The organism is Planococcus sp. APC 3900 (assembly GCF_030407735.1).
GTDB classification, from domain to species: Bacteria; Bacillota; Bacilli; order Bacillales_A; family Planococcaceae; genus Planococcus; species Planococcus notacanthi.
Genome location: NZ_JASDCT010000005.1, coordinates 168,717 through 226,387, shown reverse-complemented (window position 1 = coordinate 226,387; position 57,671 = coordinate 168,717). Strand labels below are relative to the sequence as shown.

Genomic DNA, 57,671 nt, shown 5'->3' with positions numbered 1-57,671 from the left:
TTGACGAAACCGATACAAATAGCAATTGATGGACCGGCAGCTGCGGGCAAAAGCACGATTGCAAAAATCGTGGCCGAAAAGCTGGGTTATGTTTACATCGATACGGGTGCAATGTACCGAGCTATCACATTAAAAGCATTAAATGAAGGCATTAATATGGCCAGCAATACAGAGGCAGGCAAATTATTGGCAGAAACGGAAATTGATCTGCAGCCGTCAGAAGATGGCCAATTGGTTTTTTTGGATAAAAAAGATGTAACAGAAGCAATCCGTTCTCAGCATGTGACAAAGGCTGTTTCAGAGATGGCTGCACATGAATTGGTCCGGTTGCGTATGGTAGAGCTCCAACAGCAATTGGCTGAAGCGCGCGGAGTGGTTATGGATGGCCGGGATATCGGAACACATGTCCTTCCACACGCTGCGCTGAAAGTGTTTATGTCGGCATCCGTAGAAGAACGTGCGAGAAGAAGATTTGAAGAAAATAAGAAAAGAGATATCCTGACTCCGCTAGAAGAGCTTCAGGCTGAAATTGCCAAACGGGATAAAATGGACAGCGAACGTGAAGTTGCTCCGCTTCGTCAGGCGGATGACGCCATTTATCTCGATACAACCGCTTTGACGATTGATCAGGCGGCACAGAAAATATTGAAACTGGCTGAAGAGAGGTTGGTGTAAAGTGAATTTATATGCACTTGGCAAAGGTTTGGTAAAAACCGTATTAAGCCCTTTATATCGTTTCGAAGTCATCGGAGCTGAAAATTTTCCGAAAGAAGGCGGCATTCTTTTATGTTCCAATCATATTCACGCGCTCGATCCGCCTGTTGTCGGAATGACTGCACCAAGAACCGTTCATTTTATGGCAAAAGAGGAACTGTTTAAAGCGCCGATCCTCGGACCGATCCTTCCGAAAGTCAATGCCTTTCCTGTAAAACGTGGGATGAGTGACCGCGAAGCGCTCCGGACTGCTTTAAAGATCCTAAAAAGCGGCGAAGTTGTCGGACTGTTTCCTGAAGGAACCCGTTCAACTGACGGCGTCCTAAAAAAAGGGCTGAGCGGTGCAGGTTTTTTTGCGCTGCGAGGCAATGCGGATGTAATGCCTTGTGCAATCATCGGACCTTATAAAGCGTTTCGCAAAGTAAGAGTGGTGTACGGTGAGCCGATTCTAATGCAGCCGTTCCGTGAACGAAAAGCATCGGTAGATGAGGTAACCGAAGCCATAATGGCAAGCATCCAGAAGATTCTGGACAACTATGCTGAGAATAAGTGATAATTTTTGTTTTTATTAGAGAATTCGAATAAAATAGAAGGTGGATAGTTTGTGAAGGAGGGCTACTTATGTCAGAGGAAACGAACATGATGGAAAACCGTGACTTCCAAACAGGAGATCGCGTGAAGGGGATAGTGGCAAAAATAGAAGAAAAGGCAGTAACCGTAACAATTGAAGGGGCACCTTTTGATGGCATTATACCCATTAGTGAGTTATCGAGCCTGCATATCGAAAAAGCGTCGGATTCTGTACAAGTCGGTGATGAACTGAATCTGATCATCACGAAAGTGGAAGATGAAAATTTTGTTTTATCCAAACGCAAAGTCGATGCCGAACAGGCATGGGACGAATTGGAGAAAAAGTTTGAATCTGGTGAGATTATCGAAGCTGAAGTGAAAGACGTTGTGAAAGGCGGTTTGGTAGTCGATTTGGGCGTGCGCGGATTCGTACCGGCTTCTTTAGTGGAAGACTACTTTGTTGAGTCTTTCGAGGACTACAAAGGCAAAGTGCTGACTTTCAAGATTGTAGAAATGGAAAAAGAAAACAATCGCCTGATTCTTTCTCACCGAGCGGTGGTCGAAAAGGAAAAAGAATCCCAGAAAGAGCAGGTAATGGAACACATTCACGCTGGCGACGAGCTGAAAGGGAAAGTTCAACGGATTGCTTCCTTCGGTGCTTTTGTCGATATCGGAGGAGTGGACGGTTTGGTCCATATCTCGCAGCTGTCGCATGAGCATGTAGAAAAGGTATCTGATGTTGTAACGGAAGGGCAGGAAGTGACTGTCAAAGTGCTGTCTGTCGACCGTGATTCAGAACGTATTTCCTTGTCCATTAAAGATACCTTGCCAGGGCCATGGGATTCCATCGATGAAAAAGCGCCGAAAGGTTCTGTTCATGCCGGAACAGTTAAGCGCTTGGTCAGCTATGGTGCATTTGTGGAAGTATTGCCTGGAGTTGAAGGGCTGGTCCATATTTCTCAAATCGCCCATAAGCATATCGCAACACCGAATGAGGTGCTGACAGAAGGCCAAGAAGTTCAGGTCAAAGTGTTGGAAGTCAACAAAGCAGACAAACGTTTGTCCCTCAGCATCAAAGAATTGCTGGAAAAAGAAAGCGGCCAGGATTTTTCTGAGTACGACATGCCTGAAGAATCGACCGGATTCTCGATCAGTGATGTAATCGGTGATAAACTGAAAGGCTTTAAATCTGAATAATATGTCGAGAGCTCAGCGTAAAATGGATCATATACAATATGCTTTATCCACAGGACAAAGTAAAAAAAACATGTTCAATGATATTCGTTTCGTGCATCAGGCTTTACCGGATAGCGCGGTATCAAGTATCAGCATAAAACCGAAAACAGGTGATTTGAACTTGAAATCACCTGTTTTTATTAATGCCATGACAGGTGGCGGAGGCAGAGATACTGAACAGTTGAATGGCCTGCTTGCGCGAGTTGCCCAAGAGACGGGAGCAGCCATGGCGGTCGGATCACAAATGTCGGCACTTAAAGACCGTAATGAGCGGGAATCTTATGCCATCGTGCGGAAAGAAAATCCGCATGGCATCCTATTTGCCAATCTCGGAAGCGAAGCAACGGTCCAGCAGGCACAGGAAGCAGTCGAGATGATCGAAGCCAATGCCCTGCAAATCCACTTGAATGTGGTGCAGGAATTGACGATGCCTGAAGGGGATCGTGATTTCCGTGGGGCATTCGACCGCATACAGGCAATCGCTGAACAACTCCAAGTCCCGGTGATTGTTAAGGAAACAGGTTTTGGAATGTCCCGGGAAGCGGCTGAAAAATTAGCGGGAACTGAAGTTGCAGCTATTGATGTCAGTGGCTTTGGCGGCACGAATTTCGCCTCGATTGAAAACGAACGCCGCAGAAGAAAGCTGGCCTATTTTGAAGATTGGGGAATTCCGACAGCCGCTGCAATTGTGGAAGTGAAGAGCGTCTTTAAAAAGACGGTTCTCGCATCTGGTGGCATACAGGATGCCCAGGACATGATCAAAGCTTTTTTATTGGGTGCGGATGCTGTCGGCTTGGCAGGCTCTTTTTTGAAGACAGCCATGCAAGAAGGCGAAAAGCAGCTGATCGAAGAGATAGAAGCGCTGCATGAAGACTTAGCGATGATGATGACGGCTCTCGGAGCTGAAAACCTGACGGATCTGCAGAAATGTCCTGCGGTCATTTCGGGAGAATTGGCGCAGTATCTCAGTGCCAGAGGCTTTAGTCCGGCTTCTTATGCAAACCCGAAGAAAAACTGAATATTACACATTTAAAGGGGATGGACATTTAACTGATGCCATCGCCTTTTTCGTGTATAATAGGCATATCAGAAGTGGAAGGATGAATTTTATATGTCAAAACCGGTAGTAGCAATAGTTGGCCGGCCGAACGTTGGTAAGTCCACGATTTTTAATCGCGTGGTAGGAGAACGGGTTTCCATAGTGGAAGATATTCCAGGAGTAACGCGTGACCGTATTTACAGCTCGGCAGATTGGCTGACACATGAATTTAATATTATAGATACGGGAGGCATCGATCTTCGTGACGAGCCATTCCTTGAACAAATCCGTCAACAGGCAGAAATTGCCATGGACGAAGCGGATGTCATCATTTTCCTTGTCAATGGGCGTGATGGCGTCACAACGCAGGATGAACAAGTAGCCAAAATTCTTTATCGTACAAAAAAACCGGTCATTCTGGCCGTCAATAAAATCGACAATCCCGATATGCGCCACCTGATCTATGATTTTTACACATTGGGAATGGGCGAGCCTTTTCCTCTTTCAGGATCTCACGGATTGGGTCTAGGGGATCTTTTGGACGAAGTGGCCAAAAACTTTCCGACCGAAGACGATGAGGAGTATCCGGATGATGTCATCAAATTCTCATTGATCGGCCGTCCGAACGTCGGCAAATCTTCTCTTGTAAACTCATTTTTAGGGGAAGAACGCGTTATTGTGAGCGAAGTCGCGGGAACGACACGCGACGCTATCGATACGCAATATGAATACAATGATCAGCCGTATGTCATTATCGACACGGCGGGAATGCGCAAAAAAGGGAAAGTTTATGAAACAACTGAGAAGTACAGTGTATTGCGCGCTTTGCGTGCAATCGAACGCTCAGATGTTGTTTTAGTGGTCTTGAACGCAGAAGAAGGCATTCAGGAGCAGGACAAAAAAATCGCCGGTTATGCACATGAAGCCGGCAAAGCAGTCATTATCATTGTCAACAAATGGGATGCTGTTGAAAAAGATGAAAAAACCATGAATGTCATGACACGCAAAATCCGTGAGCATTTCCTGTTCCTGGATTATGCACCGATTATGTTTGTGTCGGCAATCAGCGGCAAGCGCGTCCATAATATTTTGGAAATTGTCAATAAAGTCAATGACAACCATTCAAGACGAATCCAATCGAGTATTTTGAACGAAGTGATCGAAGACGCAGTAGCCATGAACCCGGCACCATCAGACAAAGGCCGTCGTCTGCGTGTTTATTATGCAACCCAAGTGGCCATCAAGCCTCCGACATTCGTTGTCTTTGTCAACGAGCCGGAAATGATGCACTTCAGTTATGAACGCTTCTTGCAAAACCGGATTCGTGAGAGTTTCGATTTTGAAGGAACTCCGCTTCGTCTTATCACGAGAGCGCGTACTTAAGGTAAAAAGGTGGTTTAATCTTATGGAAAAAGTTTCTGTTTTTGGAGCAGGAAGCTGGGGAACTGCGTTGAGTTATGTACTTGCTCAAAACAACCACAATCTATTGCTCTGGACACATCGTCAGGAGCAAGCAGACGAAATTAACCAGCATACCAATAAACGCTATTTGAAAGATACACAGCTACCGGAAAATCTGAAAGCAACCAGCGATTTATCAGAAGCTGTTGAGCATGGAGATATTTATGTATTGGCTGTTCCGACCAAAGCCATCCGTGAAGTCTGCCAGGACATTAAAAAAAGTCTGAATCGGAAAATTCTGTTCGTCCATGTTTCTAAAGGAATCGAACCGGATTCCTTAAAACGGATCAGCGAAATGATTCGTGAAGAAATTCCGGAGCAATGGATTGAAGATGTTGTCGTCCTGTCCGGACCCAGCCATGCGGAAGAAGTAGTGCAAGAGCATCCAACGACTGTAACGGCTGCCTGTGCGAACACAGAAGCAGCCAACCGCATTCAGGATCTGTTCATGAACCATTATTTCCGTGTGTATACGAATACCGATGTAATCGGTGTGGAAATCGGCGGAGCCTTGAAGAACATCATTGCTCTGGCTGTTGGAATCACAGACGGCTTGGGCTACGGCGACAACGCCAAAGCTGCTATCATGACGCGGGGGCTGGCTGAAATTGCACGTCTCGGTGTGAAGATGGGTGCAACTCCGTTAACTTTCTCCGGTTTGACCGGTGTGGGTGATTTGATCGTGACTTGCACCAGTGTGCATTCACGTAACTGGCGGGCAGGAAACATGCTTGGCAAAGGAAAATCATTGGACGAAGTGCTGGAAGAAATGGGCATGGTTGTCGAAGGGATACGGACGACGAAAGCAGCGTATCAATTATCAAAAGCTTATGACGTTCCGATGCCGATTACGTCTGCACTTTATGCCGTTCTATTCGATAATGTGTCGACCGATGACGCTGTTGAAAAGCTGATGGGCCGCATGAAGAAGAACGAAATGGAAGATTTGATCAACTTGCTTTAATTGTCACAAAAGAAGAGGGTGCAAGCTGCAGCCTCTTCTTTTTTTATGCTATACTATTGACTGAAACAGTATGAAAGGCGGGCATTTATGAGTGCGTTAGATAAAATGTGGGTATCGTTTGCCGGAATTGCTTTTTTGATGATTTCGATGGGTTTTATCTACTTGAGCAGATACAAGTTAAAAAATGGCATCCTTAAATTTATTTTTGCGCTAGTTGCTTACATTTTGCTGATTCTTGGATTCTTTATCATGATATTCATAGTATTCAGCGGCCCTACAGGCGGCGCTTGAGGTGAGGAAAATGAAAAAACCGACAATGTTTATTCTGCTTTTGCTCATTACCGTCTTTTTGACGGCCTGCGGATATCCGCAAAGTGAGAGAGCGGAGAACCAGATTCCTTATGAGGATCAATTGATTACCGTACAAAATGCAGTAAATCAATACAGAGGTGCATCAGGCGGCTTGTTGCCGATCAAAACTCGGGATATGGAAGTGGACCAATATATTAAGTACCCGATCGATTTTTCGAAAATCGTACCGGATTATACAGCAGAGGTCCCGACTAACGCATTTGAAACGGGCGGCATTTTTCAATATGTCCTGATGGATGTAGAAGAGAATCCAACCGTAAAACTTGTGGATTTGCAGGCGGCAGAAGCAATCAGATCCGTGAATGTGCGGAAAAGTGCAAACGGCGGAAAAGCGCCGATTTCTGAAATCCTTGCAGACAATGTTTATAAGTTCAATCACGATGCGATGGGGTTCTCGGAAGAACCGACAGTAGTCAGCCCATACAGTGGCCGTAATTTGCCGATGGTCATTACGGGCAGCGGAGATGTCTATATTGATTACTCGATGGATCTCTATTCAGCTCTTCAGGAATATGAAGGGGAGCTGGAAGCCGGTCAAGACATTCGCTTTATTCTGTACGAAGACCATGCAGTGGTGCCAGCTTATTCACTTCCGTACACTATAAATGAAGACAACGAACCGGTATTCTTAACCGAGTAAAAAACATTGATATGACGCGTTTTTAATAGAAATGACCCCTTTTTAGAAAATTTTGTTAGTATTTGGGGGTTTTATTGAAAAAGCAGGCTGTTTGTTGTTGCTATGCGATTTTCGATGTGATACTCTTTTTACAGGATTGATGGTTGCATCCCCTTTGAGAGGAGGTGAATAGCATGAACAAAACAGAATTAGTGAACTCTGTTGCTGAAGCAGCTGAACTTTCTCGTAAAGACGCTGCCAAAGCAGTTGACGCTGCATTTGAGACGATTCAAGACGCTCTTACTAAGGGTGAAAAAGTACAGTTGATCGGATTCGGTAACTTTGAAGTACGCGAACGCGCGGCCCGCAAAGGACGTAACCCACAAACTGGTGCTGAAATTGAGATCGCTGCAAGCAAAGTTCCTGCATTTAAGCCAGGTAAAGCGCTTAAAGACGCAGTGAAGTAAGCTTTAGCCTCTGTACATAGGATGACTTTTGCGAGACACAATCTTGCAAAAGTCATTCTTTTTTTGAGTCAACAATTTTGCGAAACACCTGTGCGTATGCTACGATTCATGTGAGAAAAGCGGAAGGAGCCGTTAAGACCCGACAGGCATAAGGCAGACCGGCAGAGTGGCGTTTTTTGCCGCACAGCTGGGCTGACTTATGACCCCGAGGGTCTGGCTCCTGACGCTAGACAGTGAGAAAAGCGGAGGCGATCGAGCAAAACCCGACGGGCATAAGACGGGCCGCCGAAGTGGCGCACTTTGCCACACAGGCGGAACGGCTTATGACCCCGAGGGTTTGATCGCCGAAGCTAGACAGTGAGAAAAGCGGAGGCGGCCGTTCTGCTCCGACAGGCATAAGACGATCTGGCGAAGCGGCGTACTTTGCCGCACAGCCAGAGTGGCTTATGACCCGAGGTGCAGGCCGCCGAAGCTAGACGGTGAGAAAAGCGGAGGCGGCTAAGGAAGGTAACCTAAAACCGCGGTTTCCTGCCGCAACGGTTACCTGACCCACATCCTGCGGGCCGCCGGAGCTGTACAATGAGAAATATGCACATACAAGTGGAGATTGCTGACATACAAAGAAAATCCACCGGTTAGCCATCCTGCTGCCAAAAAAATAACCGATTCGTCTTCAACAGGAGGAAACAGAATGATAGATATGAAAGCACAAACAGTAGACCTAGATAAAATTGAAAAAGCTGTCTCGATGATTTTGGAAGCAGTTGGGGAAGACGTAAGCCGAGAAGGATTACAGGATACGCCTAAAAGGGTAGCTAAGATGTACGCCGAAGTATTTTCTGGATTAAAAGAAGATCCAAGAGAATATTTTAAAACAGTTTTTCATGAAGGCCACGAAGAACTCGTGCTCGTTAAAGATATTCCTTTCTACTCGATGTGCGAACATCATCTTGTTCCGTTTTTCGGAAAGGCACATATCGCCTATATTCCTCGCGACGGAATCGTGACAGGATTAAGCAAACTGGCTCGTGCTGTGGAGACGGTCGCTAAACGCCCGCAGCTGCAGGAACGCATTACTTCGACGATTGCAGACTCTCTGATGGAAACCTTAAACCCGCATGGCGTATACGTCATGATTGAAGCAGAACATATGTGCATGACTATGAGAGGCATTAAGAAGCCGGGATCCAAGACGGTCACCGCTGTTGCACGCGGCATTTTAGAAACGGACGACATAAAGCGTTCAGAAGTAATCACATACATTAATATGAATTAAATTGGAAAAGCAGGTGCAGACATGGCTCAAACGGAATACATTGTAATTCGCGCCCAAGAAGATGGCGTGAACGTAATCGGACTGACACGCGGTAATGACACAAAATTTCACCATACTGAAAAATTGGATAAAGGCGAAGTGATGATTGCTCAATTTACGGAGCATACTTCAGCTATGAAAATCCGCGGCAAAGCGGAAATTCATTCTGCCCATGGTATCGTTGAAAGTGACGCTAAAAAATAAACGATATTGGATGAAGGCAAGGCTTTGCCTGTGATATACTATTGTAGTATGGCTAAATCATGAATGGAGCAAGCAGTATGAATGGACACCAAATACAATCGAAAATTATTTCCATGGGGATTGAAGTCTTGGACGCTGTGCGCCAGCGGACACTCGATCAATATACAGAAGGTCCATCGGTAAAAGAATCGCGTTTGTTTTTTTTGCTACTGCCTTTTTTTGACGGAAAAGAGTGGTCGCCTGAAATTGAAGCCTCAGCAAAGACAGTTTCCATCGTTTATGCCGCTTTGCATGCCCATGATCAAGTAAGGGAAGATGCTCCAATTATCAAAGAGCAGCAGCTAACGGTGTTGGCTGGAGATTTATACAGCGGCATTTATTACCAGATGCTGGTCAATACGAAAAATATTGCGATGGTCCAGCGATTGGCTTCAGCTATCATCCAAGTGAGCGAAAAGAAAACATCCTTTTTTGAAGGAGTTGTTCGTCCGCTGGAGGAAGTGGAAGATGCCATCAGCATTATTGAAACAGAACTTTTAATGTCATTTTATCGATTTTATGGTTTTACCGAATACGAAACGCTTGCTAAGCAAGCATTGCTTTATATCCGCTACGCTGATGAATTGCAGCGGCTGCAGTCTAAAAACTATTCGCATGCATTGCGCGAATTGAATACCAGTTTTGTTCACGAAATCTATACAGAGCATTGGCTGCTGGAAAAACTGGACAGTCTCCATGGGAAAATTTTGACGTCCATTGCTGACTGTTCGTTGGATTATGAACTGGAAAAATATTTGCTCCATCAAATAACCCCGCACCAGCATAGAGCTGAGCAGCTGACCCGAGAAGGATGACTGATATGCCTAAAACGAAAGAACAAAGAGTCCACGAAGTATTTGAAAAAATATCCGAGAACTATGACCAAATGAATTCGGTCATCAGCTTTCAACAACACAACAAATGGCGTGAAGATACCATGTACAAAATGCAGGTTCCTAAAGGTGCCGCTGCCATTGACGTATGTTGCGGAACGGCTGATTGGACTATTGCACTTGGTAAAGCAGTCGGTGAAACAGGACAAGTGGTAGGGCTGGATTTCAGCCAGAATATGCTGAATGTCGGACATGAGAAGACCAAGGATATGCCTCAGATCAAGTTGATCCAAGGAAATGCGATGTCTTTGCCATATCCTGATAATTCATTTGATTTTGCGACAATCGGCTTTGGTTTGCGGAATGTTCCGGATTACCGACAAGTCCTTTCCGAAATGCATCGTGTGCTGAAACCGGGTGGGATGATTGCATGCCTAGAAACATCGCAACCGCAAAACATCGTGTTCAAACCGTTTTTCAGAATTTATTTCCGGTTCATCATGCCGGTTTTCGGTAAGCTTTTTGCTAAAAGTTACAAAGAGTATTCATGGTTGCAGGAATCGGCAAAAACATTCCCAGGCATGAAACAATTGGCGAAGTTGTTTACAGAAGTCGGGTTTGAAAAAGTGAAATACAAGCCTTACACCGGAGGCGCCGCAGCCCTCCACCTAGGTATAAAAAAGTAAATTAGCGGGAGAAGGATTTTAGTGGAAAAGATGAAGTTGAAATTGCTCTATTCCGACCTTGGACCGGAACTGGAAATGATCGAAAAGGAATTGGAACAGGCAGTGGATTCCGAGTCTCTCCTATTAAATGATGCATCTCTTCATTTATTGCAGGCCGGAGGGAAAAGAATCCGACCTGTTTTTGTTTTGCTTGCAGGAAAATTTGGCGATTACAATATAGACGTCATGAAACGCGTAGCTGTGCCGCTCGAGCTGATTCACATGGCTTCTTTGGTCCATGATGACGTTATAGACGAATCGGAGATCCGAAGAGGGCGCCCGACCGTCAAGGCACAGTGGAACAACAGTGTTGCGATGTATACAGGTGATTTCATACTGGCACGTGCATTGGAACGAATTACGGAAATTGAATCGCCTCGCATCCATGAGATTCTTTCTAAAACGCTCATTGAAGTTTGCCGGGGTGAGATTATTCAGATCAAGGATAAGTACAAGCTTGATCAAAACTTGCGGGATTATTTTCGGCGTATCAAACGGAAGACAGCCCTACTCATTTCATCAAGCTGTGAATTAGGGGCATTGGTGTCAGGTACGGATGAAAAGACCGCAGCGCATTTGCGCCGCTTTGGTTACTTTATTGGCATGTCGTTCCAGATTATCGATGACATCCTTGATTTCACTTCAACGGATGAAGAGTTGGGGAAACCGGCTGGCAGTGACTTTATACAAGGCAATATCACTTTGCCGATTTTATGCGCACGAAAAGATACGGAAATCTATGCCATGCTGAAAGCTAACCTCAATAAGGAGCTCAGCAATGAAGATCGGCTGATGATTGTCGATACGATTCGCAGCAGCTCTGCCATTGAAGAAGCGAAGGCCATGAGTGACCGTTATTTGGAGAAAGCCTTGCGGGAACTTTCCTTTTTGCCTAAAGGGAAAGCGGTGAAGACCATGCGCAAAATCGCGTATTTCATCGGCAAGCGCAATTTTTAAGTTGCTGGTTGACAAATGAGCCGACAATGATAGTATTTTTTAAGGTGGGCAAAAAGCCCGAGCTTTTAATAGAGGAGTGTTTACATTGGAAAAAACATTTTTAATGGTTAAACCAGATGGCGTTCAACGCAACGTAATCGGAGAAATCGTCGCACGTTTCGAGAAAAAAGGATATCATTTGGCTGGTGCTAAATTGATGCAGATCCCTACTGAATTGGCTGAAGAGCATTACGGCGAACACAAAGAACGCCCATTCTTCGGAGAATTGGTTGAATTCATCACTTCAGGTCCTGTATTCGCAATGGTTTGGGAAGGCGAAAACGTGATTTTGACTGCACGTCAGATGATGGGCGCTACAAACCCTAAAGATGCGGCTCCAGGAACAATCCGCGGAGACTTCGCAGTTACTGTCGGCAAAAACATGATTCACGGTTCAGATTCTGCTGAAAGCGCAGAACGTGAAATCGGCTTGTTCTTCAAAGAAGAAGAATTGGTTTCATACGAAAAAACAATCAACAGCTGGGTTAACTAATCCAACCTGTTAAAAGCAGCCTAGCTGCTTTTTTTATTTGATGATAGAGCCGGCCTGGTTTGGGTTGGCTCTATTTTTTTAATTGGTTGAAATGAACAATTCATGAAGGTAAAAATTCTCAATTGATTGAAGTTTCACTTTATCTGAATTTCATATAGAATTGAAGAAATGCCTTATGGTATAGTGATACATAAATACTTTAGCACGTTGAAGGGAGAAAGCGTAAATGCGTTATTTAACAGCAGGAGAATCACACGGTCCGCAATTGACTGCCATCATAGAGGGGTTGCCGGCGCAATTGCCTTTGACGGCGGAGATGGTCAATAAAGAATTGAAAAGACGCCAAGGCGGACATGGCCGCGGAAGACGGATGCAGATCGAGAAGGATACGGTGGAGATCGTTTCCGGCGTTCGACACGGCAAGACATTGGGCTCTCCTGTCGCTTTAGTCGTCAAAAATGACGATTGGAAACATTGGACTTCCATCATGGGGATTGAACCAATTGAAGATACAGAAGAAGTAAAGCGCCAAATCACGCGCCCACGTCCCGGCCACGCTGATTTGAACGGTGGCATGAAGTATGGCCACCGGGATCTCCGGAACGTCCTGGAGCGGTCGTCAGCGCGCGAAACGACTGTCCGTGTGGCAGTTGGTGCAGTAGCGAAGCAATTGCTTGCTGAACTGGGCATTAAAATCGTCTCGCACGTAACAGAAATTGGCGGAATTAAAGTGAATCCGGAAAGCTATCTTGGAAAGTCGGCAGATGAAATCCGTGACATCGTTGAAAATGATGCGGTGTATTGTGCGGATCCTTCCGTTACAAAACAGATGACGGATTTGATTGACCAAACCAAAAAGAACGGCGATTCCATCGGCGGGACAGTAGAAGTGATTGTAGAAGGTATGCCGGCCGGAATCGGCAGCTATGTGCATTACGACCGCAAGCTGGATGCAAAACTGGCCGCGGCCATCATGAGCATCAATGCTTTTAAAGGGGTGGAATTTGGCTTAGGCTTTGAAATGGCAAGAAAACCCGGCAGCGAAGTGCATGACGAAATCCTATGGGATGAAGAAAATGGCTATACGCGTAAAACCAATAACCTGGGTGGATTCGAAGGCGGTATGACGACCGGGATGCCGATTATCGTCAGAGGCGTCATGAAACCGATCCCGACTTTATACAAACCATTGAATAGTGTCGATATTGAAACAAAAGAACCGTTCCAGGCAAGCATTGAACGCTCGGACAGCTGTGCCGTTCCGGCAGCTTCCATCGTTGCTGAACACGTTGTAGCGTGGGAAGTGGCGAACGCTTTACTGGATCAATTTGATGCAGACCAAATGCCGCGCCTGATCGATAACTTGAAAAATTACATGAATTATACGAAGGAGTTTTAAGCATGAAGCAATTGCGGGTCGAAGCTGACCATCCTTATACAGTCCATATCGGAGCAGGAGCATTCGGGTTGTTTGCCGATGAATACCGCCCTTTGCTGGATGCAGCAGACCGCATTGTGGTCATAGCGGATGAACAGGTGGCGGAACTGCATTTGCAGTATCTATTGGATTTTTTGAAAGAGTGGGATGTCCGTGTGTTGACGGTGCCGTCCGGTGAAGCCGCAAAATCCATCGAAACCTTCATGGCTTGCCATAGTTTCCTCTTATCCGAAAATTGTTCGAGAAATTCATTGCTCTTGGCATTTGGAGGAGGCGCAACAGGCGACGTGGCCGGTTTTGTCGCTTCGACATTCATGCGGGGGATTCCATTCATCCAACTCCCCACCACCATTTTGGCCCATGACAGTGCGGTAGGCGGAAAAACTGCCATCAACCATGAACTCGGCAAAAACATGATCGGGACGTTCTACCAGCCGAAAGCTGTTTTATATGACAGCAAGCTGCTCGAAACCTTGCCTCCCGGTGAAGTGCGGTCCGGCATGGCTGAAGTGATCAAACATGCTTTTATCTCCAATGGAACATGGTTGGAGGAGCTTTTGGCTATCCGTGACTTCAAAGATATGGCTCAGGAAGAATTGAACCAACACCTGGAAAAAGGCATTGCTGTGAAAGCGGCTATTGTCGAAGAAGATGAATTTGAAGGCGGCGTCCGGAAATACCTCAACTTCGGCCATACGCTGGCACATGCTCTAGAAGGCCATTTGGGTTATGGCAATATCACCCACGGAGAAGCTGTGGTTCTGGGCATGTCCTATGTCTTGTTATTGTCCGAGCACGAAAAATTGGATGACTACATCCGATGGGCACATGAAAACGGCTATCCGCTTCATATAGTAAAGGACATCCGATTTGATGCGTTATTGCCTTACATGAAAAAAGACAAAAAGTCTTCACAGGGGATATTGAATTTTGTTCTCCTTAAACAGACGGGAATGCCGTTTGTGGAAAAAGTGGAGGAGCAGCGGGCAAGATCCGCCTATGAAAAATTAATCCTACAGATAGAAGAGGTGATTTGATGATACGTGGAGTAAGAGGAGCAATCACAGTTTCGGCAGACCAGCCGGAGGAAGTCCTGCAAGAAACCAGACGCCTGGTGCTGGAAATGGCGAGGGAAAACAAAATCGAACCTGACCACGTTGCTTCTGTGATCATTTCGACTACGACAGATATTTCATCTGCTTTTCCTGCTAAAGCTGTACGCACCATTGATGAGTGGAATTTTGTGCCGGTCATGTGCACACATGAAATGGATGTTCCAGGCAGCATGCCTTTATGCATCCGAGTCATGATGCATGTCAATACAGAGTTAAGCCAAAAGGAAATCCATCATGTTTATTTAAATGAAGCAACAAAATTGCGTCCGGATTTGACGGCTAAAAGCCAGGTGAGTTCCACGTGACAACACATATTTTGATCATCGGCCTGGGCTTGATTGGCGGATCGTTGGCTAAAGCACTGCAGCGCAACAGCGATGTCCATGTGGCAGGATACGATGCCGACGCTTTAACGGCTAGAAAAGCTTTTAAAATGGGCATTATACATAGTTCTCCGCCATCTCTTGAACAGGCTGCTTCTGAAGCGGACGTTATTGTTTTTGCTACGCCGGTCGGTGCCACAATCAAGTTGATGGAACAAAGCAAATACTGGGATTTGAAAAAAGACGTTATTTTGACGGATACTGGCAGCACGAAAATCCAAATCATGGAATCAGCTAAAAATCTGGATCATGTCTTTATTGGCGGCCATCCAATGGCGGGTTCACATAAAAGCGGTGTAGAAGCAGCCAAGGATGTCTTATTTGAAAATGCCTTCTACATCCTGACGCCCGGGGATAAAGCTGATGGCAAGAGCCTCCAGCTATTGAAAGGCCTATTGGTTGCCACAAAAGCAAAAATCGAAGTGCTGTCAGCAGAAGAACACGACCACATGACAGCCATTGTCAGCCACTTCCCCCATTTGATTGCTGCTTCTTTAGTGCATCAATTGGATCAGGAGGAAAAATTTCCTTTTGCACGGCAATTGGCTGCCGGTGGGTTCCGTGATACAACAAGGATTGCTTCATCGAATCCGGAAATGTGGCGCGATATCACCACACAAAACAACACCATGATCGTCCAGCAATTGAACAATTGGATGGAACAGATGGATCAACTAAAGGATATGCTCGTGAAAAATGATCCTGAACCGATTCAACAATTCTTTTCGCATGCCAAAACGGTTCGTGATGAATTGCCGATAGCGGGGCATGGTGCCATGTTTTCTGTATTTGATTTGTATATTGATATCCCCGATGTTCCGGGAAGCATTTCAGAATTGACGGGTTACCTGGCTGAAGAACAGATCAGCATCGTCAATCTGCGGATTTTGGAAACACGTGAAGACGTATTCGGTATTCTCGTCATCAGTTTCCAGACAGCGGAAGACCGTGCCCGTGCACAAAAATGCATTTCGGCACGGACAGTTTACGATTCGTATATTTCCTGAAAGGACGGATACGCCCATGGCATTATCGTTAGCATATAAAAAACCTTCCCTGACAGGCAGCATTCAAGTGCCCGGGGACAAATCCATCTCCCACCGCGCCATCATGTTCGGTTCTATGGCTTCGGGTACCACCACAGTGAAAGGCTTCCTGATGGGAGATGATTGTTTAAGCACCATTTCCTGCTTTCAAAAGCTGGGAGTGAAAATTGACATTTCGGATGAAGTCGTGACAATCCAGAGTGAAGGCGAAGATTCGTGGAAAGAGCCTTCTGAAGTGCTGGATACCGGGAACTCTGGAACTACGACGCGCTTGATGCTTGGGCTGTTGGCGGGAACTTCATTTCATTCTGTGCTTGCCGGTGATGAGTCGATCGCCAAACGCCCGATGAAGCGCATTATTAATCCACTGCGTGAAATGGGTGCAGACATTCGCGGTCGTATGGATGGCCAGTATACGCCTCTAGCGGTACAAGGAACGGCTCTTAAAGCGATTGACTACACGTTGCTAGTTGCCAGTGCGCAAGTGAAATCCGCTATCTTGCTGGCTGCATTGAAGGCAGAAGGAAAAACGGTCATTCACGAGCCGATCGCTTCACGTGATCACACTGAAATTATGCTGGAACATTTCGGAGCGACGATTACACGTGAAAACCAGCTGATCAAGTTGGAAGGTGGCCAAAAATTGACGGCTGCCCATGTTCAAGTGCCTGGCGACATTTCGTCCGCTGCGTTCATGATCGGGGCTGCCTTGGTTACAGAAAACAGCAAAGTGACGTTGAAGAATGTCGGCATCAATCCGACACGTACCGGCATTCTGGATGTAATCGAAAAAATGGGCGCCTCTTTCGAGCTGGTGGAAAACGATACGGAGGGAGAACGTTCTGCGGACGTAACCGTCTATTCCAGCAAGTTAAAAGGTACAGAAATCGGTGGAGAGCTGATTCCTCGATTGATTGACGAGATTCCGCTGATTGCTCTGATTGCGACGCAGGCAGAAGGAACGACGGTCATTAAAGACGCAGAAGAACTCCGGGTTAAAGAAACCGACCGCATCGCTGCAGTCGTCAAGGAATTGTCAAAAATGGGAGCGGATATCGAAGCAACAGAAGATGGCATGATCATTCAAGGGCCGACTGCTCTAACTGGAGCGGAAATGACTTCCTACGGAGACCACCGCCTTGGCATGATGGCTGCAATCGGTGCTTTGGCTGCATCTGGAGAAGTCGTAATCGATGATCCGGAATGCATATCGATCTCTTACCCTAATTTCTTTGAACATTTGAATTTACTGACAAAATGACTCTCCTGATGGAGAGTTTTTTTATTATGATAAAGCGGGTATTTCGTGTAGGATGAGAGTAAGAACGTGAAGGAAAAGGTGATAGGATGTCTAATATTGAAGAGATACAGAATGCCGTTAAGCAAGGAGATCCCAATCTCCTGAACACATTGCTGGATAAATATTTGCTGCAGGGAGATCCAGATGAGCAATATGGTTTGTCGGAATGGCTGGCAGAAATCGGTTTTGTGGAAGAAGCGATCAAAGTGTTGGAACATCTGCAGTACATTTTCCCGGAAGAAGCCCAGCTCATCATTGATCGTGCGAACCTTTTGATCGACGCTGACCGTGAAGACGATGCGTTGAATGCATTGATGGAAGTGCCGAAAGACGACGAGCTTTATGCTCAGGCGCTGGTGACACTGGCGGATTTGTTCCAGTTGCAGGGCTTGCTGGAAGCCGCTGAAAACCGTTTAAACGAAGCGATAGAGCTTATGCCGGACGAACCGCTCCTGCAACAGGCGAAAGCCGAGTTGCTGCTGGATTCGGGGCGATACCTGGAATCGGCAAAAATCTATCAGGAATTGGAAGGGCGCAATATTGAGATTGAAGGCGTCAACTTTTCCGAAAGGCTTGCTGAAGTATACAGTGCAGGAGCTGCTTATGAAGAAGCTTTGCCTCATTATGAAAAAGCCTTGGAAGACCAAACAACTCCGGATGTCCTGTTCGGGGCAGCATTTGCTGCCTTCCAGACACGCCAGTATGAAATGGCTGTCCGGCGTTTGGATGAATTGATCGATATCGATCCGGATTATTTTTCCGCTTACTTGCTGAAGGCGCAAAGCCTGAATATGTCAGAAGACTATGATGCTGCATACAAAGCAATAATTGAAGGCATAAGCCGTGATGAATTCGATAAGGAACTATACTTGTTCGCCGGCAAACTGGCGATGAAACTCGGCAAACCCGAAGAAGGAGTCAACCATCTGCGCCAGGCAATCGCATTGGATCCCGAATACATGGAAGCCATCTACACCTTGGTGTCTTACTTCCATGGCGAAGAGATGGATGAAGATGTTCTGGAACTTGCAGAAATGGTGATTGAAAGCGGCGATGACTGGGCTGGCCTTTACCCGATGATCGCGGAAGCTTACGAGCGCTCTGAAAATTACAAGCAGGCGACAGTTTATTACGAGAAAGCTTACCCGTCATTTAAAGACGATGCGGCTTTCCTTAAAAACTACGCTTTATTTCTCATAGAAGAAGGAAAAAGAGGGGCGGCCCTCGAAATGATTAAAGAGCTGCAGGCCCTGGAACCGGAAAATCCGGAATGGTTCGACTGGCAGCAATCGTTTGAATGAAAGGAGGAAATTTCATGACCGCTTCAGTATCGATAGGTGAAAAAAAGCAATTCGTCCGTTGGTTTCTGCAATCGTACAAAATGAAAAGACGCGAATGCATTTGGATTCTTAATTATATGTTGAGCAACGAAGAACTGCTTGAAAAAACCCATTTTGTTGAAGAAGCGCATTATTGTCCACGTGCAATGGTCATGTCCTCAACAGAATCAAAAGAAATCCCGTTCCGCTTCTACAAAGGGAACCTAATGACAGCAGATGCAGAAAAATCGTTCCACGATCTGCGTCTGAATCCAGATGATGATTTATACGTCCAGTTGAATTTCCCGAACATTCCTCCACCGTCCTTGTATTTATCGGTTTTGGAAGAAAATCCGTATATCCCTAAAAATGTCTCTGTCAGCGAGCAGGACCAATTAATCGCTGAAAAGATTCTGGAAGAGAGTATGCAGATTTTCCAGGAGGAAACGATTCATAAGCAAATTGATGAAGCACTGGATGCCAACGACCGCGAAAAGTTCTTTGAACTATCGGCTATGCTCCAGGCATTTAAAACCTTAAAAAAAGATGGAGTGTGAAATAGCTTTATGCATTTTTTCGGAAAAGAGATCGATCAATATTTGAACCAGCAGGATTATGTCGATACGGCTGTAATTCCGTTTCTTCCGTTGGACATGAGCGCTGCCGGAATGAAGTCGAGTGCCGGTGCTTCTGAATACCTGCAATCTTTGACTGCTTTATTGGAGAAACAATTCAAAGGGCGGATACTTTTGCTTCCGCCTATTTCTTATGCCAAAATAGCAAATCGCCAGCGGATAGCAGAAGAATTGACGGAAGAATTAAAGCAGACAAAGTTCAAACATGTGTTTTATTTGACCACTGATGCCGAATGGCGGACCATTGACAGTTTAAAAAATGTATTATGGCTGCCGGCGATTCCAATCGAAGATATGGACCAATCTTTTAAGAAATCCGTAATGGAAGACCAGTTGAGACAAGTATTGCCGCTATTTATGAAAGAATGGTCACATCATTCATGAAATGTTCACAATCTGCAGGAATAGGCTCTTTGCGATATTGACCTAAAGATTTGATTGATATATTATTAGGTTGTCCTAGTAATTATATTTGAATGAGTATGTCCATTGGACTGACCTTGAATGTTAGAGGGGGGAAAAGGATGAGTAACAATCGTGTATCACGACGTCAATTTTTAGGCTACACATTAACTGGTGTAGGTGGCTTTATGGCAGCAGGGATGTTGATGCCAATGGTTCGTTTTGCGGTAGACCCGATACTTCAGCAACATGAAGGCGGAGATTTCGTTTTAACTGATCAAGCTGTAGCTGATATTACGGAAGAGCCAGTACGTGTCGACTTTGCATTTGAACAAGTTGATGCATGGTATACATCTGAAGTAACGAATTCAGCTTGGGTGTATAAAGAAGGCGATAAGTTAATCGCGCTTTCACCTGTCTGCAAACATTTAGGTTGTACAGTGAACTGGGCGGGCGACACAGAAAACCCGACACAATTCTTCTGTCCATGCCACGCAGGCCGTTATGAGAAAAACGGACAGAACATCGCAGGAACACCGCCGCTTGGGCCACTGGATGAGTACGAAGTACGAGACCAGGATGGCTTTGTTGCAATCGGTGCAGTAAGAGACAACACATTAGTTTAATAGTTAGGGGGTACGACACCAGTGCTAAACAAGTTATATGATTGGGTTGATGAGCGATTAGACATTACGCCTATCTGGCGTGATATTGCTGACCATGAAGTACCTGAGCACGTAAACCCCGCACACCACTTCTCAGCATTTGTTTATTGTTTTGGGGGACTTACATTTTTCATTACAGTGATTCAGATCTTATCCGGTATGTTCTTAACGATGTATTATGTACCAGATATTGAAAATGCTTGGCAGTCGGTTTATTATCTTCAAAACGAAGTTGCTTTTGGAGAAATTGTGCGTGGTATGCACCACTGGGGAGCTTCACTTGTAGTTGTTATGATCTTCCTTCATACACTGCGGGTATTCTTTACAGGTTCTTATAAGAAACCTCGTGAATTGAACTGGGTCGTAGGGGTTATGCTATTCGGCGTTATCCTTGGATTGAGTTTCACAGGTTACTTGCTTCCATGGGATATGAAAGCTCTATTTGCAACAAAAGTTGGGATTGAAATTGCAGCATCTGTACCGGTTATCGGTGAATCAATCAAGATTCTATTGGCTGGGGATTCAACAATCCTTGGTGCACAGACTTTGACACGATTCTTCGCTATCCACGTCTTCTTCTTGCCTGCGGCTTTGCTTGGGTTGCTAGCTGCTCACTTTATCATGATCAGAAGACAGGGTATTTCAGGACCGCTATAATTTAGTCTGCAACAAGGATTTATTAAGGAGGGAACACTTATGCATCGCGGAAAAGGGATGAAATTTGTAGGGGATTCGCGTGTTCCGAGTATGGAATTCCGTAAGCCGAATGTTCCTAAAGATTACTCCGAATACCCTGGTAAAACAGAAGCTTTCTGGCCGAACTTCCTTTTGAAAGAATGGATGATTGGTGCAGTCTTCTTGATCGGTTATCTGCTTTTGACCGTCGCACATCCGTCGCCTCTTGAAGGCCAGGCAGATCCGACTGATACAGCTTATATTCCTTTGCCAGACTGGTATTTCTTGTTCTTATATCAATTACTGAAATACGAATTCGCTTCCGGCCCATACAATGTGGTTGGTGCCATCATCGTTCCAGGACTTGCTTTTGGAGCTTTGGCATTAGCACCATTCTTGGATCGCGGACCGGAAAGACGTCCTTCGAAACGTCCTTTGCCAACTGGCTTCATGCTTCTTGCCGTAGCTTCTATCATCTTCCTTACTTGGGAGTCGGTAGCAAACCACGACTGGGAAGCTGCAGCAGCGCAAGGTGAAATTACGGAGGAAGTAGAAATTGATACAGCGGACCCGGGATATGAAATTTATTCTGGAGCTGCATGTATCAGTTGCCATGGCGACAATTTAGAAGGCGCAGTCGGACCGACACTTATCGGAACTGGCTTGTCTCCTGAAGAAATCGCTGACATTGCTGTCAACGGTATTGAAAAAGACGGGGCTCAAGTAATGCCTCCTTCATGGGACGGAACAGATGAAGATCTGCAAGTCCTATCGGAATTCATTTCAGGCCTTGAAGCTGAATAATAAAAATAAAAAAAGAGCCGGGAAACCGGCTCTTTTTTTCTACCTTGAAAGGAAGAAAAACGATGCTTTCCTTCGCGATTAAGATTTCCACGTGGCTGATGTACCGACCTTTTCTAATTCTTCTGTTCCTCATCAATTTGGGCGGTACGATATATGGATACATATGGTACGGTTGGCAATTGAAGATTACAGAGCCGATCTTTTTGATTTTCGTTCCAGACAGTCCGACAGCCAGTCTCTTTTTTACGATTGTGTTGGGACTCTGGATTATTGGAAAACGGAGCCGTTTGTTTGAGGCTTTGGCTTTTGTGACCTTAATTAAATATGGTCTGTGGGCAGTCGTCATGAACTTGCTGACGCTGTGGGAAACAGGGTCCATCGGTTGGATGGGCTGGATGCTTATCGCATCCCATTTTGCAATGGCGCTTCAGGCAGTGCTGTATATTGAGCATTTCCGCTTTGGCTGGCTGGCAGTGGCCTTGACCGCCGTTTGGACTTTGCATAACGATGTCATCGATTATGTCTTTGGACAGATGCCGATCTACAGCACTTTAAGTGAATACAGCAGCCAAATCGGCTACTTTACTTTCTGGTTATCGATTGCTTGTGTCAGTTTTGCCTTATATGTTGCTCATCTGAATCGATCTCAATCCATATCAGTTGACCAATATTGACTATCACAAGTAAAATAAAGGTATCAAGCAGAAAGAAAGAGGTGCGATTTACACATGGGTATGAGCTATATCTTCTATTTTATCCTTTTGCTGATCATTCCAATTTGGGCACAATTTAAATTAAAAAGAACGTATGGAAAATATTCGAAAGTTCGGTCGACATCCGGCCATACAGGTGCACAGGTAGCACGTACCATCCTCGATGCCAATGGACTTCAGAACATCAAAGTCGTTGAAAGCCGTGGGATGTTGAGTGACCATTACAATCCATTAACGAAAACAGTGGCACTCAGCAGCCATAACTACCATGAAGCTTCTGTTGCGGGAACCGCAGTAGCCGCTCACGAAGTAGGGCACGCGATTCAAGATGCAGAGGATTATTCCTTCTTGCGCCTTCGCCATCGCATGGTGCCGATCGTTAATATTTCATCGAATATGTCATGGGTTTTCATTATGATCGGTTTCTTCTCCGCTTGGAGTGGCGCATTGTTGATCGGGATCATCCTGCTCGCTGCTGGTGTGGTATTCCAATTGGTGACATTACCGGTCGAGTTTAATGCCTCTAGCCGGGCAATGGACCAATTGCTGTCGAATAACATTATCCGAAACGAAGAGGAACGCCATGCAAAAAAAGTATTGAGCGCAGCCGCGATGACCTATGTTGCAGCTACTGCAGTGGCAGTTCTTGAATTGGCTCGATTGATTTTGATCTATACAAGCATGAATCGTTCGTAAAAAAAAAACGGCCCTTTTACAGGGCCGTTTTTTCTATGCTTCTTAACCGATCGGCTGTTTTTCCTCATCAAGCGTAAACCCTTCGCCCATGACATCGTGGACTTCCATTAAGGAAACAAAGGCGTGGGGGTCGACGGAGTTGATGATATTCTTTAAACGGACAATTTCATTCCTCGCGACGACGCAATACAATACTTCGCGTTCTTCTTTTGTGAAATGGCCATAGCCACGCAGAATGGTAATTCCGCGGTCCATCTCAACAGCAATGCGGCTGGCGATTTCTTCCTGAGAATTTGAAATGATTAAAGCGCCTCTGCCGGCGTATGCACCTTCCTGCACGAAATCAATGACACGTGCCCCGACAAAAACTGCGACCAGCGTATACATCATAGAGCGATGATCCAGGAACGTCAGCCAGGAAAGCATAATGACGCAGGCATCGAACAGGAACATCGTTTTCCCCATGCTCCAGCCGATGTATTTCTGCGCCAAACGCGCCAAAATGTCGACGCCTCCTGTAGTGCCGCCAAAACGGAAAATGATTCCGAGCCCCACTCCGACGAAGACCCCAGCGAACAAAGCCGCAAGGAATAAATCATCCTGCAAGTTGATCTGGATTTCGTAGATCAGAAAAATCTTCAGAAACACCGAAACAGCTACTGTGCCGATAATCGTGTAAAGAAAAACTTTTCTTCCGAGAAGCTTCCAGCCAATAAAAAACAAAGGAATGTTCAATAGCAAGTTCATCAATGCCGGGTCCCAATGGAAAATAAAGTACAAAATCAATGTAATACCGGCAAATCCGCCCTCGCCCAATTCATTTTGAATATTGAAGTGGACAAATCCGAAGCTGTAGATGGCAGCTCCGAGCAGGATGAAAAAGATATTTTTCATTTTCAATTCTTTCAATTTACTCAAACCCCTTTCGTGAATATCAACTTCTGTATTATCGTTTAATTAATGTATTTTGACAACATCATCAGTTTTCTTTACGATTGACTGAGGAGTGTGATGATATGAGCGGAGATAAAACGATGAAACAGCTTCAGCTGGACGTGGACCGATACATAGGACAGTACAAAGAAGGCTATTTTCAGCCGATGGAAATGATGGCTCGCATGACCGAAGAACTGGGCGAACTGTCCAGAGAAGTGATGCACCAATATGGTCCGAAGAAAAAGAAAAGCTCGGAAGCTGAAAACAGTATTGAGGAAGAGATGGGCGATGTCCTGTTCGTCTTGATTTGTATGGCGAATTCAATGGATATCGATTTGGCGCATGCTCATGACCGGGTGATGGAGAAGTTTGCGAGCAGAGACAAAGACCGCTGGACAAGAAAGGATGGAGACAAATGACGATTCGCGTGTCAATTGCAGGAGCAAGAGGGAAAATGGGCAAAGAGGCTGTACATACAGTCATGAACAATCCGGATATGGAATTGGTTTCTGTTCTGGATTACAAAGAAGTTGGGAATACATTGGCAGATACGAACTTGTTTCCTTCTTCATATACCGCACCGGTCTTTACGGATTTGCAGGAACTGCACTCGAAAACCAAACCGGATGTATTGGTTGACTTAACGACGCCTGAATTTGTTTACGAGCATACGAAACAGGCTTTGGAATTGAAAATCCGTCCGGTGGTCGGTACAACCGGTTTTTCGGATGAACAGCTTGAAGAGTTGACTACACTTTCAAAAGAATCGAAAATTGGCTGCATCATTGCACCGAACTTTGCAGTAGGAGCAGTTCTTATGATGAAGTTCGCTGAACAGGCGGCCAAATATTTGCCCGATATCGAAATCATCGAAATGCATCATGACCAAAAATTGGATGCCCCTTCCGGAACCGCAATGAAGACGGCCCATTTGATTTCACAAGAACGCCCAATCCATGAACAGGGGCATGCCCGTGAGAAAGAAACGCTTCCAGGGGCACGCGGAGCCAATTACGACGGCATGCGCATCCACAGTGTGCGTTTGCCGGGTCTTGTTGCGCATCAGCAGGTGCTGCTTGGAGGAGACGGCCAATTATTGACGCTTCGCCACGACTCGTTTAACCGCGGCTCATTTATGTCAGGCGTGGTTTTGTCCATCAACACTGTTATGGAAAAAGAAGAGTTGATCTATGGTTTGGAACACATAATCGTTTAAAGGGGAAGATGATATGAAAATTGCCTTGATTGCCCATGACCGAAAGAAAGACGATCTGATCCAATTTGTTACAGCATATCAGCCGATATTGGCTAAGCACACGCTTTATGCGACTGGGACGACCGGCCAACGGGTCATTGATGGAACAGGACTGCCAGTCATCCGTTTTCAATCCGGCCCCCTTGGCGGCGACCAGCAGATTGGTGCCATGATAGCCAAAAATGAGATGGATATGGTCATTTTCTTCAGGGATCCATTGACTGCACAGCCTCATGAACCTGATGTAACGGCATTGATTCGCCTGTGTGATGTTTACGGAATCCCATTAGCCACCAATATGGGAACCGCTGAAGTGCTTTTGAAAGGGTTGCAGGAAGGCTTTATTGACTGGCGGCTGCTCGGAGAAAGAAGAGGATAGGAGAGAACATTGTGCGAAAAATGAAAATCGGCATCACCTGCTATCCAACGGTTGGAGGATCAGGTGTAATTGCCACGGAATTAGGGAAAATGCTGGCAGAAAAAGGGCACGAGGTGCATTTTATCACGTCCAGTACGCCTTTTCGCTTGAATAAAACATATGCAAATATCTACAGCCACCAAGTGGAAGTCAATACGTATTCCGTTTTCCAGTACGCACCTTATGACATTGCGTTGGCGACGAAAATCGCGGAAGTCATCAAAAATGAAAAACTGGATCTGATGCATGTGCATTATGCAATTCCACATGCCGTCTGTGCCATTCTTGGGCGGGACATGGCAGGCTCCAACATCGGCATTGTGACGACTCTGCACGGTACGGACATAACAGTATTGGGGTCAGATTCTTCCTTGAAAGAAGCGATTCGCTACGGCATCGAGAAGTCCGATATCGTCACAGCCGTTTCAGATTCGTTACGAGATCAGACTTACGATCTTATTAAACCGGATAAAAAGATAGAAACAGTCTATAATTTTGTTGATGAAAGGGAGTATTTCCCGCAGGACTCTAAAGAACTGAAAGCTGAATTAGGAATAGAACCCGATCAGAAAGTGATGATCCATGTTTCCAATTTCCGGAACGTCAAGCGTGTCCAGGATGTTGTAGAGACATTTTCACAGGCACGTCAACAACTGGATTGTAAATTATTGCTGGTCGGGGATGGACCTGAAATGGGACGGATCATTCAGCAAGTGCAGGATCTTGGATTGGAAGATGACGTGTTGTTCCTTGGAAAACGGGACAGCCTGGCAGAATTCTATAATATCAGTGACATCAAAATTCTTCTTTCTGAAAAAGAAGCGTTCGGCTTAGTGTTGCTGGAAGCGATGGCATGCGGGGTGCCGGTGATCGGCTCCAATATCGGAGGAATGCCCGAAATTATCGAACCGGGCGTGAATGGCTACCTGGTCGAATTGGGTGACACAAAACAGGCCGCTGAATACGCAATCGAAATGATGAGCGATGAGAACAAGCTGGAGAAATTGCGGCAAGGTGCTTTGAAAACAGTGGCTGAACGTTTCCATTCCTCTAAAATCCTGAAATATTATGAAGGCTTGTATGAACGCTTGCTGGCAAAGGATGACACACAATGAAGACGGCCATCAAAGTGATCGGCATCTTGCAGAAAGCAGGTTTCGAAGCTTACATGGTCGGTGGAGCAGTGCGCGATTTTCTGCTCGGCCAGACGCCTCATGATATCGATGTGGCTTCTTCCGCATCACCGCAGCAAGTGAAAACGCTGTTCAAGCGAACGGTCGATACGGGAATTGAGCATGGCACTGTGTTGGTGCTGATTGACGGTGAAGGCATAGAAGTGACGACATTTCGGACGGAAGGCAGTTATTCCGATAACCGCCGGCCTGATTCGGTGGAGTTTGTCCAATCGTTAGAAGAGGATTTAAAGCGCCGCGATTTCACCATCAATGCGATGGCGATGACGGAAACCTTGAAAATCATCGATCCGTTTGGCGGGACAGAAGATCTCCGAAAGCATATTATTCGTGCGGTGGGAGAACCAGATCAGCGCTTTCAAGAAGACGCACTGCGCATGCTGCGAGCGGTGCGTTTTTCGGGGCAGCTGGATTTTTCAATCGAGCAACACACACTTGAGTCAATCCGCCGCCATGCGTCGTTGATCCAATCCATCGCGGTCGAACGTTTAAAGTCGGAAATCGATAAGATATTCACCAATCCTCGTACGGCCCGCAGCATGGAGTATCTGGGGAAAACGGATTTAACGGCTTTTCTTCCCGCCGGCAAGCTTTTCGAAATGGATTGGAGCCGTTACGAATCCAGCGGCAAAGCGGTATTTGGCTGGTTTTATTTATTGCATAAAAACAATCGGCCATTTTCAGAAATAAAGGATTACCGTTTTTCAAATGAAGACAAGCGGCTCATAGAGAAAAGCCTGGAGTTGGCCAAGCTGGAATTTTGGGATCAATGGACGTTCTACTATTATGCCGTTGACCAATTGGAGATGGCAGCTAAAGCAAGCGGGAAATTGCTTGACCCGGCAGCCGCCAAAGCCGAATTGCCCATTCAATCAAAATCCGATCTCGCAGCAAGCGGACGGGAGTTTATGGAATGGAGCGGAGAGCGTTCCGGCCCATGGCTGAAAGTGTGGATAGAAAAGTTGGAAAAACTGATTGTCTATGGTGAATTGAAGAATGACAAAGAACTCATAAAGGACTGGTTTGTGAATGAATATCACCGTCACGCATAAGTTAGCGAAGCGATTAATCGAATCGAACGGTGAAGCCGTGTCGGGCCAACAATTGGCAGAAGAATTCGGAATTTCCCGGACAGCAATCTGGAAGCACATCAAGGAGCTTGAAGAAAAAGGCTATGCCATTGAGTCAGTCAAGAAAAAAGGCTACCGCATCGTTTCCATTCCGGATACATTAGAGCCCTTGGCCATTCAAACAGGATTGAAGACGAAACACATCGGACAGAACATCGAATATGTGGAAAGCTGCTCTTCGACTCAAATCATCGCCCATAAACTGGCACAGGAAGGGGCGCCAGGCGGCACTGTCGTGCTGACAGAGACGCAGACAGCCGGACGTGGGAGAATGGCCCGGAAATGGGATTCAGCAGCAGGAAAAGGTGTCTGGATGAGCGTTATCCTGCGGCCGGATGTCGTGCCGCAAAAAGCGCCTCAGTTTACGCTGGTCACTGCCGTCGCAGTGGTAAGAGCGATTGAAGAAGTCACCAAATTGCAGCCGAAGATCAAATGGCCGAATGACATTCTCCTGAACGGCAAAAAGTGTACCGGCATTTTGACAGAGCTGCAGTCAGATGCAGATGGCATTCAGGCATTGATCATCGGCATCGGCTTGAACATCAATCAAGAGAAAACGGATTTCGATCCGGAAATCCAAGCTATTGCGACTTCGCTGAAGATGGAGAGCGGGGACACAGTAAGCCGCCAAAAACTGGTCCAGTCCCTGCTGTATTACTTGGAAATTTATACACAGATGTACATTGAAGAAGGCTTCGGCCTGCTGAAAGTCATGTGGGAAAGCTACTCGACGACCATCGGACACCCGATCCGGGCGCGTATGACGAACCAGACACTTGAAGGCATCGCTGAAGGCATCACCGAAGACGGAGTTCTGCAATTGCGGACAGCGGACGGCAAACTCCACGGCATCTATTCAGCTGATATCGAAATGACCAACTAGAGGGTGCAGGATTCATTCCTGGCATATTGCCTCCAACTTGCATAACCCTTAAGCATGGAATATGTTTTTTTCTGGATTTCTGGTATAGTGTTTTTAACGGGCAGTATCGCTTGCGAACTGCACCGAACAACCGCAACACACCCAAAAATTCATAGTAATCTAGTTCTGCCTTGATCACTTATACGACAGGGACGGAGGAAACCAAACGTACATTTACTGTCCTTCTGTCTTTTTTTTCGGCGGAAGGGCTTTTTATATGGTTTTCTTCCCGAGAGGAGAGAAAAAATTGTTGATTTTACAGACGGTGGACGAACTTAAAAAATGGGTTCGGGAAACCAAAAAAGCAGGCGAGACCATTGGTTTAGTGCCGACGATGGGTTTTTTGCATGAAGGGCATTTATCTTTAGTGGAAAAGGCCAAGTCAGAAAACGACAGGGTAGTCATGAGCATTTTCGTCAACCCTGCGCAATTTGGACCGAATGAAGATTTCGACCGCTACCCGAGAGACCTTGATCGCGATCGGCAGCTGGCTGAAGGAGCAGGGACGGATGCAATTTTTGTACCGGGTGTAGAAGAGATGTATCCACGGGAAAGCCAAATCAAAATTACAGCCGGTGCACAGGCGGATGTCCTGTGCGGCGCTAAAAGACCTGGACATTTTGATGGCGTGCTGAAAGTAGTCACCAAGCTGTTTCATTTAACTGAGGCGGATATGGCGTATTTCGGCCAAAAAGATGCCCAGCAGTTGGCGATCATTGAGTCGTTGGTTGCAGATTTCAATTTTCCGATGGCAATCCGCCGTGGGGATACTGTCCGCGAAGAAGATGGATTGGCAAAAAGCTCACGTAATGTTTATTTGAGTGCTGCTGAACGCGATGAAGCGCCTCATTTGAAAAAAGCATTAGAGATGGGCAAGAACCTATTTTTGCAGGGGCAGGATCCGATTGCGCCAATGACTGACTATCTCACCAAAAACACGTCCGGAAAAATCGATTACATCGAATTGCTCGATTATCCGACTTTGACCGCGGATATTCAAAACGATGCTATATTGGCTTTGGCTGTGCAATTCGAAAAAGCACGATTAATCGATAATATCATTTTTAACCCAAAGGAGAACTGACTCATGCTTAGAATGATGCTGAATTCAAAAATCCACCGTGCAACGGTGACAGAAGCTGACTTGAATTATGTAGGAAGCATTACCATCGATCAGGATTTGCTGGATGCTGTGGGGATGCTGCCAAATGAAAAAGTGCATATCGTCAATAATAATAATGGCGCCCGTTTTGAAACGTACATCATTGCCGGAGAACGCGGCAGTGGCGTGATTTGTGTGAATGGAGCAGCAGCGCGCCTGGTGCAGCGTGGGGACATCGTCATTATCCTTTCCTATGCCTATGTCATGAACGAAAATGCCCGTGACCACAAACCAACTGTTGCCATTATGAATGCCGACAATCAAATCAAGGAAATCATCCATTACGAACCTGAAGCAACCGTCATGTAAATTGTGCAGCCTCCGATATGATTCGGGGCTGTTTTTCTTTTGCCTGAAGTAAAGCAAGAAGATTGAATTTTCATCTTGAAAGCGGAAAGCCGCTGGATATGTTACAATTTTTTTAGGCTAACACCTAAGAAAGAGGGGCTAAGATGAACACGCAAAAGTATGTCGTTGTCGATATTGAAACAACGGGCCATTCCCCTGCAAAAGGTGACCGGATTATTCAACTCGCAATGGTAACGATTGAAAACGGTGTAATTACCGATACATATACAAAATTCATCCATCCGGGACGCACGATTCCATTATTTATACAGGATCTGACGAATATTACAGACGAAGATGTGAAGGATGCTAAAGCTTTTGAGTTTTATGCTGAAACGGTTTTCGAAAAAATGCAGGATGCGATTTTTGTTGCACACAACACCAATTTTGATCTGCCTTTCCTGCAGGCCGAACTAAAACGCAGCGGTTTGCCGAAATGGCATGGCATTACGATGGATACGGTTGAATTGGTGCGGTTGATGTACCCGACGGCATTCAGCTATAAGTTGCAGGACATCACTTCAGAGCTGGGGATTCCGCTCGAAAGTGCCCATCGTGCAGATGATGATGCGATGGCGACAGCCTTGTTGTTTTTGCGTGCCAAAAATGACTTGGAATCCTTGCCTTACGATACTTTGGCCTTTCTTCACAAACGTTCTTTCCAATTGAAGTCGGATCTGTCGCGCCTATTTTTTGAATTGACACAAAAGAAAAGAAATGCTCAGGCAGACGAGTTCGACCGTTTCCAGGGAATTCCCCTGAAGCCCCGAAAATCATTTTCGTCTGATCCGGAACAGCAAAGTTCATTGCCGCGCGATTGGCGGGAGGGGCTTGAAACAGTCTTTCCGAATTTTGAGAAGCGGCCGAGCCAGTATGGCATGATGGCTTCCATTGAAGATGCATTGCTGCATAAAAAAGAGCTGGTCATCGAAGCATCGACGGGAATGGGGAAAACGATTGCCTATTTGCTTCCCGCGGTCAACTATGCCCTGGACACAGGCAGGCAAGTCATGATCAGCACCTATACGACACACCTTCAGGATCAGCTGGTCCTGAAAGAAGGCCGGATGGTCGAGCAATTCATTGGAGCGCCTGTGCGCATTTCGTTGATCAAAGGGTTATCGCATTACATCGATTTGGGGCGTTTTGTCGAGTTGCTCCACGGAGATGACGAATCCTATGACGAGACGTTCACCATCATGCAGGTCCTGGTCTGGCTTACAGCCACCGAAACCGGTGACTTAAACGAACTCAATTCATCGAGCGGCGGACAATTTGTACTCGACAAAATACGGCGTTCCCATATACGGAAACTGTCGAAGCAAGAAAAGAAAGCCGACTTTTACGAATTTGCCTTAAATCAGGCGAAGCATGCCCATGTCATCGTCACCAACCATGCGTTTCTGCTCAATCAGCATTTGAGCAAAAAATCAATACTGGCCAGTGTCGATGCCTATATCTGGGATGAAGCCCATCAGGTTGTCCAGGCAGCTGTTTCCCAGCATGAGAAAACCTTTGTCTATACCCAATGGAAATACATTTTCGGCCAGCTCGGCAGTTTTGATGATCAGCAATTATTCCGTGCTTTATACGACGCGGCCAACCGGACCGGCTTTTCGACTGTGCCGGAATTGCTCAAGCTGGAATCGCTGTTTTTAAAATTCACCACGCTGTTCGATGAGGTTTCGAATTTATTGGCTGATGAGTTCGCCGCTAAATTCGCCTCGAGCCGACATAAGAAAAATGCCTCGCTTTTAAGCGAACTGTATCTTGAAGACAGCCGTTTCCTGGAACTGCTGCGTTATTTGAACGAATGGATCGATTTGTCACAGCTCATCCTGCAAAAAGCAGAGCGCCTGACGGAAAAAACCATTCAAGACCAGCTGACGATCGCCGACTGGCGCTATTGGACGGAAGAAATGATGGTTAAAGCCGTTGAATTCAGTGAAATCTTCGTGTTCCCTCTGACGGACGAAGTAAGTTGGATTGAAGGGGATATGAGAAGTCTGCCGACCAGCTTATCGCTCTATAAACGTCCCTTTGCAGTGGCTTCATTAGTGGATAAGGTCATGGCTGATGCACGTCAGGATAAAGCGGTCATCTGGTTGTCCGGCACAATGACTGTACCTGCCAACGAACGTTTTATCGTCAACCAAATCGGCATTCCGCAGCATGTGTCTATCCTGAAATTTGAACCGCCAAAAGATTTTTATCAAGGTGCGCATGTATATATTGTGGAAGACATGCCGGATATCCAGAAAGTTTCCCAGCATGAATACATTGAATCCGTAGCGGATGCCGTCATTCAGACGGTGATTGTAACAGAAGGACGTTGTTTTGTGCTATTTACGTCACAGGATATGCTCCGGAAAACAGTGGATTTGATTCAAGACACAGGTTTGCTCGATGATTATATGCTGTTTGCCCAAGGCATTTCATCCGGCAGCCGTATGAAATTATTGAAATCTTTCCAGCGCTTCCAGAAATCTGTGTTGTTTGGCACAAACAGTTTTTGGGAAGGGGTCGATGTACCAGGGGATGCACTTCGTGCGGTCGTCGTGGTGCGTTTGCCTTTCACCTCGCCGGATGAACCAATCTTCAAAGCGCGTTCTGAAGTTATTACCCGTGAAGGCGTTAATCCATTTTTGCAATATGCACTGCCTGAAGCGGTGCTTCGCCTGCGTCAAGGATTCGGCAGGCTGATCCGTTCCAAAAATGACAAAGGCCTGTTCATCGTGCTGGATCGCCGGATCGAGACGAAATCCTACGGACGGGAATTCATAAGTGCTTTGCCGAAAGTCAAAGTATCGAAAGTGTCTCTAGAAAAGATGGTAACGGATATTGAAGCTTGGTATAATAAGCAGTGATATAACGAAAGGAAGGCGCATGCATGGAATCCAAAATTGAAGTGATCTCTACAGTAGAGCTTACGTATCAGTCAGATTTATATAAAGTGGTGGACGCCTTGAACCGCACTTTAAAAGACAAGAATTTAATGTTCGGCCTGGCGCTTGACAAAGAAGACTCTGAAAAAGCAATTTTTACAATATATAAAACATAGGTGATGAAATGAAACAATGGATCACATTCATACTCGGTTTTCTGTCTTTTTTGGCCGTTGCCATCATCATCCTGATATTGTTTCTTGGCAATAAACCCTATTCCGAAACCGAAGAGTTGGCAATTGACCGCGCTAAAAGCGAGCAATTGATTGAAGAAGTGGAACGGGCCTATGTCTATACCAATTCGGCCGCTTCTGTGACGGTGCTCGGCACTAACAGCAAGGGTGAACTCGTTGCAGTCTTTGTTCCGACAGGGGAAGGCAAGCTGCAGGCAATTCCGTTGGAAGATAAGATAACGGCGCAGCAAGCCAGAGAAATTGCCCTTGCTGAAATGGATGTCAAAGAAATACTGCATACCAGACTTGGGATGGAAAAAGACGGACCGGTCTGGGAGATCGCTTTTCTCAATGAAAAAGACAGCTTGAATTATGTTTATTTATCAGCAGGCGATGGAACCTGGTGGAAACGCATATTGAATTTGTGAAAGGGCGGAAAAAATTTGATCAACTTAGCGAATCGTGTACAAACTTTAACACCTTCAACAACCTTGGCAATCACTGCAAAGGCAAATGAGCTTAAGGCACAAGGAGTCAATATCATCGGCCTCGGTGCCGGGGAACCGGATTACAATACGCCAGAAAACATCCTGGAAGCTGCTTATCAGTCAATGAAAGACGGCAAGACCAAGTATACGCCAGCAGGCGGATTGCCTGCTTTAAAAGAAGCCATCATCAATAAATTACAGCGCGATCAGCAGCTGAGCTATCAGCCGAAAGAAGTTATGGTCGGAATCGGTGCTAAGCATGTACTTTATACATTATTTCAAGTGCTCTTGAATGAAGGTGACGAAGTAATTATTCCGATTCCTTATTGGGTCAGCTATCCTGAACAGGTGAAATTGGCACAGGGTGTTCCGGTATACATAGAAGCGACAGCCAGCCAGGAATACAAAATTTCTCCTCAGCAATTAAGAGAAGCCATTACTGACCGGACAAAAGCGGTTATCATCAACACGCCTAGCAATCCGACAGGGATGATTTATTCGAAAGAGGAGTTGGAAGCACTGGCGGAAGTTTGCCGTGAATTTGATATCCTCATCGTTTCAGATGAAATCTATGAAAAGCTGATCTACGGAGACGTTGGACATACGTCCATCGCGACTCTTTCAGAAGATGCAAAGAACCGCACGATTCTGATCAACGGCGTTTCGAAATCGCATTCAATGACAGGTTGGCGCATCGGTTACGCAGCCGGAGATGCCCAACTGATCAAAGCGATGACGGATTTGGCGAGCCATTCAACATCCAATCCGACAACAACTTCGCAATATGCGGCAATCGAAGCCTATAATGGGCCACAGGATGCAGTAGAGGAAATGCGGCAGGCATTTGAAAGCCGATTGGAAGCCATATTCCCGAAACTGCAGGCAATTCCAGGCTTCCAAGTGATTCGCCCTCAAGGCGCGTTCTACTTATTGCCGGATGTTTCAGAAGCTGCAGAAAAAACAGGCTTCACATCGGTTGATGATTTTGTTGCGGCTTTATTGACAGAAGCAAATGTTGCGGTGATTCCGGGTTCTGGATTCGGTGCACATTCAACAATTCGTCTGTCCTATGCGACTTCGCTTGAAACGTTGACGGAAGCCGTGGAACGGATCCATCAATTTGTTACATCAAAATGGAAAGACTAAGACAACCTAATTCTTTGGAGGCTATCGCTGGATGAAAAAAATTACTATTGCCGAAATGGCTAAATATAATGGGGAAACAGTTAAGTTAGGGGCTTGGATCGCCAATAAGCGTTCGAGTGGAAAAATTGCATTTTTGCAGCTGCGTGACGGTTCTGGATTTGTGCAAGGTGTTGTCGTAAAAGCTGAAGTGGGAGAGGAATTATTCGCAACAGCTAAGGGATTGACGCAAGAAACATCTCTTTATGTAACAGGGGAAGTAAAAGAGGACGAACGTTCTGCGTTCGGCTATGAGCTTGCTGTTACAGGCATTGAAGTGATTCATGAAGCAAAGGATTTCCCGATTACACCAAAAGAGCATGGTACGGAATTTCTGATGGACAACCGCCATTTATGGCTTCGTTCGCGCAGACAGCATGCCATCATGAAAATCCGCAACGAAATCATTCGTGCGACTTATGAATTCTTCAACGAAAACGGCTTTGTAAAAGTAGATCCACCGATTTTGACGGGTTCATCACCAGAAGGGACATCTGAGTTGTTCGCAACGAAATATTTCGATGAAGATGCTTACCTGTCACAGTCAGGACAGCTTTACATGGAAGCCGCTGCAATGGCACTTGGAAAAGTATTCTCGTTCGGACCTACTTTCCGCGCAGAGAAATCCAAAACTCGCCGCCATTTGATCGAGTTCTGGATGATCGAGCCTGAAATGGCATTTATGGAACACGAAGAAAGCCTGGAAGTGCAGGAGCAATACGTCTCCCACATCGTCCAATCTGTCTTGAAAAACTGCAAATTGGAATTGGAACGTCTTGAAAGAGATGTATCGAAACTTGAAAAAATAAAAGCACCATTCCCGCGCGTTTCTTATGATGATGCCATCAAATGGTTGAACGAAAATGGCTTTGATGACATCAAATGGGGCGAAGATTTCGGGGCTCCACACGAAACGGCTTTGGCAGAAAGCTACGATATGCCGATTTTTATCACCAATTACCCGATTGGCATCAAGCCGTTCTATATGCAGCCGCATCCGGACCGTGATGATGTGGTCTTGTGTGCAGATATGATCGCACCTGAAGGCTATGGGGAAATCATCGGAGGATCAGAACGTATCCACGATTACGACTTAATGAAACAACGCATCCAGGAACATGGACTGGATGAAGAAGCTTATGCATGGTACTTGGACTTGAGCAAATTCGGGGCTGTGCCTCATTCTGGTTTCGGCTTAGGCCTTGAACGGACGGTTGCATGGATCAGCGGCGTTGAACACGTCAGAGAATCGATTCCATTCCCGCGTCTATTGAACAGATTGTATCCTTAAAAATAAATAAATGGAAAGGTGGTTGGGATATGAAACAACCTAATCGGCTGCAAACGTGGATCGAGCAGGGGAATGTTAACATTTCCCAGCTTTTTTTTCAGTTTTATAAAGAACTGAAGATTACAGACGAAGAAGCTATGCTGCTCATACACATTCAGGCATTCCAACAAACTGGGAACCAATTTCCAACGCCTGATGAAATTGGAGCACGTATGATGACTTCGCAAAAAAGCGTAACGACGATGTTGCAAAAGTTGATGCAGCAAGGATATCTAGCAATTGAACAAACGACAGAAAATGATGTGCTGACGGAAATCATTTCTTTGCAGCCTTTATGGGACCGACTGCTGGATTGTGTGTTCAAAGAACAACACGAAGTGAAAGAAAACACCCAGAAGGAATTGGAAGGAGAGATATTCCAATTGTTCGAACAAGAATTCGGACGTTTTCTTTCTCCGATGGAAATCGAAACCATCTCGATGTGGATGGACCAGGATGGCCATACGCCGGAAGTGATTCGGATGGCATTGAAAGAAGCGGTCATTTCACAAAAAATCAGTCTCCGTTATGTGGACCGGATTTTATTCGAATGGAAAAAGAAAAACATCAAAACTTCCACGCAAGTCACCAAACACGCAAGCTCTTTCAGAGAGAAAAATATCCGGATTCAGCCGACAGAAAACGTTGCGAAAAAAGTTCAGTTTTACAATTGGCTGGAAGACCGCAATTAGAAGGTGAAGTAGATGATGTCCAAAAAAGAATGGCTTGCCTGTCTCGAAGAAATGGATCGGATGTTTCCGGATGCCCATTGTGAGTTGGTTCACCGGAACCCGTTCGATTTGCTGATTGCCACCCTGCTGTCTGCGCAATGTACTGATAAGTTGGTGAACAGGGTGACGGCTGACTTATTCCAGAAATACCATACGCCTGAAGATTATGTATCGGTTTCTTTAGAAGAATTGCAGCAGGATATCCGTTCGATCGGCCTGTTCCGGAACAAAGCCAAAAATATTCAGGCGCTGAGCCGAATCCTGATCGATGAATACGGCAGCATCGTGCCTGCCGATCGCGATCTTTTGATGACACTTCCCGGAGTTGGACGCAAAACAGCCAATGTGGTTGTTTCCGTGGCTTTTGGCATACCGGCTTTAGCAGTAGATACCCATGTGGAACGTGTGGCCAAACGACTCGGATTGAACCGTTGGAAAGACAATCCGCTGCAGGTGGAAGAGACGATCATGAAAAAGACGCCAGCGGACGATTGGTCCAAGACACATCACCAAATCATCTTTTTCGGCCGCTACCATTGCAAATCACAGAACCCGGGCTGCCACATCTGTCCGCTGTTTGACCGTTGCCGTGAAGGGCAGAAACGCGAGAAAAAAGGACTTGTCAAACGTGAAATCGTTACAGAAGTTAACTAAAGAACAACTCGATCCGTACTTTCTGGAATGGGACAGAATTTCAGTGGAACTGGCCGTTTTGCATAGGCAGCGCGAGAAACGCGCGAAAATGGTTCTAGAAGTTGGAATCGAGCTATATAAACGACTGTTGTCCCATTGCCGTGAAGCACTTGGAGAGCCGGATTTTGAGCCGTTGAATGGTTCGGAGCGCCTGTCCTTTATAGAAGGTTCTCTGGGTACATATGCTGCCTATCGACAGCTTGCGGAACTGTTCGCTGAATTGAAAAAAACAGTTGCCAGAAAACGCATTGAATTGAAGCGTTCACTTGAATGACAACACAAAACCCCCGAATGCATCTGCATTCGGGGGTTTTGTTGTTCAGTTATTATTTTCGTCTTCTTGTCCATTGCCATTATCGGCATTTCCGTTGCCATTGTTGCCATTGTTGCCGTTGCCGTTATTATTGCTTTCGGCATTGCCATTTCCACTGCTGTTGACAGAAGGCGTTTCGCTTTCCTTTTCTTCAGTTGGATCTGTTGGCTCTTCAATCGGTGCTTCTTCGGCTGGCTCTTCTTCAGCCGGTTCTTCTTCAGCTGGTTCTTCCTCAGCCGGTTCTTCTTCAGCTGGCTCTTCTTCAGCTGGTTCTTCTTCGACTGGTTCTTCTTCGACTGGTTCTTCTTCAACGGGCTCTTCTTCGACCGGTTCTTCTTCAACCGGCTCTTCGGCTGGTTCTTCTTCCGGTTCTTCAGGAGCAGCTGCAACTTCCACTACTGTTGAAGCAGGGTCGCTGCGTTGTGTACTGTTGACTGCTACGACACGGAATGTGTAAGTTTTTCCTTCTTCAAGTCCATTGAATGTGTAGGACTTGCTTGATGAAGTGGTAAGGACCGAGCGTGATCCGTCCACTTCAACGGAGACTTCAAAGGATACGTCATCGTCTCCATGATTCCACGACAATTGGGCTGAGCTTCCACTGACATTTGCGCGCAATCCGCTTGGTGTAGCCAAATCTTCTACAACGTAGCGCTGAGATACGGAATTCGGTTCGGTTCCGCGAGCGAAAAGCTCAGTGCTTCTCATGCTGTAGGGTGTAAATGCACTTGCCAGTTTCAGTGGAACAGATCCTACTTCGACAACTTTCTCGGTAACTGAATCCGGCTGTTCAAAACGGGCCGTTTCAGGAGAAGAAATCTCAGACATTACACTTTTGAATAAACGCTGAGCTAGCAAACGTTCATCCGATGCTGTGTCAATTGGTGTTTTTCGAGTAGGGTAGCCGCTCCAGACGGAAACTGCATAGTCCGTCGTATAACCCGCAAACCAGACATCTGGTGCTGAGCTGGAGTCTAAATTATAATCTTGCATTTCTTTGGCTGTATAGTTGGTGGTACCTGTTTTTCCCGCCAGGTCCAATCCGCTGATAGCCGCTTCTTTACCGGTAGCACCGGCGCGGTTGGGATCCATGACATCTCTCAAAATGTCCGTCACCATATAGGCAGTACTGTCTTTCATGGCTTGTACCGGCTCTGGTTCAACGATTTGCTCGGTCGAACCATCACGGAATACAATTTTCTTGATGGTGTGCGGTTTAATAAATTCCCCTTTATTCCCGAATGCTGCAAAAGCACCCGCCATATCGACTGTCGAAAACTCTGCTGATCCTAAAGCTGTTGATTCATAGATATTCTCCATATCGAGTCCAACATTCTTCATGAATTCGCCGGCGTTTTCAGTGCCTACTTCGGCCAGGGTTTTAACCGCCGGGATATTACGTGAACGGTAAAGTGCTTCACGGATCGTCATGCTTCCAAGGAATCGTCCATCTACATTTCGGACTTCCTGGCCATTGTCATCATAGGAGTAAGGTTCATCCACAACGGTTTGCCCAGTAGACCAGTCCAAGTATTCGATAGCTGGGCCATAATCCAGAATAGGTTTGATAATTGATCCTACTTGGCGACTGCCGTCAATTGCATAATTGTGGCGTACATCACCTGTATACTCACGAGCCGCTCCGACGGCACTGATTCCGCCTGTTTTCGTGTCTACGACGGTCATAGCCGATTGGACATTATCATCAAAGAACAAATCAGAAGCCATCGCTTCGTTTACTTTAGTTTGGACATATGGTTCCAATGTCGTGTAGATGGTGAGGCCTTCGTCCAGCGAGTAGTCGCCTTCCAATGATTCAAGTTCATCCTCTACCATTTCCATGAATGCAGTGTGTTCGCTGCTGGCCGTTTGAGGCTGGCGCTCACCTTCAGGAACCAGTGAGTCGGCAACAGGTGCTGCCTGCGCTTGTTCTTTTTCTTCTGTGCTGATTTTTTCGTGCTGATCCATTAGGCTTAAGACGACATTTCGGCGTTCTTCAGCACGTTCTATATTTGTGAACGGGTTATAGCCGTTCGGGCTCTGCGGCATTCCTGCAAGCAATGCAGCTTCAGCAAGCGTCAATTCGCCCAATGGTTTGCCATAGAAATATTCTGAAGCTGTTCCGAAACCGTAGATGTTTCCAGACATCAGGATTTTATTGAAATACATCTCGAAAATTTCTTCTTTTTCATATTCCTGCTCCAACTTAAAGGCCAGATAAGCTTCCTGTGCTTTTCGCTTTAAGGTCTTATCATTGGTCAGGAACGAGTTTTTAATGACCTGCTGGGTGATTGTGCTGGCTCCTTGAGATCCGAAGCCACCAGTGATATTAGCGATGACAGCTCCGCCTAAACGGATGACATCGATGCCGGAGTGTTTGTAAAAACGGTTATCTTCTGTTGCCAGAATGGCATCTTCCATTACTTTCGGGATGTCTTCGTAGTTAACATATTCCCGATTCTCTGCGGTAATATACGGAATTTCCGTTTCGCCGTCAGCTGCATAGAAGGTCGGGCTGATCGGGTCGCGCAGAAGTTCCTCATCAATCTCGGGTGCGCTGCTTGCGTAGTAGGCAAACAGGGATGCTCCGAATACCAGTCCCGCAATGCCGATGGCGAAGATCGCCATTAGGATCCGTTTCATCCATAAAACTACTGGGGATTTCTTTTTCTTTTTGTTGTTTGCTTTCTTTTGGCGTTCGATTGCTTTTCGGCGTTCTTCACGCGAAATTTGTTTGTCGCTCAAGATCGGTTCCTCACTTTCATATATATGATGGTGCTTAAAGCTTATTCAGAAGAGGCAAATAGTCGATGCGGGGGAATGCTCCAGGTGTAATTTCAAATGAAGTTTCTTCAATTTCCTGCAAAGTAACCGATTTTCTTCCGCCTGTTATCATCCGGTTCCAAAAAACTTCGAGTTCTGCAAAAGGCATGATGAAATAGCGCTGCCAGGAAGAGAATCGGATGATCATGAACGCCGTTCCATTTTGTTTTACCACTTGAGACATATGATGTATCTGGTGGTCATGAATGTTCTTCAATGGAAATGAAGTTTTGTTTTCCGTTTCTTTGGCTTCAAAGTCAATATAACGGCCATTCCAGACACCGTTATAGTCAGTTGTGGAAGGAGCTTGGAAATAGGCTTCCCGAATCACAGCTGCGCTTCTGGAAGGGTATTCTACTTTAACAATCTGCAGAGGTACCGGCTTCTTATGAATGACCGCCAATCCCAATTGAAGGTAATAATCATTGGTTTCATTCAGTTCATCCTCTAAAGTTTTGCCGCGGTTGCTGAAGGAAAAATCCTTCTTCTTTTTATTGGCCGCTTGCTCTTTGGCAGGTTGAGCAGTTGACGGAATGAATTTTTTCCCGTTCGGATAATTTATTGCCATTATGATACACCTCGCTTACTCTATCATATCACAAGCTCTTAGACGACTGATATGCTGAAAGGTTTCAACTTTATGTTCTAATAATAGCGGATTTCACCGGATGCTCCAACCCGAAAGAATGTCTGTTCGATAAAAGTCGTGTCACATTAGTGAATATGATAAACTAATGGCAATGGAGGGGTTGCACAATGACAGTTAGAGAACTCTCTTCCGCATTATACGATGAATGTGGAAAATGCCTGGACCGTTTTTATGAAATGCGTGAAAAAGACGCGGTCCCTGACTTTTATAAAGATGTTAAACCATATGCCGATTACTGGCATGGAAAAATAAATGAATGGCAAAAAGAATCGCTGCTATATATCCAGCAGCAGCGTCCGAAGTATGTACACAAGCCGACAATTGACACTGCGGCAGAAGGCATGACGCAGTTTTTTGTTCAAAGCTTCTACAAGGAAACGAGCAAGAAACGCTTTATCCAAACGATTCAAGCGGCTCAATATACATTGCAGACATTTATTTTGGCCATCGATGAAAAGAGTGCTGAAAATGATTAAGCGAAAAAAACTGCCTGAATTGATGAACGAATGGAAAACGGAACCGGACATGATGGAACGGATTGTCCATTGGCATACTAGACAGGAAAAACCGCCTCAATATGCTGATTTTCCACCGGAGATGCATGACAGCCTAAAAGCGGCACTCCGCAAAAAAGGCATTGAACAATTATATACCCACCAGCGCGAAGCGTTCGATTTGGCCACAGCGGGCAAATCGTTTACAGCAGTAACCCCTACAGCGTCAGGCAAATCGTATTGCTACCATTTGCCTGTCCTGCACAAGATTCTAAATGATCCAGGGGCGCGTGCGTTGTACTTGTTCCCGACGAAAGCGTTGGCACAAGACCAAAAAAGTGATCTGCATGACTTGATCGAAAAAACGGAAGAAGCGATTTTATCTTATACGTATGATGGAGATACTTCTCCTGCAATCCGGACAAAGGTACGCAAAGCGGGACAAATCGTCATGACCAACCCGGATATGCTGCATTCCGCGATTTTGCCGCATCATACAAAATGGGTCTCTCTTTTCGAGAACCTTCATTATATAGTGATCGATGAACTGCATACGTATAAAGGCATATTCGGGACACATGTAGCGCATGTCATCCGCAGACTGAAGCGGATCTGTGAGTTTTACGGAAGCGACCCAGTCTTTATTTGCACATCTGCCACCATCGCTAATCCGAAAGAACTGGCGGAAAACCTGACCAATAGCACCCATCAACTGATTGACCAGAACGGTGCACCCTCCGGCAAAAAGCATATTGTCTTCTACAACCCGCCGATTATCCATCCGACATTTGGCGTCCGCAGAAGCGCAATCCTGGAAGTACGAGATCTCGCCACCCATCTGATCAAAAACGGCATCCAGACCATCGTTTTTGCCAAGAGCCGCGTCCGCGTCGAAATGCTGGTGACGTATCTGCAAGCCATCACCAAAATGAAACTGCAGGACGACTCGATCAAAGGATACCGTGGCGGTTATTTGCCGACAGAGCGGCGAGCCATTGAAAAAGGGCTGCGCGATGGTTCAATACAATGCGTTGTGTCCACCAATGCCTTGGAGCTTGGTGTCGATATCGGCCAATTGCAGGCGTGCATCATGACAGGATATCCCGGCAATATTGCCAGCGCCTGGCAACAGGCGGGGCGTGCAGGGCGTCGGCAGGACGAATCCCTGGTCATTTACGTGGCACAGTCGACTGCACTGGACCAATACATCATCAACCATCCGGAATATTTGCTGGACCAGTCTCCGGAAGAAGCGCGCATCCATCCGGAAAACATCATCATTCTGATGGACCATTTGAAATGCGCTTCTTTTGAACTGCCATTCCGCATCGATGATCAATACGGGGAGTTCGAGGTGCAGGAGTTGCTTGAGTACCTGCAGGAAGAAGGGGTGCTTGTCCGGACCTCGGACCGCTGGCATTGGATGAGCGACCGTTTCCCGGCGCATGATATTTCGCTTCGCTCCGCTTCACAGGAAAATGTCGTCATCATCGACCAGTCTGTGCCCGCGGATACACGGGTGATAGGTGAGATGGACCGTTTCAGTGCAATGACGCTTTTACATGAAGAAGCCATCTACCTGCACCAAGGCATACAGTTCCAAGTGGAAATTTTGGATTGGGAAGAAAAGAAAGCCTATGTCCGGGAAGTCGATGTCGATTATTTCACCGATGCCAATTTGGCGGTCGAGCTCAAGGTGATGAGTGAAGACAAAGACAAGAAAATGAACAAATCGGAAGTGTTCTATGGAGACATCGCTGTTCTGGCAATGCCAACAATCTTCAAGAAAATCCGTTTTGATTCTCATGACAATATCGGTTCCGGTCCGATTTCGCTTCCTGCGGAAGAGCTGCATACTTCGTCGACTTGGCTGAGCTTCACCAAGCCGGAGGACTTCTCGGAATCGGAATTGTCGGATACGATGACCGGAGCGGCCTATGCCATCGAGTCGTTCATTCCGGTATTTGTCCAATGCGACCGCCGGGATGTCCATGTTGTGCCGCAAGTGAAGTCGCCGCATAATGATATGCCATCCTTTTTCATCCATGATTCCTATCCGGGTGGCATCGGCATCAGTGAACGGATCTACGATTTGTGGATGCCTTTGCTGGATAAGGCACAGCAGCATGTTTCAGAATGCCCGTGCCTTGATGGATGTCCATCATGCATTGGTGCACAGGATGCTGCCATCAGCATGAAAGGCCATGTCATCCGTTTGTTGGATGATCTCCGTAAAGAGGGGTGAAGAAAGATGTCGTTTGAAAATAAACTTCTCCAGATGAAAGGCATGCTGAAAAAGCAACCGGCCAAAAAGCAGCAGCCAAAAGCGGTTGAGCGGCCGCTCCATGAAGACAAATGGAATAAAATCGGGCTAGAGCTCGTCGAAAATAAATTCGGTTTTGTATACCGGAAAAAAATCGTTTACCCGCTCGATACCCACCATGGTTCAGTGGTTCTGAATGAACTGGATCCTGTGCTGAAAGCTTGGGAGAATGTGGATTTCGATCATCCGTTTAAACTGAGCGAGCAGGACCCTTTGGTGTTTTTCGATACGGAAACCACTGGCCTTAGCGGAACCGGCGCCTATATTTTTTTGATCGGCTTGCTGGTGAAACGCAGTGACCATTTTGAGATGATGCAATACATCATGCCGGACCCTTCACATGAAGCTGCGTTTTTGTATGAAACCGGTTTGTGGAAAAACGAGGATCCGATCATCTTTTCCTATAACGGAAAAAGTTTCGACTGGCCACAGCTGACATCCCGTTGGACCATGCACCGGCAGATTCTGCCGAAATTACCAGTTCCACGGCAAATTGACTTATTTCATGGCACCAAACGGATCTGGAAAAATGAATTGGCCCGGATGAAACTTAGTACCATCGAGGAAGAAAAGCTTGGTTTTATGCGTCAAGGGGATGTGCCGGGTTATTTGATCCCAGCCATTTATCTGGATGCGGTGAAAAGCGGCTTTCCAGAAGGTTTGGCAAAAGTGTTATACCACAATGAACTGGATATCTTGTCATTGGTGTCACTGTACGTGCTGTCGTCCAATCTTTTGATGGAGGATATGGAATCGGAAACAAGCGGCGCCTATACGAATATTGGGAAATGGTATGCGGATTTAAAGCAGTTTGATCAAAGTGCTGCGTATCTTGAACACGTCACCGCAGAAAGAGGCGCTTCTTCAGCATTGGCCCGTTATTTGCTCGCCATCCAAAAGAAGCGGGCGGGCCACCACGAGGAAGCCGTCAAATTGTTCAAGGAAGCGGCGCCTCATCTGCGCGGCAGCATCGAAGTGGAAGCGTGGATCCATGCGGCTAAACTGTATGAGCACCAATTGCACAATCTGGACCAGGCATTGATTATGGCCGGCTTTGCAAAAGAAGCCAGCGAGCATACGAAAGTACGCCAGTCATTGATTTCGGATATCCACAAAAGGATAACGCGGCTGGAAGAGAAAAAGCGAAAAAAACGCCCGGAACTTGATGAGAACTAAACACGAAAAATCCACCTTATGCTATACTTAGCGTAAGGTAGTTTTTTTATGGAAGGACGATTAAAATGGAAAATAAATTCACATCTAAAGATATACTGGAAAAAGATTTTAAAACAGGTATGCGCGGCTATAATCAGGATGAAGTAGATCATTTCCTCGATGAAATCATCCAGGATTACGAAGCCTTTTCAAAACGGATTGAACAATTGCAAAATGAAAACAAACGCTTGCGTATGGAATTGGAAGATACTCCAAGAAAACAGGCAACCCCGGCTCCAGGCACAACGAATTTTGATATTCTGCGCCGCCTATCCCATTTGGAGAACCACGTATTCGGCAACAAGCTGGATAATAAGTAAAACCATTGTTTTATTGCGCCAAATGACGTATACTAGTAAAGCCATTTGAAATTCTGGCAATCGCTCCGGCTTTTTAGCTGGAGAGGAAAGTCCATGCTCGCACGGTTCTGAGATGACCGTAGTGATCGCGCTCAGTGAAACAATAAGCTGAGGCAGCTAGCAATAGCTGACGGCGGGTAGAACGCCTAAGTCTTCGGATATGGCCGAAATACCCTGAAGGTGCCACAGTGACGGAGCTGTATAAGAAATTATACAGGTGGAACGAGGTAAACCCCGTGAGCGAGAAACCCAAATTATGGTAGGGGCACTTTTCTGAGGGAAATGAACCGATGAAGAGGCAGACGCAAGTTTGCAGATAGATGGTTGCTGTCCACTAGTACGAGGTGCAAACCGTTTGAGTACGTGGAAACAAAACATGGCTTATAGAATTTCACATGGTCTTAAAATGCTTATCAAAGGCTCTCCTGTCGGGGGAGCTTTTCTTCATATTGTGAGACAAACTTTTGAGCAGGGCTGGTTAGATCCTACTAATTTAACTGTGTGCTTGTGCTGAAATATAAAAATTTCTATAATCGCTTCGGCCACTTTCGGCATGGCGTCCGCCTGGCGCGATTTCTTCATACGTATTTTTCTTGCGATTGATGAAAAATAAAACAAACACCGAAAACTGAAATAGTGAACAACTGGAGAGGGAGTCGTTATGACAACATTTAAATTGCTCGCAACAGCCGCAATGGGCCTAGAGTCGATTGTAGCCAACGAAGTTAAAGAATTAGGATATGAAACACAGACAGAAAACGGCAAAGTATTTTTCGAAGGCAACGAACGCGATATCGCCAAAACAAATCTATGGCTGCGGACAGCTGACCGCGTCAAGATCATCGCCGGTGAATTCAACGCTTATACTTTTGATGAATTGTTTGAACAGACAAAAGCCATCGAGTGGGAAAAATTCCTGCCGGTGGACGCTGAATTCCCGGTACAAGGGAAATCGGTCAAATCGACGTTGCACAGTGTGCCAAACTGTCAGTCAATCGTCAAGAAAGCGATTGTTGAGCGTTTGAAAAAAGCGTATCACCGCAATTCATTCTTGGATGAAACAGGACCGCGCTTTAAAATTGAAGTCTCAATTTTGAAAGACAAAGTTCAATTGTCCATCGATACAAGCGGCGCTGGACTGCATAAACGTGGATACCGTCTGGATCAAGGGGAAGCGCCGTTGAAGGAAACCTTGGCTGCAGCTTTGGTGAAGTTATCAAGATGGACGCCGGACCGTCCGTTCGTAGATCCATTCTGTGGTTCAGGTACAATCGCTATTGAAGCGGCGATGATCGGGCAAAATCTTGCACCTGGCTACAACCGGGATTTTGACAGCGAAGAATGGCCGTGGATCGGCCAGAAGATTTGGGATGAAGTCCGCGAAGAAGCGGAAGAGTTGGCGAACTATGACCAACCCCTTAATATTCTGGGAACTGACATCGACCACCGCATGTTGAAAGTAGCGGAAGAAAATGCACGGGAAGCCGGTTTTGGCGACTTGATCCGCTTCGAGCAACGCCAAGTGAAGGATTTTGTCGCAACGGAAGAAAACGGCGTAGTCGTCGGCAACCCGCCATACGGCGAACGTATCGGTGAGATTGAAATCATTGAAGAAATGATTGCTGACATGGGCCGAGTTTTTGCACAACACCCGACGTGGTCGGTGTATATGCTGTCGTCTATGGGACGTTTCGAAACCCTATACGGGCAGCCGGCAACCAAAAAACGTAAATTGTTCAACGGGTTTATCCGTACGGATCTTTTCCAATTCTGGGGAGAACGTTCTAAAAAATAAATGAGACGAAACGGAAGGGCAGCGGCTCTTCCGTTTCTCTGTGAGGAGAGTTTATGAGACAACCACTACCATTTCCTTTAACAAAGGACAAAACTTTCTTTGAATCACTCAATGATTGGATCGGCGATGTGTTTTACGATGAGCTGCCTGAAAAAGGCTATGATTTGCGCGATGAGCAGATTTTCATGTCTTTCCAAATTGAACAGGCTTTGAAAGAAAAAGCGGTGCTGTTTGCGGAAGCCGGAGTAGGGACTGGGAAAACCATGGCTTATTTGCTTCCTGCAATCGCTTATGCACGCTATACCGGAAAACCGGCACTCATTTCATGTGCGGACGAAACGTTGATCGAGCAATTGGTCAAAAAAGGCGGGGACGTCGACCGTTTGAATGACCTGTTCGATTTGAACCTGGATGTCCGCCTGGCAAAATCACGTGACCAATATCTATGCCTCCAGCGTTTTGAAGGCGCAAAAAAACGCAGTGATGCTGATTTTCTGGACGATATCGAATTCAGCCTGCCGGAATTCGTCAACAAAACCTATTCCATGCAAAATACCTATCCTTACGGCGAACGCTCAAGCTATCCGGAAGTTACGGATGAAGAGTGGCAGCAGGTCAATTACCATCCGATCCAAAACTGCAATGCCTGCGATCTGCGCAATAAATGCGGGCAGACCATCCACCGCAACCATTACCGTCAGGCGACAGACCTTGTCATCTGCTCTCATGATTTCCTGATGGAGCATATTTGGACAAAAGAAGCACGCAAACGGGAAGGGCAGACGCCTTTGCTTCCGGAATTCTCGCAAATTGTTCTTGATGAAGGCCATTTGCTCGAATTCTCCGCACAGCGCGCACTGACTTACGAAGTGCAGGAAAGTACACTTCAAGATGTGACAGAAAGCATTCTTTCCGATGGCATGCGTGAAAAAACATTGAACATGATCGAGCAGACCATAGATCTCCACAATGAGTTTTTCCGTCTATTGCGCATCCATACCGTCGCAAGTACTGAAGACCGCAAAGCCATCGCGAAAGCTCCGGAATTAGTCGAAGTCGGCAAATTGCTGATTCGCCACATTGATTTGATGATGGAAGAATTCGTCTTTGAAGGCGAGCTTTTCACCATTCCTGAATACGAGCTGCGCTTGGCTGAAGAATATTTTGAGCAATACACCTTCTCGATGCGTTTGTTTGTAGAAGAAGGCGACGCGGTAACATGGCTGGAAATAAAAGATGAGATCGAGACATTGGTCATCATGCCGCGCCTCGTTACCGATATTTTGGACGAAAAACTGTTTGACGGAAAAATTCCGATCATTTTTTCTTCCGCTACCTTATCGATTCAAAAAGATTTCACTTATCTGTCTGATAGTCTCGGAATCGATAAATACCAATCATTTTCTGTTTCGTCTCCATTTGATTATGAAGACGTCATGAAAATCTTTAAACATCCACTGGAGCAGCAGCAGAAATTTGAACGTGTCTATGACCTGTTCAGCACGGGCGACCAATCGCTTGTTTTGTTTACTTCAAAAATGGAGATGGACAATTTCAAGAAATCTTTGCCGCTGGATCATCAATACACCATTGAATTCGAAGGAGATCGTGAGCTGTCGACGGTCGTCAAAGAATTTCAGGAAGGCAAATTCCAGATTTTGTGTTCGTATCATTTATGGGAAGGTTTGGATCTGCCTGGTGAAGCTTTGACGAAAGTCATCATCGTGGATCTGCCGTTCCCTCCGAAGGATCCTGTTTTTGATGCCAAACGCAAGTTCAGCAACAACCCGTTGGAAGAGATCGATTTGCCGTTCATGCAGCTGCGTATCCAGCAAGGAATAGGCCGCCTGATCCGTACTTCGAAGGATTACGGCGAAATTCATCTATTGCTGAATGAAGACGAACTGCGCGTAGAACATTTATGGGAAACAATTCTGCCGGTCCCTGCTGAAAACTTTTAAGCTGTTGGTTTTGTTGTGATACAATAGTCTCATCAAGCATTGGGGGGATTTAAGTGTCACTCGAAAAACAGTTTACCGAGCATTTCAGCAAGATCAAAGGCTATGAAGAAGCAATTGCATTATTGTATTGGGATTTGCGGACAGGTGCACCCAAAAAAGGCGTAGAACTACGCTCTGAGAGCATCGGTACGTTGTCTGCAGAAGTATTCAATTTATCGACTTCAGATGAGTTTGGCGAACTGCTTTCTTCTTTAGAAGAAAATCAGGCAACACTGGATCCTTATATCCGCCGTTCCGTAGAAGAAGCGCGTAAAGAATACGATTTGAGCAAAAAAGTCCCTCCTGAAGAATACAAGAAATTCATCATTTTGAAGTCCAAAGCGGAATCGGTCTGGGAAACTGCCAAAGATGCTTCGGATTTCTCAATGTTCCTTCCTTATTTAGAGGACTTGGTGAGCAGCACGAAAAAAATGATCGGCTATTGGGGCGAGAAAAATGGCAGCCCTTATAATACGTTGCTCGATCAGTATGAACCGGGCATGACGACAGAGATTTTAGATGAAGTCTTCGGCAAATTGCGTAACCGCATCGTGCCGTTGGTGCAAAAAATTGCCGCTTCACCGAATAAACCCGAAACGGCATTTCTCTATGAGCATTTCCCGAAAGAAGCACAGGAGGATTTCAGCCGTCAAATGCTGGAACAGCTAGGCTACGATTTCGAAGCAGGCAGATTGGATGAAACGGTTCACCCATTCATGATTTCGATCAACCGCCAGGATATCCGGGTAACGACCAAGTACGACGAAGGCGATTTCCGCAATGCGGTATTCGGCACCATTCATGAAGGCGGACATGCCATGTATGAACAGAACTTGGGCGAAGCGTTGGCTGGCTTGCCGATTGAAACGGGCGCATCAATGGGGATCCATGAATCACAGTCTTTGTTCTGTGAGAATTTTATCGGCCGCAACGAACATTTCTGGCAAAACAACTTTAATTTATTGAAGGAGTACGCACCTAAGCAGTTTGCTGATGTGGAACTGGCGGATTACGTGCGGGCCATCAATGAATCAAAACCATCATTGATCCGCATCGAAGCAGACGAATTGTCGTACGCATTGCATATCATGGTGCGCTACGAGCTCGAAAAAGGTTTGTTTGATGGAGATTTACAGGTTCGTGACTTGCCGCAGCTATGGAACGATAAATACGAAGAGTATTTGGGTGTCCGGCCTTCGAATGACGCAGAAGGTGTACTGCAGGATGTCCATTGGGCTGGCGCGAGCTTCGGCTACTTCCCTTCTTATGCACTTGGCTATATGTACGCAGCCCAGTTCAAGGATGCCATGCTGAAAGACTTGCCGAATTTTGATGAGTTATTGGCAGAGCGGAACGTCAAACCGATCCGTGAATGGTTAAGCAAAAACATCCATCATCATGGGGCGTTTAAAAAACCATTGGAAATCCTCAAGGAAGTTACGGGAGAAGGATTAAACCCGGATTACTTGGCAGATTACCTGGAAGAGAAGTATTCGAAGATTTACCAATTGGATAAATAACCAACGAGCTACCGTGAAATTCACGGTGGCTTTGTTTAATTTATAAGACAATTGCCGAATTGTTTGATTATAATAGGAGCGGAGGCGATAAAAGATGTTGAAATCATTCAGTTTAGACGGCAAGACAGCAATTGTCACAGGTGCAGGCAAAGGCATCGGAAAAGCGATCGCCATGGCGCTGGCAGAAGCTGGAGCTAATGTTATGCTGGTGGCACGCACCGAATCGGACCTGCAACAGACCCAGCAGGAAATCGGCAACGGCCGCACCGCATACATACGTACAGATATTACTAAGCGCAGTGACATCCAGGCAGCGGTAGAGAAAACGATGGATCAGTTTGGAGCGATTGACATTCTGGTGAATAATGCCGGAATGAATATCCGTTCTTCTCTGACGGATGCAACCGATGGGGAATGGCATCAAATTATGGACACAAACGCGCAAAGCGTTTTTATGTTTTCACAGGAAGCGGTCAAAAAGATGGAAAGCGGCAGTTCCATCATCAATATTAGTTCAGTCGGCGGAGACCGTGCCTTGAAGACCGGCGTAATTTACGCTGCGTCAAAAGCAGCCATCATCCAAATGACCAAAGTGATGGCGATGGAATGGGGACCGAAGAATATCCGGGTCAACGCAATCGGGCCCTGGTATTTCAAAACGCCTTTAACGGAGAAGATTTTAAACGATCCCGAATACCTGGATTCGATACTGGCAGTGACGCCGATGAAACGTGTCGGGGAATTGCCCGAAGTGGCTTCGCCCGTCGTATTTCTGGCTTCAGACGCAGCGAGTTATATTACAGGGCAGACGCTTTTCGTCGATGGCGGCATGTCCATACACGGGTTTTCATAAGAATACGGACTTCCTTCCCAATTTCGGGAAGGAAGTTTTTCGTTCTCCATTAAAAATGATATGATAGAGAACAGTAAGCGGAGAAGGAGATTTCTAAATGACAGTTCTGGATCATAAAAAAGAATTACTTGAAACGGCGCATCTCTATAAGATCTTCAAAGACAATGAAGATACTGAGCGTGAAGCGAAAGCCCATTTATTTGCGAAGAAAATTCTGAAGAACAATTTCATCATCGGTTTTGCCGGACATTTTTCATCCGGTAAGTCATCCATGATCAACGCGCTGACTGGAGAGACTCTTTTGCCGTCGAGTCCGATACCAACCAGTGCCAATATCGTCAATGTCCAGAAAGCGGATACGGATTTCGCCATCGTCAATATGCGCAACGAAAAGCCTGTCTACTTTCCCGAGAATTATGATTTTAACGCCGTCAAGGAATTCTGCAAAAGCGGGGATGTTACTCAAATCGATATTGGCCACCAAGCATCGGTCTTGCCTAAAGGCATCACTGTAATGGACACGCCAGGTGTCGATTCAACGGATGACGCCCACCGCCTGTCGACAGAGTCGGCACTGCACGTTGCGGATATGGTCTTTTATGTCATGGATTATAACCATGTTCAGTCCGAATTGAATTTCAATTTCACGAAAGAATTGCAGAAATACACGGAGCTGTATTTGATTGTCAATCAAATCGATAAACACCAAAGCAGTGAAATGAGCTTTGCGGATTTCCAGCAATCGGTCTATGACTCGTTTGCGGCATGGGGAGTCGTTCCAAAAGTCATCTTCTTCACGTCCTTGAAGGATTTCGATTTTCCGGGCAATGATTTTGAGAAGGTCAAGGGCTTGGTGTCTTCGACTATGCAGGATTGGAAAGGCCATATCGGCGAAGCTTCTGATTCAGCTTTGAGCCAATTGAAGGATGAACACATCAAGTTTTTGGAAGATGAAAAAGCAGAGCGTCTTCAGGCGTTTTCCGATACACTCGATCCGGAAGAATGGGAAATGCGTGAAGACCTAAAAAATGAAAATGCATTGGTGTCCCGCCGGATGTCTGTTCAGGACTTCGAAAACTGGCAAGCCAAGTTCGAGAAGAGCCGCAAAGAACTGCTGGAAAACTCGAATATCATGCCTTATGAATTGCGCAGCGCCTTGACCAGCTACTTGGAGTCGGTGCAGCCGAATTTTAAAGTCGGCATGCTGTTCAGCGGAAAAAAGACAGAAGAAGAACGGCAGAAGCGGAAACTGGATGTGGCTGAACGGCTGGAACTGACTGTTTCCTCTCAGATCACCAACCATTTGAAAAAATTGATGAAGTCTTCATTGAAGGATGCCGGAATATTGACCGATACTGAATCACTGGCAATTGATGATATGGTGTTTGAAGTGCCGGTTTCAGTCGTTGAAGAACAAACGCCAAAAGGTGCTTCCACAACTGGAGATGCCGTATTGAACTTTGCCAACAGCATTTCGACGGCTGTGCAGCGCTGGTTTATCCGTGAAACGGATGGCTGGAAAAAAGCACAGGAAGAAAAGTTCGAAGGTTTGACGGATGATGCCAATACAGAAATCGATATGAAATCACAAATCCTGTCTCGGAAAATATTGGCCATTGAAACGCTCGAAGAGATGGACAGCAAAATCGAAAAAGTGAAAAAATCTTATTCAGCCATATTGCCGAAGCAAAAAACGGCAGCCGAAGAAAAAGTGGATCAATGGTTGGAAGAATTTGAAGTCTCTATTGAAGAAATGACGGAATTCGATCCGGCTATGCTTGAAAAGAATGAGCAGCAGCAGGAAGTACAAGAGCAGCAGGAAGAAACGCTTGAAGTGGCGTCATTCGATGAAATGGCCGTACTGGAGCGTGCCAACCGGACTGCGGAAGTAATCGACCCGATTAAAGGTTTTGCTGAAACGGCTGCCTATTTGAAACGGAAAGCGGGACGTCTGGAAGGACAGGAATTCACGATCGCTTTATTCGGTGCGTTCAGTGCCGGAAAATCTTCGTTTTCAAATGCCTTGATGGGAGAAACGGTCTTGCCGGTATCACCAAACCCGACAACAGCCACCATCAACCGCATCCGGCCGGTTACGGAACAGCATCCGCACGAAACAGCGGATGTACGTTTGAAGACGCGTGCACAGATGACAGAAGATGTGAAAAACTCTTTCCATGTCCTGGGAGTGGAAATTTCCACATTGGAAGATGCGTATGCCAAGTCTTTAAAACTGCCGGAAAATACACCAACCGAGCAACAGGTTCATAAATCATTCATTACGGCTTTCAACAAAGGCTATCCTGTGTTTAAAGACCGCTTGGGCGAAACCATCCGTACAGACCGTGAAGAGTTTGGCTTGTATGTAGCAAAAGAAGAGAAAAGTTGTTTCGTTGATGAAATCGACTTTTACTATGATTGCGAACTGACGCGCAATGGTGTGACGCTCGTGGATACACCGGGAGCGGATTCCATCAATGCGCGGCATACCAATGTGGCGTTCGAATATATCCGCAATGCCGATGCCATCCTGTTCATCACGTACTATAACCATGCGTTTGCTCGAGCCGACCGGGAATTCCTGATTCAGCTTGGACGCGTCAAAGACGCTTTTGAAATGGATAAGATGTTCTTTGTCGTCAACGCTATCGACCTGGCTAACAACGAGCAGGAAAAAGATGCGGTCGTTACGTATGTAAAAGACGAGTTGCAGCGTTTTGGCATCCGTTTCCCACGATTGTTCGGCGTGTCCAGCCTTTTGGCACTGCGTGACCGGGAACATTCGGGAATGCCGGAGTTTGAGGAAGCGTTCCAGCATTTCCTGAAAGAAGAACTGAAAGGCATGGCGGTCCAGTCGCTTGCAGAAGAAGAGCAAAAAGCAGTGGACCGCTTCCGCAGCTTGATTGAACATACGGAAAAGAACCTGCTGCGTAAAGATGAACGCTTGGAGGAACTCAAGCAGTTGGAACAGCAGTTGCGCATCCTTTTCGGTGCATCGATCGCCAAACTATTGGAGCGTGAAGCTCTGCAGGAATTGGATGAATTGCTGTACTACGTCAACCAACGCGTCTTTTACCGTTTTAATGACTTTTTCAAGGAAGCATTCAATCCTTCTGTGTTTTCGAATAAATCCGCACAGCAGGCATTGGATACGGCTTTGCAGGATATGAATGAAATGACCGGTTTTGATTTCCAGCAGGAATTGCGTGTCACCAATTTCCGCCTTGGCCAGTTTATCGAAAAGAGGTTGGAATCGCGCTTCAAGGAAGATGCTGCCAAATTGAAAGAATTGAATCCCGACTTCTCGTTTACTCCATATGAAGTTCAGGAAGCCGGGACCCTGGAAATTGCCAAACCGTTCGTGGAGGTCGATTATTCTTCGGTGAAATCCTATTACAAGAACAATAAGAGCTTCTTCGAGAAGAATGAAAAAGAGAAGCTTCGTGATGCACTGCAGGCCATGATGGAACCGGATGCGTTGCGTTACCTGGAAAAAGAGAAGAAAGAACTGGGCAACTGGGCTGAATTTTGGATTGAGCAGGAAGCGGAAGGCTTGCGCCAGCATATCCTACGCCAGGCAGTCGACCAAATTGATTCAGAGCGTACTTTGCTGCAGCAATCCGAACGATTGGCACAATGGAAAGAGCTGTATTCAAATTTGATGGACGGAAGGGTGTAGACGATGTCAGTGTTTATTGAAACGACCGATACCGAAAACCATAAATGGATAGATGCACGATTCGATTTAAAAGATCCATCAGCAGGCAGAAAACTGTATGAGCTGGAGCATGTGGCAGGAGCAGTCTTTTGGGATCTGGAAAAAGACATGTCCGATATGTCATCTTCCAAAGGACGGCACCCAATGCCGTCAACTGAGCAATTGACTGGACTGATTCGAGCAAGCGGCTTGGACCCCAAGGATTCTGTTGTCATTTACGATCAAGGGGGCTCACCATATGCGGCGCGTGCCTGGTGGCTCTTAAAATATGCTGGGTTTGATCAGGTTTACATCAGCCAAAAAGGCTTTGATGAACTGAAAGAGCAGGGAATCGCCGTTTCTATTGAAATGCCGAATCCCCAGTCGACTGAGGCAAAAATCGAGTTCAAAGATGAACTTTTTGCTGACCAGACATACGTGAAAAATGTCATCAGCGGCGATGAGCTGGGTGTGCTGGTGGATGCACGTTCCGCCGCACGCTATGCAGGGCTGGAAGAACCGATTGATCCAGTGGCCGGGCGGATTCCAGGAGCACGGAATTTGGACTGGGCTCAATTTGTTTCCAAAGGGGAGTTCCAGCTGAATGAAGACATCAGCCACATCGTCCAGCAGCATGAGCCTGCAGTAGTTTATTGCGGCAGCGGCGTAACGGCAGCCGCTCTTTATGCCATCATGGCTGAAAAAGGCTATGATCAGCTGAAACTCTACATGGGCAGTTTTTCGGATTGGATTACAGACGCGGAGAACGTTGTCGAATTCGAGCGGGGCGAGCACCCTGAAGCAGCAGACGATCAAACAAAAGCGATATTAGCAAAATTGATCGAAGAAGGATATTCAGGCGAGATGCTCATGAAAAAGTTTGAATACGAAAAATCATTATTGGATAGCAAATAAGAAAATCCCCGACAGCTGTTTTAGCTGTGGGGGATTTTTGAATCATTCTTTCCGCTCTGCAGTACGTGTCAACAGTACACGGATAATCTGGTGGTTTTCCATCTCGCGTACGGTGATGGTATGGGTCGGCAAGTAAACCGATTCGCCTTCGGTGATGTCCGTGTTCTTTAATTGGATCCAGCCGCCTATAGTATCGACGTCTTCGCTGTCATCGAACTCGATGGCAAAACGCTCTTCCAAGTCTGATAACAGCACGCGGCCATTCAGTAAATAATTATTGATGTCGACGGCCTTGATCTCGTCGCGTTCGTCTTCATCAAATTCGTCGCGGATTTCTCCGACGATCTCTTCCAGAATATCTTCCATCGTGATGACACCGGCAGTTCCGCCGTATTCGTCAACGACAATCGCCATATGGACATGCTCTTTCTGCATTTTCAACAAGACATCCTGTATGGGGGCCATGTCATGCACGAAGGGGATATCGTGGACCACAAGACTGTCGTTCAAGTCCTGTTTATAAGTATAATTGGTCAGCATTTCCTTAACGTTGATGAAACCCAGGATGTCA

The 57,671-nt window shown here is 46.0% G+C and carries 58 protein-coding genes and 1 other RNA gene (1 of these 59 only partly in view); 55 read left to right on the top strand and 4 right to left on the bottom strand.

All coding sequences use genetic code 11. The features are described 5' to 3' along the window. From cmk to QMA04_RS12230, 28 genes are all read left to right on the top strand, one after another. Entirely contained in the window at positions 1 to 675 is a 675-nt protein-coding gene (cmk, locus tag QMA04_RS12365; protein WP_191714224.1) for a (d)CMP kinase, read from the top strand. Between the two features lies 1 nt (position 676). Then, positions 677 to 1,267 (top strand): lysophospholipid acyltransferase family protein, encoded by a 591-nt coding sequence (locus QMA04_RS12360; RefSeq protein ID WP_290186078.1) that lies wholly within the window; start codon positions 677 to 679, stop codon positions 1,265 to 1,267. 68 nt (positions 1,268 to 1,335) lie between these two features. Beyond that, the gene (gene rpsA / locus QMA04_RS12355; RefSeq protein WP_191714226.1) at positions 1,336 to 2,481 is read left to right on the top strand and encodes a 30S ribosomal protein S1; all 1,146 of its coding nucleotides are present in this window, start codon (positions 1,336 to 1,338) and stop codon (positions 2,479 to 2,481) included. 22 nt (positions 2,482 to 2,503) lie between these two features. Then, positions 2,504 to 3,538 carry a type 2 isopentenyl-diphosphate Delta-isomerase gene (gene fni / locus QMA04_RS12350; RefSeq protein WP_290186076.1) on the top strand — a complete coding sequence of 345 codons (1,035 nt, stop codon included), beginning with the start codon at positions 2,504 to 2,506 and terminating at the stop codon, positions 3,536 to 3,538. Between the two features lie 93 nt (positions 3,539 to 3,631). After that, on the top strand, positions 3,632 to 4,942 hold the full coding sequence (gene der, locus QMA04_RS12345; protein ID WP_191714228.1) for a ribosome biogenesis GTPase Der: 1,311 nt from the start codon (positions 3,632 to 3,634) through the stop codon (positions 4,940 to 4,942). Positions 4,943 to 4,964: 22 nt separating this feature from the next. Then, on the top strand, positions 4,965 to 5,984 hold the full coding sequence (locus QMA04_RS12340) for an NAD(P)H-dependent glycerol-3-phosphate dehydrogenase (protein WP_290186073.1): 1,020 nt from the start codon (positions 4,965 to 4,967) through the stop codon (positions 5,982 to 5,984). Positions 5,985 to 6,071: 87 nt separating this feature from the next. Next, positions 6,072 to 6,275: a DUF2768 domain-containing protein gene (locus QMA04_RS12335; protein WP_191714230.1), complete on the top strand. Its 204-nt coding sequence runs from the start codon at positions 6,072 to 6,074 to the stop codon at positions 6,273 to 6,275. Positions 6,276 to 6,285: 10 nt separating this feature from the next. After that, positions 6,286 to 6,996: a hypothetical protein gene (locus tag QMA04_RS12330; protein WP_191714231.1), complete on the top strand. Its 711-nt coding sequence runs from the start codon at positions 6,286 to 6,288 to the stop codon at positions 6,994 to 6,996. A gap of 173 nt (positions 6,997 to 7,169) precedes the next feature. Further along, positions 7,170 to 7,442 carry an HU family DNA-binding protein gene (locus QMA04_RS12325; protein WP_006829858.1) on the top strand — a complete coding sequence of 91 codons (273 nt, stop codon included), beginning with the start codon at positions 7,170 to 7,172 and terminating at the stop codon, positions 7,440 to 7,442. 691 nt (positions 7,443 to 8,133) lie between these two features. Further along, a complete protein-coding gene (folE, locus tag QMA04_RS12320; protein ID WP_290186071.1) occupies positions 8,134 to 8,718 on the top strand; it encodes a GTP cyclohydrolase I FolE in 585 nt (194 codons plus the stop codon). A 21-nt stretch (positions 8,719 to 8,739) separates the two neighbouring features. Next, a complete protein-coding gene (mtrB, locus tag QMA04_RS12315; RefSeq protein ID WP_142826459.1) occupies positions 8,740 to 8,961 on the top strand; it encodes a trp RNA-binding attenuation protein MtrB in 222 nt (73 codons plus the stop codon). Positions 8,962 to 9,038: 77 nt separating this feature from the next. After that, positions 9,039 to 9,815 carry a heptaprenyl diphosphate synthase component 1 gene (locus QMA04_RS12310; protein WP_191714233.1) on the top strand — a complete coding sequence of 259 codons (777 nt, stop codon included), beginning with the start codon at positions 9,039 to 9,041 and terminating at the stop codon, positions 9,813 to 9,815. A 5-nt stretch (positions 9,816 to 9,820) separates the two neighbouring features. Then, positions 9,821 to 10,519 carry a demethylmenaquinone methyltransferase gene (locus QMA04_RS12305; RefSeq protein WP_191714234.1) on the top strand — a complete coding sequence of 233 codons (699 nt, stop codon included), beginning with the start codon at positions 9,821 to 9,823 and terminating at the stop codon, positions 10,517 to 10,519. Positions 10,520 to 10,540: 21 nt separating this feature from the next. Continuing rightward, positions 10,541 to 11,515, top strand: coding sequence for a heptaprenyl diphosphate synthase component II (gene hepT / locus QMA04_RS12300; protein ID WP_191714235.1), 975 nt, complete (start codon positions 10,541 to 10,543; stop codon positions 11,513 to 11,515). Positions 11,516 to 11,600: 85 nt separating this feature from the next. After that, positions 11,601 to 12,047: a nucleoside-diphosphate kinase gene (ndk, locus tag QMA04_RS12295; protein WP_191714236.1), complete on the top strand. Its 447-nt coding sequence runs from the start codon at positions 11,601 to 11,603 to the stop codon at positions 12,045 to 12,047. 226 nt (positions 12,048 to 12,273) lie between these two features. Further along, positions 12,274 to 13,446, top strand: coding sequence for a chorismate synthase (aroC, locus tag QMA04_RS12290; RefSeq protein ID WP_191714237.1), 1,173 nt, complete (start codon positions 12,274 to 12,276; stop codon positions 13,444 to 13,446). A 2-nt stretch (positions 13,447 to 13,448) separates the two neighbouring features. Then, complete coding sequence (gene aroB, locus QMA04_RS12285; protein ID WP_290186068.1) at positions 13,449 to 14,522, top strand: 3-dehydroquinate synthase; 1,074 nt, start codon at positions 13,449 to 13,451, stop codon at positions 14,520 to 14,522. After that, positions 14,522 to 14,905: a chorismate mutase gene (gene aroH / locus QMA04_RS12280; protein ID WP_203339490.1), complete on the top strand. Its 384-nt coding sequence runs from the start codon at positions 14,522 to 14,524 to the stop codon at positions 14,903 to 14,905. Before aroB ends, aroH begins: the two co-directional genes overlap by 1 nt. Continuing rightward, a complete protein-coding gene (locus QMA04_RS12275; protein ID WP_191714240.1) occupies positions 14,902 to 15,990 on the top strand; it encodes a prephenate dehydrogenase in 1,089 nt (362 codons plus the stop codon). Before aroH ends, QMA04_RS12275 begins: the two co-directional genes overlap by 4 nt. A 16-nt stretch (positions 15,991 to 16,006) precedes the next feature. Further along, entirely contained in the window at positions 16,007 to 17,290 is a 1,284-nt protein-coding gene (aroA, locus tag QMA04_RS12270) for a 3-phosphoshikimate 1-carboxyvinyltransferase (RefSeq protein WP_290186065.1), read from the top strand. A gap of 86 nt (positions 17,291 to 17,376) precedes the next feature. Next, on the top strand, positions 17,377 to 18,630 hold the full coding sequence (locus tag QMA04_RS12265; protein ID WP_203339493.1) for a tetratricopeptide repeat protein: 1,254 nt from the start codon (positions 17,377 to 17,379) through the stop codon (positions 18,628 to 18,630). A 14-nt stretch (positions 18,631 to 18,644) separates the two neighbouring features. After that, positions 18,645 to 19,205, top strand: coding sequence for a ReoY family proteolytic degradation factor (locus QMA04_RS12260; protein WP_191714243.1), 561 nt, complete (start codon positions 18,645 to 18,647; stop codon positions 19,203 to 19,205). A gap of 9 nt (positions 19,206 to 19,214) precedes the next feature. Then, the gene (locus QMA04_RS12255) at positions 19,215 to 19,667 is read left to right on the top strand and encodes a DUF2487 family protein (protein ID WP_290186062.1); all 453 of its coding nucleotides are present in this window, start codon (positions 19,215 to 19,217) and stop codon (positions 19,665 to 19,667) included. A 140-nt stretch (positions 19,668 to 19,807) separates the two neighbouring features. Then, positions 19,808 to 20,311, top strand: a complete 504-nt coding sequence (locus tag QMA04_RS12250) for a QcrA and Rieske domain-containing protein (RefSeq protein WP_191714245.1) — start codon at positions 19,808 to 19,810, stop codon at positions 20,309 to 20,311. Between the two features lie 21 nt (positions 20,312 to 20,332). Next, positions 20,333 to 21,007, top strand: a complete 675-nt coding sequence (gene qcrB / locus QMA04_RS12245) for a menaquinol-cytochrome c reductase cytochrome b subunit (RefSeq protein ID WP_191714246.1) — start codon at positions 20,333 to 20,335, stop codon at positions 21,005 to 21,007. A 39-nt stretch (positions 21,008 to 21,046) separates the two neighbouring features. Then, on the top strand, positions 21,047 to 21,829 hold the full coding sequence (locus tag QMA04_RS12240) for a menaquinol-cytochrome c reductase cytochrome b/c subunit (protein ID WP_191714247.1): 783 nt from the start codon (positions 21,047 to 21,049) through the stop codon (positions 21,827 to 21,829). Positions 21,830 to 21,891: 62 nt separating this feature from the next. Further along, positions 21,892 to 22,503, top strand: coding sequence for a lipoprotein heptaprenylglyceryl N-acetyltransferase LhaT (gene lhaT / locus QMA04_RS12235; protein ID WP_203339494.1), 612 nt, complete (start codon positions 21,892 to 21,894; stop codon positions 22,501 to 22,503). 54 nt (positions 22,504 to 22,557) lie between these two features. Then, positions 22,558 to 23,238 (top strand): zinc metallopeptidase, encoded by a 681-nt coding sequence (locus tag QMA04_RS12230; protein ID WP_290186059.1) that lies wholly within the window; start codon positions 22,558 to 22,560, stop codon positions 23,236 to 23,238. Positions 23,239 to 23,280: 42 nt separating this feature from the next. Here QMA04_RS12230 and QMA04_RS12225 read toward each other — a convergent pair whose 3' ends face one another. Continuing rightward, positions 23,281 to 24,132, bottom strand: coding sequence for a YitT family protein (locus QMA04_RS12225; RefSeq protein WP_290186145.1), 852 nt, complete (start codon positions 24,130 to 24,132; stop codon positions 23,281 to 23,283). A 122-nt stretch (positions 24,133 to 24,254) separates the two neighbouring features. Here QMA04_RS12225 and QMA04_RS12220 point away from each other — a divergent pair, with 122 nt between their 5' ends. From QMA04_RS12220 to QMA04_RS12145, 16 genes are all read left to right on the top strand, one after another. After that, positions 24,255 to 24,593, top strand: a complete 339-nt coding sequence (locus QMA04_RS12220; protein WP_191714250.1) for a nucleotide pyrophosphohydrolase — start codon at positions 24,255 to 24,257, stop codon at positions 24,591 to 24,593. Further along, positions 24,590 to 25,390 (top strand): 4-hydroxy-tetrahydrodipicolinate reductase, encoded by an 801-nt coding sequence (gene dapB / locus QMA04_RS12215; protein ID WP_191714251.1) that lies wholly within the window; start codon positions 24,590 to 24,592, stop codon positions 25,388 to 25,390. Before QMA04_RS12220 ends, dapB begins: the two co-directional genes overlap by 4 nt. Positions 25,391 to 25,403: 13 nt before the next feature. Further along, positions 25,404 to 25,808 (top strand): methylglyoxal synthase, encoded by a 405-nt coding sequence (gene mgsA / locus QMA04_RS12210; protein WP_191714252.1) that lies wholly within the window; start codon positions 25,404 to 25,406, stop codon positions 25,806 to 25,808. Positions 25,809 to 25,819: 11 nt separating this feature from the next. Further along, positions 25,820 to 26,962: an N-acetyl-alpha-D-glucosaminyl L-malate synthase BshA gene (gene bshA, locus QMA04_RS12205; protein ID WP_290186057.1), complete on the top strand. Its 1,143-nt coding sequence runs from the start codon at positions 25,820 to 25,822 to the stop codon at positions 26,960 to 26,962. Next, positions 26,959 to 28,092 (top strand): CCA tRNA nucleotidyltransferase, encoded by a 1,134-nt coding sequence (locus tag QMA04_RS12200; RefSeq protein WP_290186055.1) that lies wholly within the window; start codon positions 26,959 to 26,961, stop codon positions 28,090 to 28,092. The genes bshA and QMA04_RS12200 overlap by 4 nt, the downstream gene beginning before the upstream one ends. Beyond that, on the top strand, positions 28,070 to 29,053 hold the full coding sequence (locus tag QMA04_RS12195; protein WP_191714255.1) for a biotin--[acetyl-CoA-carboxylase] ligase: 984 nt from the start codon (positions 28,070 to 28,072) through the stop codon (positions 29,051 to 29,053). Before QMA04_RS12200 ends, QMA04_RS12195 begins: the two co-directional genes overlap by 23 nt. 286 nt (positions 29,054 to 29,339) lie before the next feature. Beyond that, positions 29,340 to 30,176: a pantoate--beta-alanine ligase gene (gene panC, locus QMA04_RS12190; protein ID WP_290186053.1), complete on the top strand. Its 837-nt coding sequence runs from the start codon at positions 29,340 to 29,342 to the stop codon at positions 30,174 to 30,176. A gap of 3 nt (positions 30,177 to 30,179) precedes the next feature. Beyond that, the gene (gene panD / locus QMA04_RS12185; RefSeq protein ID WP_290186051.1) at positions 30,180 to 30,563 is read left to right on the top strand and encodes an aspartate 1-decarboxylase; all 384 of its coding nucleotides are present in this window, start codon (positions 30,180 to 30,182) and stop codon (positions 30,561 to 30,563) included. A 143-nt stretch (positions 30,564 to 30,706) separates the two neighbouring features. Continuing rightward, complete coding sequence (gene dinG / locus QMA04_RS12180) at positions 30,707 to 33,469, top strand: ATP-dependent DNA helicase DinG (protein ID WP_290186049.1); 2,763 nt, start codon at positions 30,707 to 30,709, stop codon at positions 33,467 to 33,469. Positions 33,470 to 33,492: 23 nt separating this feature from the next. Continuing rightward, positions 33,493 to 33,663, top strand: coding sequence for a YpmA family protein (locus tag QMA04_RS12175; protein ID WP_191714259.1), 171 nt, complete (start codon positions 33,493 to 33,495; stop codon positions 33,661 to 33,663). An 8-nt stretch (positions 33,664 to 33,671) separates the two neighbouring features. Continuing rightward, positions 33,672 to 34,148, top strand: coding sequence for a cell wall elongation regulator TseB-like domain-containing protein (locus tag QMA04_RS12170; RefSeq protein ID WP_290186047.1), 477 nt, complete (start codon positions 33,672 to 33,674; stop codon positions 34,146 to 34,148). Between the two features lie 15 nt (positions 34,149 to 34,163). Beyond that, positions 34,164 to 35,354, top strand: coding sequence for a pyridoxal phosphate-dependent aminotransferase (locus tag QMA04_RS12165; protein WP_238943047.1), 1,191 nt, complete (start codon positions 34,164 to 34,166; stop codon positions 35,352 to 35,354). A gap of 31 nt (positions 35,355 to 35,385) precedes the next feature. Further along, positions 35,386 to 36,681, top strand: coding sequence for an asparagine--tRNA ligase (asnS, locus tag QMA04_RS12160; protein ID WP_191714261.1), 1,296 nt, complete (start codon positions 35,386 to 35,388; stop codon positions 36,679 to 36,681). A gap of 29 nt (positions 36,682 to 36,710) precedes the next feature. Then, positions 36,711 to 37,412, top strand: coding sequence for a DnaD domain-containing protein (locus QMA04_RS12155; protein WP_191714262.1), 702 nt, complete (start codon positions 36,711 to 36,713; stop codon positions 37,410 to 37,412). 12 nt (positions 37,413 to 37,424) lie between these two features. After that, positions 37,425 to 38,105 (top strand): endonuclease III, encoded by a 681-nt coding sequence (gene nth, locus QMA04_RS12150; RefSeq protein ID WP_191714263.1) that lies wholly within the window; start codon positions 37,425 to 37,427, stop codon positions 38,103 to 38,105. After that, positions 38,080 to 38,418, top strand: a complete 339-nt coding sequence (locus tag QMA04_RS12145) for a YpoC family protein (protein WP_290186043.1) — start codon at positions 38,080 to 38,082, stop codon at positions 38,416 to 38,418. Before nth ends, QMA04_RS12145 begins: the two co-directional genes overlap by 26 nt. Before the next feature lie 45 nt (positions 38,419 to 38,463). Here QMA04_RS12145 and QMA04_RS12140 read toward each other — a convergent pair whose 3' ends face one another. Beyond that, on the bottom strand, positions 38,464 to 41,202 hold the full coding sequence (locus QMA04_RS12140; RefSeq protein WP_290186042.1) for a penicillin-binding protein 1A: 2,739 nt from the start codon (positions 41,200 to 41,202) through the stop codon (positions 38,464 to 38,466). Positions 41,203 to 41,236: 34 nt separating this feature from the next. Continuing rightward, positions 41,237 to 41,848, bottom strand: coding sequence for a Holliday junction resolvase RecU (gene recU / locus QMA04_RS12135; protein ID WP_290186040.1), 612 nt, complete (start codon positions 41,846 to 41,848; stop codon positions 41,237 to 41,239). Positions 41,849 to 42,036: 188 nt separating this feature from the next. Between recU and QMA04_RS12130 the strand changes: the two genes are divergently transcribed. The 11 genes from QMA04_RS12130 (at position 42,037) to QMA04_RS12080 (ending at position 57,100) form a co-directional block, all read left to right on the top strand. After that, the gene (locus QMA04_RS12130; protein ID WP_191714267.1) at positions 42,037 to 42,405 is read left to right on the top strand and encodes a YppE family protein; all 369 of its coding nucleotides are present in this window, start codon (positions 42,037 to 42,039) and stop codon (positions 42,403 to 42,405) included. Next, complete coding sequence (locus QMA04_RS12125) at positions 42,398 to 44,668, top strand: DEAD/DEAH box helicase (protein WP_290186039.1); 2,271 nt, start codon at positions 42,398 to 42,400, stop codon at positions 44,666 to 44,668. Before QMA04_RS12130 ends, QMA04_RS12125 begins: the two co-directional genes overlap by 8 nt. A gap of 6 nt (positions 44,669 to 44,674) precedes the next feature. Continuing rightward, positions 44,675 to 45,922, top strand: a complete 1,248-nt coding sequence (locus QMA04_RS12120) for a ribonuclease H-like domain-containing protein (protein ID WP_290186038.1) — start codon at positions 44,675 to 44,677, stop codon at positions 45,920 to 45,922. 65 nt (positions 45,923 to 45,987) lie between these two features. Then, on the top strand, positions 45,988 to 46,281 hold the full coding sequence (gpsB, locus tag QMA04_RS12115) for a cell division regulator GpsB (protein ID WP_191714269.1): 294 nt from the start codon (positions 45,988 to 45,990) through the stop codon (positions 46,279 to 46,281). A 48-nt stretch (positions 46,282 to 46,329) separates the two neighbouring features. Next, positions 46,330 to 46,709: RNase P RNA component class B (gene rnpB / locus QMA04_RS12110), an RNA gene on the top strand. 272 nt (positions 46,710 to 46,981) lie between these two features. Next, entirely contained in the window at positions 46,982 to 48,115 is a 1,134-nt protein-coding gene (locus tag QMA04_RS12105; protein WP_191714270.1) for a THUMP domain-containing class I SAM-dependent RNA methyltransferase, read from the top strand. Positions 48,116 to 48,168: 53 nt separating this feature from the next. Then, positions 48,169 to 50,076 carry an ATP-dependent DNA helicase gene (locus tag QMA04_RS12100; RefSeq protein ID WP_191714271.1) on the top strand — a complete coding sequence of 636 codons (1,908 nt, stop codon included), beginning with the start codon at positions 48,169 to 48,171 and terminating at the stop codon, positions 50,074 to 50,076. A 53-nt stretch (positions 50,077 to 50,129) separates the two neighbouring features. After that, complete coding sequence (locus tag QMA04_RS12095; protein WP_191714272.1) at positions 50,130 to 51,635, top strand: carboxypeptidase M32; 1,506 nt, start codon at positions 50,130 to 50,132, stop codon at positions 51,633 to 51,635. A 94-nt stretch (positions 51,636 to 51,729) separates the two neighbouring features. Further along, positions 51,730 to 52,488, top strand: a complete 759-nt coding sequence (locus QMA04_RS12090; RefSeq protein WP_191714273.1) for an SDR family NAD(P)-dependent oxidoreductase — start codon at positions 51,730 to 51,732, stop codon at positions 52,486 to 52,488. A gap of 97 nt (positions 52,489 to 52,585) precedes the next feature. After that, on the top strand, positions 52,586 to 56,167 hold the full coding sequence (locus QMA04_RS12085) for a dynamin family protein (protein WP_290186035.1): 3,582 nt from the start codon (positions 52,586 to 52,588) through the stop codon (positions 56,165 to 56,167). A gap of 3 nt (positions 56,168 to 56,170) precedes the next feature. Beyond that, positions 56,171 to 57,100 carry a sulfurtransferase gene (locus QMA04_RS12080; protein WP_290186033.1) on the top strand — a complete coding sequence of 310 codons (930 nt, stop codon included), beginning with the start codon at positions 56,171 to 56,173 and terminating at the stop codon, positions 57,098 to 57,100. Positions 57,101 to 57,142: 42 nt separating this feature from the next. Here the strand turns inward: QMA04_RS12080 and QMA04_RS12075 are convergent, their stop codons facing one another. Continuing rightward, positions 57,143 to 57,671 carry the final stretch of a hemolysin family protein gene (locus tag QMA04_RS12075; RefSeq protein ID WP_290186031.1) on the bottom strand. Its footprint extends 782 nt past the window's final position, so the window shows 529 of its 1,311 coding nt (coding positions 783-1,311); the start codon falls outside the window, past its right edge; the stop codon is at positions 57,143 to 57,145.

What these genes read in the sequence shown, in the direction of transcription:
- rpsA (WP_191714226.1), top strand. Translation starts at nt 1,336, where the DNA reads ATGTCAGAGGAAACGAACATGATGGAAAACCGTGACTTCCAAACAGGA.
- fni (WP_290186076.1), top strand. Translation starts at nt 2,504, where the DNA reads ATGGATCATATACAATATGCTTTATCCACAGGACAAAGTAAAAAAAAC.
- der (WP_191714228.1), top strand. Translation starts at nt 3,632, where the DNA reads ATGTCAAAACCGGTAGTAGCAATAGTTGGCCGGCCGAACGTTGGTAAG.
- QMA04_RS12340 (WP_290186073.1), top strand. Translation starts at nt 4,965, where the DNA reads ATGGAAAAAGTTTCTGTTTTTGGAGCAGGAAGCTGGGGAACTGCGTTG.
- QMA04_RS12335 (WP_191714230.1), top strand. Translation starts at nt 6,072, where the DNA reads ATGAGTGCGTTAGATAAAATGTGGGTATCGTTTGCCGGAATTGCTTTT.
- QMA04_RS12330 (WP_191714231.1), top strand. Translation starts at nt 6,286, where the DNA reads ATGAAAAAACCGACAATGTTTATTCTGCTTTTGCTCATTACCGTCTTT.
- QMA04_RS12325 (WP_006829858.1), top strand. Translation starts at nt 7,170, where the DNA reads ATGAACAAAACAGAATTAGTGAACTCTGTTGCTGAAGCAGCTGAACTT.
- folE (WP_290186071.1), top strand. Translation starts at nt 8,134, where the DNA reads ATGATAGATATGAAAGCACAAACAGTAGACCTAGATAAAATTGAAAAA.
- mtrB (WP_142826459.1), top strand. Translation starts at nt 8,740, where the DNA reads ATGGCTCAAACGGAATACATTGTAATTCGCGCCCAAGAAGATGGCGTG.
- QMA04_RS12310 (WP_191714233.1), top strand. Translation starts at nt 9,039, where the DNA reads ATGAATGGACACCAAATACAATCGAAAATTATTTCCATGGGGATTGAA.
- QMA04_RS12305 (WP_191714234.1), top strand. Translation starts at nt 9,821, where the DNA reads ATGCCTAAAACGAAAGAACAAAGAGTCCACGAAGTATTTGAAAAAATA.
- aroC (WP_191714237.1), top strand. Translation starts at nt 12,274, where the DNA reads ATGCGTTATTTAACAGCAGGAGAATCACACGGTCCGCAATTGACTGCC.
- aroB (WP_290186068.1), top strand. Translation starts at nt 13,449, where the DNA reads ATGAAGCAATTGCGGGTCGAAGCTGACCATCCTTATACAGTCCATATC.
- aroH (WP_203339490.1), top strand. Translation starts at nt 14,522, where the DNA reads ATGATACGTGGAGTAAGAGGAGCAATCACAGTTTCGGCAGACCAGCCG.
- aroA (WP_290186065.1), top strand. Translation starts at nt 16,007, where the DNA reads ATGGCATTATCGTTAGCATATAAAAAACCTTCCCTGACAGGCAGCATT.
- QMA04_RS12265 (WP_203339493.1), top strand. Translation starts at nt 17,377, where the DNA reads ATGTCTAATATTGAAGAGATACAGAATGCCGTTAAGCAAGGAGATCCC.
- QMA04_RS12260 (WP_191714243.1), top strand. Translation starts at nt 18,645, where the DNA reads ATGACCGCTTCAGTATCGATAGGTGAAAAAAAGCAATTCGTCCGTTGG.
- QMA04_RS12255 (WP_290186062.1), top strand. Translation starts at nt 19,215, where the DNA reads ATGCATTTTTTCGGAAAAGAGATCGATCAATATTTGAACCAGCAGGAT.
- QMA04_RS12250 (WP_191714245.1), top strand. Translation starts at nt 19,808, where the DNA reads ATGAGTAACAATCGTGTATCACGACGTCAATTTTTAGGCTACACATTA.
- QMA04_RS12240 (WP_191714247.1), top strand. Translation starts at nt 21,047, where the DNA reads ATGCATCGCGGAAAAGGGATGAAATTTGTAGGGGATTCGCGTGTTCCG.
- lhaT (WP_203339494.1), top strand. Translation starts at nt 21,892, where the DNA reads ATGCTTTCCTTCGCGATTAAGATTTCCACGTGGCTGATGTACCGACCT.
- QMA04_RS12230 (WP_290186059.1), top strand. Translation starts at nt 22,558, where the DNA reads ATGGGTATGAGCTATATCTTCTATTTTATCCTTTTGCTGATCATTCCA.
- QMA04_RS12225 (WP_290186145.1), bottom strand. Translation starts at nt 24,132, where the DNA reads ATGAAAAATATCTTTTTCATCCTGCTCGGAGCTGCCATCTACAGCTTC.
- QMA04_RS12220 (WP_191714250.1), top strand. Translation starts at nt 24,255, where the DNA reads ATGAGCGGAGATAAAACGATGAAACAGCTTCAGCTGGACGTGGACCGA.
- dapB (WP_191714251.1), top strand. Translation starts at nt 24,590, where the DNA reads ATGACGATTCGCGTGTCAATTGCAGGAGCAAGAGGGAAAATGGGCAAA.
- mgsA (WP_191714252.1), top strand. Translation starts at nt 25,404, where the DNA reads ATGAAAATTGCCTTGATTGCCCATGACCGAAAGAAAGACGATCTGATC.
- QMA04_RS12200 (WP_290186055.1), top strand. Translation starts at nt 26,959, where the DNA reads ATGAAGACGGCCATCAAAGTGATCGGCATCTTGCAGAAAGCAGGTTTC.
- QMA04_RS12195 (WP_191714255.1), top strand. Translation starts at nt 28,070, where the DNA reads ATGAATATCACCGTCACGCATAAGTTAGCGAAGCGATTAATCGAATCG.
- panD (WP_290186051.1), top strand. Translation starts at nt 30,180, where the DNA reads ATGCTTAGAATGATGCTGAATTCAAAAATCCACCGTGCAACGGTGACA.
- dinG (WP_290186049.1), top strand. Translation starts at nt 30,707, where the DNA reads ATGAACACGCAAAAGTATGTCGTTGTCGATATTGAAACAACGGGCCAT.
- QMA04_RS12175 (WP_191714259.1), top strand. Translation starts at nt 33,493, where the DNA reads ATGGAATCCAAAATTGAAGTGATCTCTACAGTAGAGCTTACGTATCAG.
- QMA04_RS12170 (WP_290186047.1), top strand. Translation starts at nt 33,672, where the DNA reads ATGAAACAATGGATCACATTCATACTCGGTTTTCTGTCTTTTTTGGCC.
- asnS (WP_191714261.1), top strand. Translation starts at nt 35,386, where the DNA reads ATGAAAAAAATTACTATTGCCGAAATGGCTAAATATAATGGGGAAACA.
- QMA04_RS12155 (WP_191714262.1), top strand. Translation starts at nt 36,711, where the DNA reads ATGAAACAACCTAATCGGCTGCAAACGTGGATCGAGCAGGGGAATGTT.
- nth (WP_191714263.1), top strand. Translation starts at nt 37,425, where the DNA reads ATGATGTCCAAAAAAGAATGGCTTGCCTGTCTCGAAGAAATGGATCGG.
- recU (WP_290186040.1), bottom strand. Translation starts at nt 41,848, where the DNA reads ATGGCAATAAATTATCCGAACGGGAAAAAATTCATTCCGTCAACTGCT.
- QMA04_RS12130 (WP_191714267.1), top strand. Translation starts at nt 42,037, where the DNA reads ATGACAGTTAGAGAACTCTCTTCCGCATTATACGATGAATGTGGAAAA.
- QMA04_RS12125 (WP_290186039.1), top strand. Translation starts at nt 42,398, where the DNA reads ATGATTAAGCGAAAAAAACTGCCTGAATTGATGAACGAATGGAAAACG.
- QMA04_RS12120 (WP_290186038.1), top strand. Translation starts at nt 44,675, where the DNA reads ATGTCGTTTGAAAATAAACTTCTCCAGATGAAAGGCATGCTGAAAAAG.
- gpsB (WP_191714269.1), top strand. Translation starts at nt 45,988, where the DNA reads ATGGAAAATAAATTCACATCTAAAGATATACTGGAAAAAGATTTTAAA.
- QMA04_RS12105 (WP_191714270.1), top strand. Translation starts at nt 46,982, where the DNA reads ATGACAACATTTAAATTGCTCGCAACAGCCGCAATGGGCCTAGAGTCG.
- QMA04_RS12100 (WP_191714271.1), top strand. Translation starts at nt 48,169, where the DNA reads ATGAGACAACCACTACCATTTCCTTTAACAAAGGACAAAACTTTCTTT.
- QMA04_RS12090 (WP_191714273.1), top strand. Translation starts at nt 51,730, where the DNA reads ATGTTGAAATCATTCAGTTTAGACGGCAAGACAGCAATTGTCACAGGT.
- QMA04_RS12085 (WP_290186035.1), top strand. Translation starts at nt 52,586, where the DNA reads ATGACAGTTCTGGATCATAAAAAAGAATTACTTGAAACGGCGCATCTC.
- QMA04_RS12080 (WP_290186033.1), top strand. Translation starts at nt 56,171, where the DNA reads ATGTCAGTGTTTATTGAAACGACCGATACCGAAAACCATAAATGGATA.